At 30.3% G+C, this 57671-nt stretch carries 50 protein-coding genes and 2 pseudogenes (1 of these 52 running past the window's edge); 5 read left to right on the top strand and 47 right to left on the bottom strand.

The window, feature by feature from the left end; genetic code table 11:
• Positions 1 to 239, top strand: a pseudogene (locus CLTEP_RS14835) (hypothetical protein); the annotation flags it as partial.
• 43 nt (positions 240 to 282) lie between these two features.
• Here CLTEP_RS14835 and CLTEP_RS04350 read toward each other — a convergent pair.
• The 20 genes from CLTEP_RS04350 to hflX form a co-directional block, all read right to left on the bottom strand.
• Positions 283 to 942 carry a motility protein A gene (locus CLTEP_RS04350; protein ID WP_066823157.1) on the bottom strand — a complete coding sequence of 220 codons (660 nt, stop codon included), beginning with the start codon at positions 940 to 942 and terminating at the stop codon, positions 283 to 285.
• A 76-nt stretch (positions 943 to 1018) separates the two neighbouring features.
• Positions 1019 to 2668 (bottom strand): flagellar hook protein FlgE, encoded by a 1650-nt coding sequence (locus CLTEP_RS14340; RefSeq protein WP_084364635.1) that lies wholly within the window; start codon positions 2666 to 2668, stop codon positions 1019 to 1021.
• Between the two features lie 107 nt (positions 2669 to 2775).
• A complete protein-coding gene (locus tag CLTEP_RS04360) occupies positions 2776 to 3171 on the bottom strand; it encodes a TIGR02530 family flagellar biosynthesis protein (RefSeq protein WP_066823159.1) in 396 nt (131 codons plus the stop codon).
• A complete protein-coding gene (locus CLTEP_RS04365) occupies positions 3164 to 4087 on the bottom strand; it encodes a flagellar hook assembly protein FlgD (RefSeq protein WP_066823161.1) in 924 nt (307 codons plus the stop codon). The genes CLTEP_RS04360 and CLTEP_RS04365 overlap by 8 nt, the downstream gene beginning before the upstream one ends.
• Before the next feature lie 22 nt (positions 4088 to 4109).
• On the bottom strand, positions 4110 to 5549 hold the full coding sequence (locus tag CLTEP_RS04370) for a flagellar hook-length control protein FliK (RefSeq protein WP_066823163.1): 1440 nt from the start codon (positions 5547 to 5549) through the stop codon (positions 4110 to 4112).
• A complete protein-coding gene (fliJ, locus tag CLTEP_RS04375) occupies positions 5549 to 5998 on the bottom strand; it encodes a flagellar export protein FliJ (protein ID WP_066823164.1) in 450 nt (149 codons plus the stop codon). The genes CLTEP_RS04370 and fliJ overlap by 1 nt, the downstream gene beginning before the upstream one ends.
• 445 nt (positions 5999 to 6443) lie before the next feature.
• A complete protein-coding gene (fliI, locus tag CLTEP_RS04380; protein WP_066823165.1) occupies positions 6444 to 7778 on the bottom strand; it encodes a flagellar protein export ATPase FliI in 1335 nt (444 codons plus the stop codon).
• A gap of 14 nt (positions 7779 to 7792) precedes the next feature.
• Positions 7793 to 8560: a FliH/SctL family protein gene (locus CLTEP_RS04385; protein ID WP_066823166.1), complete on the bottom strand. Its 768-nt coding sequence runs from the start codon at positions 8558 to 8560 to the stop codon at positions 7793 to 7795.
• Positions 8544 to 9560, bottom strand: coding sequence for a flagellar motor switch protein FliG (fliG, locus tag CLTEP_RS04390; protein ID WP_066823167.1), 1017 nt, complete (start codon positions 9558 to 9560; stop codon positions 8544 to 8546). The genes CLTEP_RS04385 and fliG overlap by 17 nt, the downstream gene beginning before the upstream one ends.
• A gap of 6 nt (positions 9561 to 9566) precedes the next feature.
• Positions 9567 to 11129: a flagellar basal-body MS-ring/collar protein FliF gene (gene fliF, locus CLTEP_RS04395; protein WP_066823169.1), complete on the bottom strand. Its 1563-nt coding sequence runs from the start codon at positions 11127 to 11129 to the stop codon at positions 9567 to 9569.
• Between the two features lie 30 nt (positions 11130 to 11159).
• The gene (gene fliE / locus CLTEP_RS04400) at positions 11160 to 11456 is read right to left on the bottom strand and encodes a flagellar hook-basal body complex protein FliE (RefSeq protein WP_066823172.1); all 297 of its coding nucleotides are present in this window, start codon (positions 11454 to 11456) and stop codon (positions 11160 to 11162) included.
• A 15-nt stretch (positions 11457 to 11471) separates the two neighbouring features.
• Positions 11472 to 11906, bottom strand: a complete 435-nt coding sequence (flgC, locus tag CLTEP_RS04405; protein ID WP_066823174.1) for a flagellar basal body rod protein FlgC — start codon at positions 11904 to 11906, stop codon at positions 11472 to 11474.
• Between the two features lie 6 nt (positions 11907 to 11912).
• Positions 11913 to 12308, bottom strand: a complete 396-nt coding sequence (gene flgB, locus CLTEP_RS04410; protein WP_084364637.1) for a flagellar basal body rod protein FlgB — start codon at positions 12306 to 12308, stop codon at positions 11913 to 11915.
• Positions 12309 to 12891: 583 nt separating this feature from the next.
• A complete protein-coding gene (locus CLTEP_RS04415; protein WP_066823180.1) occupies positions 12892 to 13632 on the bottom strand; it encodes a YebC/PmpR family DNA-binding transcriptional regulator in 741 nt (246 codons plus the stop codon).
• A 74-nt stretch (positions 13633 to 13706) separates the two neighbouring features.
• A complete protein-coding gene (locus CLTEP_RS04420; protein ID WP_066823184.1) occupies positions 13707 to 14351 on the bottom strand; it encodes a YigZ family protein in 645 nt (214 codons plus the stop codon).
• Positions 14352 to 14390: 39 nt separating this feature from the next.
• Positions 14391 to 15794: a MocR-like pyridoxine biosynthesis transcription factor PdxR gene (pdxR, locus tag CLTEP_RS04425; RefSeq protein ID WP_066823186.1), complete on the bottom strand. Its 1404-nt coding sequence runs from the start codon at positions 15792 to 15794 to the stop codon at positions 14391 to 14393.
• Positions 15795 to 15806: 12 nt separating this feature from the next.
• Positions 15807 to 16700: a nucleotidyltransferase domain-containing protein gene (locus CLTEP_RS04430; RefSeq protein WP_066823189.1), complete on the bottom strand. Its 894-nt coding sequence runs from the start codon at positions 16698 to 16700 to the stop codon at positions 15807 to 15809.
• A 27-nt stretch (positions 16701 to 16727) separates the two neighbouring features.
• Entirely contained in the window at positions 16728 to 17186 is a 459-nt protein-coding gene (locus CLTEP_RS04435) for a hypothetical protein (protein ID WP_066823192.1), read from the bottom strand.
• A gap of 32 nt (positions 17187 to 17218) precedes the next feature.
• Positions 17219 to 18505 carry an amidohydrolase gene (locus CLTEP_RS04440; protein WP_066823195.1) on the bottom strand — a complete coding sequence of 429 codons (1287 nt, stop codon included), beginning with the start codon at positions 18503 to 18505 and terminating at the stop codon, positions 17219 to 17221.
• An 85-nt stretch (positions 18506 to 18590) separates the two neighbouring features.
• The gene (gene hflX / locus CLTEP_RS04445) at positions 18591 to 20387 is read right to left on the bottom strand and encodes a GTPase HflX (RefSeq protein WP_066823198.1); all 1797 of its coding nucleotides are present in this window, start codon (positions 20385 to 20387) and stop codon (positions 18591 to 18593) included.
• Between the two features lie 163 nt (positions 20388 to 20550).
• Here hflX and hpt point away from each other — a divergent pair, with 163 nt between their 5' ends.
• Entirely contained in the window at positions 20551 to 21078 is a 528-nt protein-coding gene (hpt, locus tag CLTEP_RS04450; RefSeq protein ID WP_066823201.1) for a hypoxanthine phosphoribosyltransferase, read from the top strand.
• Between the two features lie 134 nt (positions 21079 to 21212).
• Here hpt and yunB read toward each other — a convergent pair whose 3' ends face one another.
• Positions 21213 to 21884 carry a sporulation protein YunB gene (gene yunB / locus CLTEP_RS04455; protein ID WP_066823210.1) on the bottom strand — a complete coding sequence of 224 codons (672 nt, stop codon included), beginning with the start codon at positions 21882 to 21884 and terminating at the stop codon, positions 21213 to 21215.
• Between the two features lie 108 nt (positions 21885 to 21992).
• Here yunB and CLTEP_RS04460 point away from each other — a divergent pair, with 108 nt between their 5' ends.
• On the top strand, positions 21993 to 24551 hold the full coding sequence (locus CLTEP_RS04460; protein WP_066823213.1) for a transglycosylase domain-containing protein: 2559 nt from the start codon (positions 21993 to 21995) through the stop codon (positions 24549 to 24551).
• Between the two features lie 43 nt (positions 24552 to 24594).
• On the opposite strand, the gene spoVAE is transcribed toward CLTEP_RS04460, so the two are convergent.
• The 12 genes from spoVAE to hutH form a co-directional block, all read right to left on the bottom strand.
• Positions 24595 to 24951 (bottom strand): stage V sporulation protein AE, encoded by a 357-nt coding sequence (gene spoVAE / locus CLTEP_RS04465; protein ID WP_066823376.1) that lies wholly within the window; start codon positions 24949 to 24951, stop codon positions 24595 to 24597.
• A complete protein-coding gene (spoVAD, locus tag CLTEP_RS04470; protein ID WP_066823216.1) occupies positions 24951 to 25973 on the bottom strand; it encodes a stage V sporulation protein AD in 1023 nt (340 codons plus the stop codon). Before spoVAD ends, spoVAE begins: the two co-directional genes overlap by 1 nt.
• A gap of 39 nt (positions 25974 to 26012) precedes the next feature.
• Complete coding sequence (gene spoVAC, locus CLTEP_RS04475) at positions 26013 to 26462, bottom strand: stage V sporulation protein AC (RefSeq protein ID WP_066823218.1); 450 nt, start codon at positions 26460 to 26462, stop codon at positions 26013 to 26015.
• 104 nt (positions 26463 to 26566) lie between these two features.
• Positions 26567 to 27322 (bottom strand): RNA polymerase sporulation sigma factor SigF, encoded by a 756-nt coding sequence (gene sigF / locus CLTEP_RS04480; protein WP_066823220.1) that lies wholly within the window; start codon positions 27320 to 27322, stop codon positions 26567 to 26569.
• Between the two features lie 15 nt (positions 27323 to 27337).
• Positions 27338 to 27760 carry an anti-sigma F factor gene (gene spoIIAB, locus CLTEP_RS04485; protein ID WP_066823222.1) on the bottom strand — a complete coding sequence of 141 codons (423 nt, stop codon included), beginning with the start codon at positions 27758 to 27760 and terminating at the stop codon, positions 27338 to 27340.
• Between the two features lie 13 nt (positions 27761 to 27773).
• Positions 27774 to 28109, bottom strand: coding sequence for an anti-sigma F factor antagonist (gene spoIIAA / locus CLTEP_RS04490; protein ID WP_066823225.1), 336 nt, complete (start codon positions 28107 to 28109; stop codon positions 27774 to 27776).
• A gap of 387 nt (positions 28110 to 28496) precedes the next feature.
• Positions 28497 to 30260, bottom strand: coding sequence for an Eco57I restriction-modification methylase domain-containing protein (locus tag CLTEP_RS04495; protein ID WP_066823379.1), 1764 nt, complete (start codon positions 30258 to 30260; stop codon positions 28497 to 28499).
• A 157-nt stretch (positions 30261 to 30417) separates the two neighbouring features.
• Positions 30418 to 31578: a CD0519/CD1768 family membrane protein gene (locus CLTEP_RS04500; protein WP_066823228.1), complete on the bottom strand. Its 1161-nt coding sequence runs from the start codon at positions 31576 to 31578 to the stop codon at positions 30418 to 30420.
• 15 nt (positions 31579 to 31593) lie between these two features.
• Positions 31594 to 32229, bottom strand: coding sequence for a cyclodeaminase/cyclohydrolase family protein (locus CLTEP_RS04505; protein ID WP_066823237.1), 636 nt, complete (start codon positions 32227 to 32229; stop codon positions 31594 to 31596).
• Positions 32230 to 32340: 111 nt separating this feature from the next.
• Complete coding sequence (hutI, locus tag CLTEP_RS04510) at positions 32341 to 33591, bottom strand: imidazolonepropionase (protein ID WP_066823240.1); 1251 nt, start codon at positions 33589 to 33591, stop codon at positions 32341 to 32343.
• Between the two features lie 16 nt (positions 33592 to 33607).
• Positions 33608 to 34504, bottom strand: coding sequence for a glutamate formimidoyltransferase (gene ftcD / locus CLTEP_RS04515; RefSeq protein WP_066823243.1), 897 nt, complete (start codon positions 34502 to 34504; stop codon positions 33608 to 33610).
• 27 nt (positions 34505 to 34531) lie between these two features.
• Positions 34532 to 36061, bottom strand: a complete 1530-nt coding sequence (hutH, locus tag CLTEP_RS04520; protein ID WP_066823247.1) for a histidine ammonia-lyase — start codon at positions 36059 to 36061, stop codon at positions 34532 to 34534.
• 363 nt (positions 36062 to 36424) lie between these two features.
• Here hutH and CLTEP_RS04525 point away from each other — a divergent pair, with 363 nt between their 5' ends.
• Positions 36425 to 37750 (top strand): FAD-dependent oxidoreductase, encoded by a 1326-nt coding sequence (locus CLTEP_RS04525; protein WP_066823250.1) that lies wholly within the window; start codon positions 36425 to 36427, stop codon positions 37748 to 37750.
• A 1198-nt stretch (positions 37751 to 38948) separates the two neighbouring features.
• Here the strand turns inward: CLTEP_RS04525 and CLTEP_RS04530 are convergent.
• The 9 genes and pseudogenes from CLTEP_RS04530 to CLTEP_RS04560 form a co-directional block, all read right to left on the bottom strand.
• Positions 38949 to 39449: an ISAs1 family transposase gene (locus CLTEP_RS04530; RefSeq protein WP_066823253.1), complete on the bottom strand. Its 501-nt coding sequence runs from the start codon at positions 39447 to 39449 to the stop codon at positions 38949 to 38951.
• A gap of 115 nt (positions 39450 to 39564) precedes the next feature.
• Positions 39565 to 39795 carry a hypothetical protein gene (locus tag CLTEP_RS14620; RefSeq protein WP_153016278.1) on the bottom strand — a complete coding sequence of 77 codons (231 nt, stop codon included), beginning with the start codon at positions 39793 to 39795 and terminating at the stop codon, positions 39565 to 39567.
• 470 nt (positions 39796 to 40265) lie between these two features.
• The gene (locus CLTEP_RS04535; protein WP_084364639.1) at positions 40266 to 41066 is read right to left on the bottom strand and encodes a class I SAM-dependent methyltransferase; all 801 of its coding nucleotides are present in this window, start codon (positions 41064 to 41066) and stop codon (positions 40266 to 40268) included.
• A gap of 474 nt (positions 41067 to 41540) precedes the next feature.
• Positions 41541 to 42455 (bottom strand): hypothetical protein, encoded by a 915-nt coding sequence (locus tag CLTEP_RS04540; protein WP_066823256.1) that lies wholly within the window; start codon positions 42453 to 42455, stop codon positions 41541 to 41543.
• 126 nt (positions 42456 to 42581) lie between these two features.
• A complete protein-coding gene (locus tag CLTEP_RS15145) occupies positions 42582 to 42722 on the bottom strand; it encodes a hypothetical protein (RefSeq protein ID WP_201786586.1) in 141 nt (46 codons plus the stop codon).
• Positions 42723 to 44021: 1299 nt separating this feature from the next.
• A pseudogene (locus tag CLTEP_RS04545) lies at positions 44022 to 44543 on the bottom strand (ISAzo13-like element transposase-related protein); the annotation flags it as partial.
• A gap of 97 nt (positions 44544 to 44640) precedes the next feature.
• Positions 44641 to 45507, bottom strand: coding sequence for a sulfite exporter TauE/SafE family protein (locus tag CLTEP_RS04550; RefSeq protein ID WP_066823261.1), 867 nt, complete (start codon positions 45505 to 45507; stop codon positions 44641 to 44643).
• 204 nt (positions 45508 to 45711) lie between these two features.
• Positions 45712 to 46608, bottom strand: coding sequence for a metal ABC transporter solute-binding protein, Zn/Mn family (locus CLTEP_RS04555; RefSeq protein ID WP_066823385.1), 897 nt, complete (start codon positions 46606 to 46608; stop codon positions 45712 to 45714).
• A 92-nt stretch (positions 46609 to 46700) separates the two neighbouring features.
• The gene (locus tag CLTEP_RS04560; protein ID WP_066823264.1) at positions 46701 to 47570 is read right to left on the bottom strand and encodes a DMT family transporter; all 870 of its coding nucleotides are present in this window, start codon (positions 47568 to 47570) and stop codon (positions 46701 to 46703) included.
• A gap of 164 nt (positions 47571 to 47734) precedes the next feature.
• Between CLTEP_RS04560 and CLTEP_RS04565 the strand changes: the two genes are divergently transcribed.
• On the top strand, positions 47735 to 49264 hold the full coding sequence (locus tag CLTEP_RS04565) for an alpha-amylase family glycosyl hydrolase (RefSeq protein ID WP_066823267.1): 1530 nt from the start codon (positions 47735 to 47737) through the stop codon (positions 49262 to 49264).
• A 1257-nt stretch (positions 49265 to 50521) separates the two neighbouring features.
• Here the strand turns inward: CLTEP_RS04565 and pulA are convergent.
• The 5 genes from pulA to CLTEP_RS04590 all read right to left on the bottom strand — a co-directional run.
• Positions 50522 to 53122, bottom strand: a complete 2601-nt coding sequence (pulA, locus tag CLTEP_RS04570; protein WP_084364641.1) for a type I pullulanase — start codon at positions 53120 to 53122, stop codon at positions 50522 to 50524.
• Positions 53123 to 53179: 57 nt separating this feature from the next.
• The gene (locus tag CLTEP_RS04575; protein WP_066823270.1) at positions 53180 to 54064 is read right to left on the bottom strand and encodes a sugar ABC transporter permease; all 885 of its coding nucleotides are present in this window, start codon (positions 54062 to 54064) and stop codon (positions 53180 to 53182) included.
• Positions 54064 to 55350: a carbohydrate ABC transporter permease gene (locus CLTEP_RS04580; protein ID WP_066823273.1), complete on the bottom strand. Its 1287-nt coding sequence runs from the start codon at positions 55348 to 55350 to the stop codon at positions 54064 to 54066. The genes CLTEP_RS04575 and CLTEP_RS04580 overlap by 1 nt, the downstream gene beginning before the upstream one ends.
• Positions 55351 to 55459: 109 nt before the next feature.
• The gene (locus tag CLTEP_RS04585) at positions 55460 to 56776 is read right to left on the bottom strand and encodes a sugar ABC transporter substrate-binding protein (protein WP_066823276.1); all 1317 of its coding nucleotides are present in this window, start codon (positions 56774 to 56776) and stop codon (positions 55460 to 55462) included.
• Positions 56777 to 56856: 80 nt separating this feature from the next.
• Positions 56857 to 57671: the final stretch of an alpha-glycosidase gene (locus CLTEP_RS04590; RefSeq protein ID WP_066823279.1), read on the bottom strand. It continues 919 nt past the right edge of the window; 815 of the gene's 1734 nt are visible here — the last part of the coding sequence; the start codon falls outside the window, past its right edge; the stop codon is at positions 56857 to 56859.

The following is a 57671-nucleotide window of genomic DNA, read 5'->3' on the forward strand; positions in this document are numbered from 1 at the left end:
ATTGGCATTTGGATTTTACGTTTAAAGATGATAAGAATACAACTATGAGCAAAAATGGAGCTAAGAACTTACAAATAGTAAAGAAAATTGCATTAGCAATTTTAAGAACAGTTCAGACTTTTTATAAGGTTAGTTTAAAAATGATAAGATTTAAACTCTCATTGGATTTTGAAAATGAAATTAGTACAATTTTTAAATTGCTGAATGTTGAAGATCTAAAAAAAGCATTGAATAAGTAAAAAAATTACAATAAAAACTTCCTAGCTGTAGGATAAAGTTTTACTAGGTTATCGTGTCTTGTCCTGATTTATACTTTAAATTTGTTGCTAAAGGTATTAAAATCAAATTAGCAAGAATTGAACCATAAAACGTAGTAACTAATGCTGTTGACATACCTGATGCAAGATTAGAAGCATCGCTCAAATTAGCAAGCATCTGTATTAAACCTACCAGTGTTCCTACCATACCAAAAGCTGGTGCATAGGCCCCCCAAGTTTGAAGTAAATTTGAACTATCTTCATGCCTTCTATCCATTTCATTTATTTCAAGTTCAAGTATATTTTTAATGACATCGGGTTCTATACCATCAACAACCATTTGAAGACCTTTTTTTATAAATTCATCTTCAATATTGTTTATCTCATCTTCAAGAGAAAGCAATCCTTCTCTTCTTGCTTTTCTTGACAAATTTGTAAAATTGTTTATGATATCCGTATTAGACATCGAATTTTCCTTAAATGTTTGCCCAATAACTTTAAACATATTTTTTATCTGAGGCATAGGATAAGTAATCAATATTGCAGCAAACGAGCCACCAACCGTAATTGCAAATGACTGTGGGCTTATAAAGGCAGCATAACTTCCTCCAGTAACAATTGCCCATACTATAAGTCCAATTCCTATAACCAAACCTAATATGGTTAAAATATCATTCTTTTTCATAAGATCACCTCACGCAAGAATTTATCATGAAGAAAAGAGAATACTTCAAGTATTTCTCCTCTCTCCATTAAAGTACTTATCTCTTAAGGTTAATGATATCTTGAAGAATTTCATCCCCTGTCGAAATCATTTTAGAACTAGCTTGAAATGCTCTGCTAGTAACAATCATATCTGTAAATTGTTCTGCAAGATCTACATTTGACATCTCAAGCATACCTTGAAGCATATCTCCATACCCATGACTATTATCATACTTTCTATCACAACCAAAACCACTTATTACATTTGGGACTCCTGAATTTGCAGTATTTTGATAGAGATTTTTTCCTAATTTCTTTAATCCAGCTGGATTTTTGAATATAGATTTTGCTATTTGACCTAATGCACTTACACTACCATCCTCCATTACAGCTTTGATAATACCATTTTTTTCAATACTAAAACTCATAACTTTTTGTTCCCTATAGCCTGTATCATATGGAAGTAACGTAATCTCATTAATCTCATTAACATCCATATTTTTAGCATCGACAGTAATACCATCTACCTTAAACGTTTTCGAAACATCATATTGTTTACTTGTCCAATTTTCGCCATCAAAACTATAAACACACTTTTTATTAGAAGCATCCCCTATACATTTTACATACAATGTTTTAGGCTCAGTTCCTATATATTTACCACTAATATTACAATTTCCGTCATTACCATCTAAATCTTTCATAGCTGTACTACTAGAAAACTCCGAAGCAGATGATTGCTTACCAGATGCAACTGATATAACCCATGTATCACCATTTGTTGCTGCCACTCCTGTTGTATCTATTGTGATACCATCCACTCCATCTTCATCTATGCTTGTCCAAGACTCATCGCCTTCTTTTCTGTATTGAAAATCGCTACCATTATACCTGACAAATATAGCTTGTGCATTTACATCTCCAGTATAAATTCCCGTTACTTTTGGAGAACCTACTGTTGATTTATTAACTGCTATCTTTTTCATATTTACAGGTGCTGAAAACTTAGTCGGTTGATTATATGCTCTAAGTGAATCCGGTATTCTCAATGGAATCAACTGATTTCTTTCAACTTTTAAGTTAGGATCATCTGCATTAACAAAATTAATTATCGGATCCTTTTTACCCGCAACTTCAACATAATTCGCATAATCTATACTATCTCTATTGTTAACTGATATACTCTCTCCATCTAAACTTTTATCAGTTGTACCAGTCAATGCATACCCTAAAACCCTATATCCATCAGATGTCAATAGATTACCATCATAATCCAAAGTTAAAGAACCATCACGTGTATAATTAATCTTCATATCATGTGAATCTCCAATAGTATGTGAACTAGCATTTATTTCTACCCCATTTGATTCACCAAAAGGAAGTTTTCCTCTTCCAACCATAAGATACCCTTCACCATCAATAGCAACATCCAAATTTCTTCCGCTTGGCTGCATAAACCCTTGTTTCATAATAGAATCAATACCAGCAATCCTAACACCTAACCCAACCTGTGATGGATTAGTACCTCCTTGATTTAATCCTGGTGCTATAGCACTAGTTAAGTTTTGACTTAACATATCTTGAAATCTTACTCTAGAAGCTTTAAAAGCTGTTGTTCCAACATTTGCAACATTATTACCTATTACATCAAGTTTCGTCTGATTAACTTTCATACCAGATATTCCTGAATAAAGCGATCTTAACAATTATATCCCCTCCAAATAATTAATTACTACAACTTTTGAGGATAGTGCAGTATGCTTCGCTTCAGTCATTCCGCAAAGCAAAGACCTCCAAACTTAGTCGGTCCAGTCTATAACAACACTACACTATCTATATTCGTAAAAACATTTTCTTTACTACTGTTTTTATCTACGGCAGTAATAATAGTTCTATTCTTTATGCTTGTTATTAAAGCTAAATTTTTATATAATATCAAACACTCTTTTGCTCCTTTATTCTTTGCTTTATTTATACCCTCATTGATTTTATTCATATCTTCTTTTGTTAAATTAATATTTCTTTGCTCTAATCTCTGCTTTGCATGATTCGATATCTTAAAGTTATCTTTTTTGCTAATTTCCTGTTGCAAAACATCTATAAAACTAGATTTATTATTCTGAATAAATCTACTGTTTTTAGTGGAAAAAATATCACACTCACCAAAATTTTTGACCCTATATATTTTCCCATTTATTATGCTATTCATTTCTATCACTAACCTTAACAACATCAGAACTAATAAAGTTTTTAGAATGAGGCTCTACATGTTTAATTTCTAATGACCATTCCCTGTCTATGATTGGACTTTCTTTTGGAAGCTCAAACCCTAATCCTCTAACCTTATCACCTTTATTATATTGTTTCCAATTTTTGTCATCATCCACTCTATACTCATATATTTCTTTTGCCTTGTTATATCTAAAATGGAGATTCATATCCTTTTTATCAGTATAATCACCTGATACTTCAACTATATCGGTACTACTTCCATCTAAACATACCATCTTCTCTAATACATGTTTGCCAATAACATCAATATTCAAATAAACATTTTCATTATCTCTGTATACATAATTCACCTTACCTATACTCAATTCATTATCTTTTAATAAACTATCGCTAACTTCAACCTCTTTTCCAATAAAGGCCGACGAAAGAAGTAAATTTAAATTATTATTCAAACTACTTATTATTGGATTTGGTGTATCAATAACATCTGAAACATCTCTAAAATTAAATTCCTTTTTAATCATTTTATTATCTTCTCTAACTAGTACATTTAATAAAATATCATCCCCTTTTTTTACAACGCTTTGTACTTGTCCCCCATACTGTCTTCCTAAATCATCATAAGAATTTAAAGCAACAGTTTTACCGACAAGTGAATATGCACTCTGATAAGACATAGTAGTATTTAAATTTGTCATCTGCTCCAATGCTGCAAATTGTGCCATTTGAGATATAAACTCCGTTGAATCTGAAGGATTCATAGGGTTCTGATATTTAAGCTGAGCAGTCAATATTTTTAAGAAAGCATTTTTACCAAGTTCATTACCTTTTTTAACAATTTTGGTACCTCTATTCGTCGCACCATTATAAACGTGCACCTTACTTACTGACATTTTATCACCCCCGCAACACACATTACACAAAAGCGTTTACATTTCCATGAAAATACTTAGCTCCCATATCTGTAATTTCATCATTATCTAAATCTATCTCAGCAAAATTCATAGAACTTTTATTGTCTTGTCTACTTTCCCTACCATTACCAAACTGTTGATTAAAAAAATTCGATTCATCATTATTAAGATTTATGTCAATATTTTCAATCCTTATTTCAGATGAATTAATCTTATCTGTGATATTTTGCATATTTGCATTTAATAAATTAAATGTCTCTTTATTTGATGCAGATATTTGCGCCTTCATTACACCTGAATCCATGGTTACTTTAATCATTATTTCACCAAGCTCTTTGGGCATAATCTTAACAGATAAATTTTTAAGCCCATTTTCATTCATAAACTTGACTGATTTAACAATATCACCAACAAAATTGCTTTTATTAATTATAATAGGCTTAACATACTTCGTATTACCAAAATCTCTTAGCTCAAAAGTTTTAAACTGGTTCATAAAATTGACATTCTTTTTAAGCCGCTCTGCCTTGTTATTTTCATGAATAATACTCTTTAATAATTTATTATCGTCCGATAATAAATTGTCTGATTTTTTTAAATCATTATTGTTAACAAACAATTCATTTCTAAGATTAAAATTATTATTTGATTTAGTATTAACTTTAGTAATAAAATCTTTCTTACTATTTTTATTACCCATATCAATGAGTTTTTTCTGTTTAATACCTTCATTAATGTTCTTATATTCTTCATGCATATCAACTAATTCTTTTTTAATTGCACTAATTATATCTTTCAATACACTAGTTTCGACATTGTTCGTATGATTTTCCAAACTAAGACTTTGCATATTATTCATTAAATCTTTAAGTTTAGCATTATCCAAGTTCGTTATGTCATTATTAGAAATGATATTAAGTAACTTGCTCATAATATCTTTTGATGTCTCTTCAGCAATATTTTTACGAATTCCCTGCACTTTTAAACTGTTTATTATCATATTTTTAATTTCTACATCATTATCTTTTATTAAGTCAAGTAATTTAATTTTATACTTGTCACCAGCTTTATCATCTAAAACAACACAGTATTTCTTTAAACCCATTTCATTCAAAAGAGCTAGTATTTCATCATACACCTCTTTTCTTTTTACGTTTGTTTTAGTATTATCTTTCGTTTCTTTACAAATATTATTATTGGTGTTATTATTGGTAGTATTTTTATCTGTTTTATCACTTACATATTCCATTTTTTTATCATGTTTTGCATTTTTCTTGCATTTTTCTTCAGTCACTGAGTTATTAGAAGACTTATCTTCTTTTTTGGATTTCTTGAGTATACTTTTAAAATTACCCTTATTGGTAGTTTCTACATTTTTGATATTTTTAGTGTTTACAGTATTCCTAATATTTTTCACAGAAACATTTGAGATATTAATCATTATGTATCACCTCCTTTCAAATTTTTCCTAACATACGCGTAAAGTGCAAACTCATCATTGTTTTTCTGTTCAATCATATTTTGTTCTTGAATAAATTGCTGTCTTTGTTTATCCTTTAATGTTTCAACTATTTTTCTCTCTATTTGTTTATTTTTGAGCATTTCTCTTTTCTCTTCAAGAATCATTTTTTTGCTATCCAATTCTGAATTTTCATTATCAATACACCTACTTAATGTATCAAGATATTTCAGTTTCAATTTTCTATCAACTGTATCTTCTTTACCGTTAAAGCAAGAATACCTACTAAACTTTTCCTCTAATTGTTTTATCTTAAGTTTTGAATCTTCAATATCACTTACTGCCTTTCTAAACTCAATCTTGCTCTGTTCTTCAAGGCTAATCTTCATGTCTAATATCTTCTGAAGTCTAAATTTAAAAACTTGTTCCATGTTAACACCCCCACAAAGGATTAGGGACTAGTCTCCAGCTTATCTAATCCCAAATCTCTAGTCCCTAGTCTCCAGTCGCTAGTACAAATTTGACATCTACTTGCCAGTATCTGTACTTTAGGTACTAGAAGAAACAGGTGCTAAGGTACTAAGGTTCAAAGCTAGTTTGCTAGGTTACTAGAGGGCTAGACGACTAGTATAAATTTGTGACTTGATTACTGTTCACTTATAACTAGCAAATGGTTTTTATATTGTATAAGAAATCGTGTAACGATTTTATCATCAACTAGCAACTAGCCAACTAAAAAACTAGCAATCCCATTTCAAAAAAATTGCGAAACAGTTTCGAAATTAACTATCAGCTAATAAGTAGCTCTTTTATTATTCTAAGAAATTGCGAAGCAATTTCAACCTTTACTACTCTCTATTCCCTATCCACTATTCTCTACTCAAAGTTTTCTACTATGTCATTAAACATACTCACAAGTTGGCTCACGCTTTCTTGGAATTCTGACTTTTCATTTATGCCTTGTTTTAAGTAGTTCTCAATTATTTCATAAAACTCAATAGCTTTATCTATTTTAGGATTACTTCCCTTAGAATATGCACCTATATTGATTAAGTCTTCTGACTCCTTATATACTGCTAGAAGATCCCTAGCATATGAAGCTGCCTTCTTATGCTCTAAAAAAGATATCTCTGGCATAAGTCTGCTTACGCTACTTAAAATATCAATCGCTGGATAATGATTTTTAGCGGCAAGTGAACGAGACAACACAATATGTCCATCTAAAATTCCTCTAACAGCATCTGCTATAGGTTCGTTAAAATCATCTCCATCAACAAGTACAGTATAAAATGCTGTTATAGAGCCTTTATCTGACATACCTGCTCTTTCCATTAATCTAGGTAACATAGCAAAAACAGATGGCGTATACCCTTTTGTAGCTGGTGGTTCACCTATTGCTAATCCTACTTCCCGTTGTGCCATAGCAAATCTAGTAACTGAATCCATCATCAAAATAACTTTTTTACCTTTATCCCTAAAGTATTCTGCAATGGCAGTTGCTGTAAATGCTCCTTTCAACCTAACCAATGCTGGTTTATCAGACGTAGCACAAACAATAATAGACTTTTTTAATCCTTCTTCTCCTAAGTCTTTTTCAATAAAATCTCGTACTTCTCTTCCTCTTTCACCTATCAGTGCAATAACATTAACATCTGCTTTTGCTTCCCTTGCTATCATTCCAAGAAGAGTACTCTTTCCAACACCACTCCCCGCAAATATTCCAACTCTCTGACCCTCTCCACAAGTAAGAAAGCCATCAATTGCCCTTACCCCCGTAGGAAGAACATCCTTTATTCTTCTCCTTTTTAACGGCTCAGGGGGAGAAGTATCTAATGGATATGTTATGTACTTATCCAACTCAAAATTGCTTACATCAATTACATTACCAATACCATCTAATACTTGTCCGAACAGTTTATCTGAACATCTAACACTAAGAGGTTTTCCTGATGGAACCACCCTACACCCTGGAGCAATACCAACCAGTTCTCCTAATGGCATTAAAAGCAAATGCTTGTCCCTAAAGCCAACTGTTTCACACGGTATCGGGTCATTATTTTTGTTAAAAACAGTACACACTTCTCCAATAAAAGATTCAATACCCTCAACTTCTACTGTAAGCCCTATAACTTGATTTACTACTCCTTCTCTATAAATCATATCTATACCACTAATTTTTTCTATTGCACCATCAAAATCAAAGGATAGCATCAAATCTCTCCAATCTATAATTCCATTAGAATTTCTTTTATTTTTTCTAATCCATATTCTAAATCCACCTTTAAAATCCCATTTTCCTTTTGAATTACAGCTTCAGTATGTGATAACAAACTATCCTCAAGTACAAAAATTTCGCCCTTAAAATTAATTGAATTTTTCCATTCATATAACTTGCTTTTAATCTCATTATAATGCAATCCATTACACCTAATCACTAAATTTCCAGAATCCTTAATTGTTTTAATAGTTTCTAAAATCAATGAATTTAAACCATCTTTATGTTGTAATTCCCTTTTTAATATTTCCTTTGAAATTCCAATTATAACCTTTTTAATGTCATTCTCTCTATCTTTAAAGTATTCTTCATACTCATGCTTAGCTTGAATCAGCATATTACTTGCATTTTCAATTATTGATTCTGCTTCACATTTAGCTTTTTCAATTGCTTCTCTGTATCCCTCTTTATAACCTAAATTTTTGCCATCATCATAGCCAATGCTCTTTCCTTTATTATACCCTTCTTCATATCCCTTTTGATAAGCCTCTTTCTTTATCTTTGAAACCTCAGATACAGCATTTAGTTTAATTGTATTAGCTTCCTTAATCGCATCATCCATAATTTTTTTTAACTCATTTTCATTGTCATTTGTAGTCATAATATTATTCTTTTGTTTGAAACCATTATAAAGACTCATTTCATAAAGTGTATCAATTACTGCTGCACCATCTTCAATAACTCTATTGCTTTTGATTACATTATACGATGATTGCATCCTCTCCACCTCTTGACATTATTATTTCTCCTGCATCATCTAATCTTCTTATTATGTTAACAATTTTTTGTTGAGCCTTCTCAACATCCATAAGACGTACTGGTCCTAAGAATTCCATATCTTCCTTCAATGAAGCAGCAGCTCTCTTTGACTGATTTCTAAATATAGCATCTTGAACTTCTTCAGAACATCCTTTAAGAGCTAATGACAATTCTTTCACATCTACTTCTCTCAAAATTCTCTGTATTGAAACATCATCAAGAGTGATAATATCTTCAAATACAAACATAGATTCACTAACTTTTTCTGCAAGTTCAGCATCTTCTCTTTCAAGGCTTTCAGTAATATTCTTTTCAGTTGTTCTATCAACTTGGTTAAGAATATCAACAAGAGACTGAATGCCACCAATTATTGTAGATTCTGTTCTAATAACAGAAGACAACTTAGTATCTAGCACTTTCTCAACCTCTTTTATAATCATAGGTGAAGTAGTATTCATAGTTGCTATTCTAAATGCAACTTCACCTTGCAATTCCTCAGGCAAAGCTGACAAAATTTGAGCACTTTTATCAGGTTGCAAATAGCACAGTATTAATGCAATTGTCTGTGGATGCTCATTAGAAATAACATTTAACAATTGATTTGCATCAGCCTTCCTAGCAATAGAAAATGGCCTAAACTGTTGTGTAGCCTCTGTTACCTTTTCTAAAATTTCCTCTGCCCTTTGATTTCCCAATGCCTTGCCCAATAGCTCACGAGCATAATCAATTCCACCTTCTATTATGTAATCCTTTGCTCTATTCATTTCTATAAATTCATTCAATATTTCTTGTCTTTGCTCAGCTTTTACCGAACTCATATTCGCTATTTCAAATGTTATTTTTTGAATTTCCCTTTCTGGAAGCTTTTTGATGATTGGAGCAGATGTCTCCGGTCCTAAAGTTATAAATAAAATTGCAGCCTTCTGAACACCACTTAATTCTCTTTTTTTCGTAGCCATCATACATCACCCCTCATCCTCTGTAAGCCATGATTTTACAATATCAATCACCTGTTCTGGTTTATCTTTCGCATACTTTTTAACTTCCTTAGCTATGTATGCCTGCTCATCGTCTAATTCTAAATTCACTGGTTCAAATCGCGGTTCCAATTTGGGTTCTATATTATCCCCAATAACGACATCCAATCCATCAAATTCATCGGAATTGACCCTATCAAGTTTTTTAATGAATAAAAATATTAAAAATAATACTAATGCTGCACCAAATCCATATGCAATCTTCTTTTCCATCTTTTGCTTATCTGCATTTTTTTGCATATCTTTTAAATTATTTACGGTATTTGTTATTAACTCACTGCTCTGTCCAGTAAAATTAAATCCTTCAATGCTTATGCTATCGCCTCTATCCATATTAAACCCTATAATAGAAGCAACCGTATTTCTTATCTTATTCTTTGTTTTATCATCAAGAATGCCCTTACTTTCATCTACCGTAAGAGAAACACTTATTTTTTCTATTCTACCCGGTGCCTGAATATTAGTTTGTCTTATCTTAGGCACATCATAGTTATATGTAATTTCGGAATGTTTACTAGTTACATTGTTACTGCCTTCATCAATGCTTGGTGTAAAATTATTATCAACAGGACTGCTTGAAGCACTCGTATCGCCACTATTTGATGTATTTAATATCTGCTTCTCGCTAACTTTAACACCTTCCTTGTAATCAATACTTTCAGCTTCTCTCTTATCAAAATTCATATCTACAGTAACTGCTACCCTAAAACCATTTTTATAGGTGGGCTCTAAAATAGATAATATTTTATTCTTTATATCTTCTTCATACTGCTTTCTAATCTGCAATTGCTTATCGGTGGATATTATTCCATCTTTTTCATCACCAAACAACCCTTTTGTCGCCAATACCATATCATTAACAGCAATTTGAACATTTTCCTTAGGTAAATTTTTAACTCCCCCAGTAAGCAATGCTACTATAGCTTTCACTTGACTTTTACTGAGTTCTTTAACACCTGGTTTAAGTTTAATCGCTACTGCAGCCTGCGCAGGTGCTGTTTCTCTAACGAATGCTGTTTCTTCTGGGAGAACTAAATTTACAATACAATCCTTCACTTCATCAAACGACTTAATCATCCTTTCCATTTGACCTTGAAGGGCTCTTTGATATTTTACCTTATTCTCAAAATCAGTCGCCACCATACCGCTTGAATTAAATAATTCCCACCCTGGACTTCCATCAGTAAACTGCACATTAGAATACATCTTCATTCTAAGCGAGTCCACCTGCTCATATGGTACTAAAATACTTTTTCCTTCTATTTTGTAATCTATTTTATCATCATCAAGCTTTTTTATAACTGCTCCAGAATCAGTAGCAGATAAATCAGAAAATAACACTTCATATTTGGTTGTATTAACAGTAATAGTTAAATATATAATAGCTATAATAAAACTTACAAAAAGCACCCCAAAAGCTATTTTTCTTCCTTTACTCAAGCTTTTAAATTTTTCAGATACTTTCTTAATTGTCGAAGAAAGCTTATTCATTTTTAGCACTCCTAACCTATAAACAAATTACTATATTTGCATTCTGCTTATTTCTTTGTATGCATCAACCAATTTATTTCTAATTTCTACAGCTAATTCCAATGAAAGCTTTGCTTCTTGTGTTGAAATCATAACTTGATGAATATCTACATTCCCACCTTCTATAAATTCTTGAGTAGTTTTTTCTGCATGTATCTGTTTTTCATTTACATCATCTAATTTTTCTTTAAATACCGACAAAAAGTTCTCGTTTTTATCAAAATTTTCATTTTTTTTGATTTTACTAATCCCATTAGCAAAACTACCATCTGTACTATTTATTCTCATAGTTTACTCTCCTTTTTATCTACCAATTTCTAAACTCTTTGCAAACATATTTTTTTCTTCATTCATTACAGTTACATTAGCCTCATAAGCTCTTGACGCAACCATTAAATCCGCCATTTCATTTAAAATATTAACATTAGGCATTAAAACATACCCATCCTTATCAGCATCTGGATGTGTTGGATCATACACTTTCCTCAGTGGTGATTTATCTTCAGTAATACTCACAGCTTTAATACCTAACATTTCTTTTTTGGTATCTCCTGTTAATTTATCAATTTCATTTTGCAAATTTTCTTTAAATACCGCAACCTTTCTTCTATATGGTTGTCCATTTTCACCTCTAGTTGTTTCTGCATTTGCAATATTTGAAGAAATAGTATCCATCCTAAGTCTTTCAGCTGCTAATCCACTAGCAGTAATTCTCATAGTTCTAAATGCTTCAATCATAATATACTATCTTCCCCCTTTTATTACGAAATCTCTCATGGAAAATCTGTTTCTTATCTCTGATACTAATGCGTTATACATCAAAGTATTAGACGCAAGTTTCACCATTTCGTTATCAATATCGACATTATTCCCATCTTTTCTCATACTCGAACTTTCATCTCTAACAACTCTAACATCATCATCAAATCCACTAGATGAAAAATGTTTTTTATCAGTAACCTTCATAGAAATATCCTTGTTGTCATTCAACATTTCATCAAAAACAACATCAAATTTCTTATACCCTTTTGTGTTAATATTAGCTATATTATGTGCTATAACTTTTTGTTGTAACACAGAAGCATTCATTCTTTTTCTGATAAGATTATATGTATTTAGACTTATTGAACTATTTTTCACAAAAATCTCCCCCTTTACAAGATTATTTGACAAAAAAAGAATAATTCCTGCTTTAAATTAAACTTTACTAAATAAAAAATTAAAACTGATATTGATATTAATAAATTTCAAAATTTACTATTGTACTAGAATTATTATACAATAAATCCAGTGAAATTTAAATGCTATTTTAAATTTAAATATATTTTTTATTAAAATCGCCATAAATATTTATAAACAACTTATTATATACATATAATACTATCTTATTCCATAATTCGCAATGCTAAGTTGAATTTTTAATAAATTCATATATATATATAATAATACATAATAATACTACAACACTAATACGATTATGACCTAAACAGTATGCAAACTATAAACTCATTTTGCTAAAGCAAAGCTTCAGAACTTCAGTTAGAGATTCTATTCCAGACGAAACAAAAATCACTCCTTACTGAACATAATTCAAATCATATTCAGTAAGGAGTGATTAATACCATAATCAACACAATAGTACATTTGATATATTCCTTAATAAATAAACTTTTCCTCACAAACATCGCAACTGTGAAGTTCTGGTAAAAACTACTGAAATAACTTATCCCTCAAACTCTTCAGGAAAATCAGCATTGTGATACACATTTTGCACATCATCGTCATCCTCAAGAGAATCAATAAGTTTCTGCATCTTAGTTGCCTTATCCATATCTAATTCCACATAATTATCAGGTACCATAGTTATCTCTGCTGATAGGAATTCATATCCTGCTTTTTCAAGTTCTTCTCTGACAGTTGAGAATTCAGCTGGCTCAGTATATATTTCATATACTTCATCTTCTGCACTAAAATCTTCTGCACCCGCATCTAAAGCTGCCATCATAATCTCATCTTCATCTATGTCTTCTTTTTTCTCAATAACAATTTGTCCTTTTTTATTAAACATCCATCCTACGCATCCACTAGCACCAAGATTGCCTCCAAATTTATCGAATAAATGTCTAACATTACCAGCACTTCTATTCTTATTATCCGTAAGTACTTCAACAATAACAGCTACTCCAGCTGGACCATATCCTTCATAAACTATCTCTTCATAATTAACACCAGCCAAATCCCCTGAAGCCTTTTTAATTGCTCTTTCTATAGAATCCTTAGGCATATTGTTAGCCTTTGCTTTTGCAATAACATCTCTTAATCTAGGATTAGCATCTAAATTTGCTCCACCATTCTTAACAGCGATAGCTATTTCTTTCCCTATTTTTGTAAATATTTTTCCCCTTTTTGCATCAACTTTGCTTTTCTTGGCCTGTATATTATGCCATTTAGAGTGTCCTGACATACTAAAACTCTCCTTCCAATATATCTTCGTAAATTTCTAACTTATTATAACATGGTCAATACTAACTCTCAAGTCTAACACAAGTATAGCCTATTTTCTGATTTAAAATAATACTCTTCATCACCTTCATAGACAACTACTCTACCATTTGTAACTTCTACGATTTCACTTTTTAGCTTCTCTAATTCTGACAATTCACAATACAGCAAAATAGAAACCTTATCAGAATAATTAATATTTTCTATATTCCAATTGTTTTTATTACAATAGTATTGAACCTTTCCTAACAATTCATACTCTATCTCAATATTAATAGGGCAACCTAGTACCTTTTCAACTATTTCAGCCTTTTTAACTGCTAATGATGCTGCTTTAGAATAAGCTCTAGTTAGTCCCCCTGCCCCTAACAATACTCCTCCAAAATATCTTGTAACTACAATAACAACATCTGTTAAATTATTCTTCTTAATAACATCTAAAACAGGCATTCCGCCTGTACCCTTAGGCTCTCCATCATCACTATACCTCTGTACTCCCATATTATTACCTATAACGTATGCATACACATTATGTCTAGCTTCCCTATGTTGACCTTTAATAGTATTTATAAAATCTTTTGCTTCTTCTTCACTGTCAACTCTCTTAACAGTTCCAATAAAAACTGATTTTTTTTCTTCAAATTTTGAACTAGCATCATACCTAACAGTAAAATATCCCATATCACTTCTCCATTCTCTTAAACCAATATTTGTGGAAAATTAACATTTTAAAATATCCGCTATAATTTTAATACCTTCTTCTATTTTATTATCATCAAGCTGCGAAAAACCCAACCTAAAGAACTTATTACCATCTGAGCTATTTTTATAAAACAACACCCCAGGGGTAATTAATACTTTTCTTCTTCTACATTCATAAAACAATTTAACAGAATCAAAATCATCATTCAATATTTTAAAGTAAATATTGAACCCCCCTCCAGGTTCATAAAATTCAACATAATCTTTAATATTATGATTTATCATTTTAATCATATAGGTATATTTATCATAATATATTTTATTTAAAAAATTTACATGTTCATCCCATAATCCTTTATTGATATATAAATCCAATGCTCTTTGCATTAAACTCGAAGTTGATATATCTGTGTTTATTTTGGATTTCTGCATATTTTCTTTAAACTTTTTTGGTGATACCAAATATCCAAGCCTTATTCCTGGAAGAAATATCTTAGAAAAACTCTTTATATATATAACTCTATCATTAGTATCTAAGCTCTTAAAACTACAATACTCTATTTTATCATCATAAATCAATTCAGATAAATAATCATCCTCTATTATGTAAAAATCGTATTTTTGTGCTAATTCCAATATTTTAATTTTTTTCTCTAAACTATAGCTGAACCCTGTAGGATTTTGGAAATAACTCATTGTATAAAAACATTTTATCCTGTTTTTCTTTAGTATCTCTTCTAATGCATTGATATCAATTCCATCATTCTTAATTTCAACTTCAAAAATATTAGCTCTTCTCCATCTAAAAACAGATAAAGCCCCTATATAAGTAGGCCTTTCTACAATAATATTGTCATTAACATTTATTAGAGCTTTAGAGGCAATATCTATTCCCTGCTGAGCACCTGAAACAATCAAAATATCATCTTTATCTAATTTTTCATCCCAAAAACAATAGCTTATACTCTTTCTTAAGCCTTCAAAACCTAATCCCTCTTTGTAAACGAATGCCTCTGCACCATACTTGTCTAAAACCTCATTTAATACTTTCTTGAATATCTTTACTGGAAAATATGTACTACAAGCCGTTTCACCAGTAAAATCTATATAATCTTTAAGCAAATCAGGTGACAGATTTTTGAACATTTTGCTGTATTCATTTTTAAATTTTAAATTAATATCTCTCTTTTTTGCATATGTGCCACTACCTATTTTTTGTACAGCAAACCCCTCTGTTTGAAGTTTATTATATGCCTTTATTATAGTATCCTTATTAACATCTAAAAAACTCGATAATTTCCTTATAGAAGGTAATTTTTCACCTTCCTTTATATCATTTTTTTCTATAAGACACTTAATGTGTTTCGATATTTGTATATATAATGGTCTTTCAAAATCAAAATCAATATAATACTTATCCATACAGTTCACCAGCTATATTGTATATACATTTTCTTTAAACAACTCATTACTACTATCTAAATAAAAACTCCTTTTCACCTTTTTTATTATTTGCTTTTTAAAGAGTCTATCTAATATCAATTCAGCTTTGATATCAAAACCATAAAATTGACTATCTCTCCTTATTTCATCTGAACTCAATAGTTCATCTTTTTCTTTCATATAATCTAAAAGCATATAGCAAATATTTCTCAAATTATTATCTATCTCATTTTCTATATACTTTAATGTATTTTCTATTGCTTCCTTAACATCTTTGCTCTCAAAGAATAATTCATTTACGATGTTATAGAATTCACTATTTGTATTTATACACATTGTAAGCACATCTCTTGTTACAGTATATCCATTAAAGTTAACATATAGTTTTGAAAAGTCATTTACGCATTTTATTGCAAGATTATATGCTGTTGGTAAAACATCATTTGATATATATTTTTTACATTCAGATATGTACGCAAGAACCCTTCCAAGATAAACCAAATTTTTAATTCCTCTGTATTTATCAGTATAAAATCTACCTTGATCATACTTAGTTGTAATATCCATATCCTTTGAAAAAACCAATTTAGATGATGCTATTAATCTATTACTATAGCCCTTATCCATACTCTTAATATGTAATTTCATAAAATCACTCTTATTTATGAATCTAAAATGTATAGGTATATCATTTATATTGGTATAAACATTTTTAATATAATCTAATTCACCTTCTATTACAACAAACATATCAATATCCGATTCTTCCCAAAAATCCCCAGACACCATTGAACCAAATACCAAAACAGCAAGTACATTTTTATCCTCTTTCATTCTATCAACTATTGTATTAAACGCTTTTTGATATTGCATTACTGTATTCATAAACTAGACACCTCCTGTGCTAATAATTCATTTATATTTTTTACCTATATTTATCATTATCCTTAACTTACATTTAAGAGCTTTAAGCACTTCATCAGACAAGTCATTTACATCATACACCAAATCCAATGCATCTTTAATCTTTGAACTTTTCCCAAAATTTGTTTGAGCAATATTTCTTGCTGATGAGGCATAATTTTCAGATGCAAATCCTAAAATATGCAAAGAATTGAGTAGTGGAAAAACTTCTGTATCATAATATAATCTTTCAGTTAAATTTAGGTCGAGCTTAGCCAATTCTTGTCTTAATATGTTGATTTCAGCAATACTAGCTGAAACCTTTTTTAACTCCTCAGGAATATATAATTCACTATTCGTTTCTCCACTACAATCATTTAATATTTTATAAACATTATTTTTAACATTTTCTTTTGAATTCATTTTAGAAAGTTGTTCTAATAACTTTTCTATATCTTTATCATTCATGAAATACCTACAAATTCATTAATATATAGTATTTATATAAGATTTTCGCAAAATTTATTACTTTCATAAAGAACCTTTTCTTCATCAATATTTAAAAACTCGCCATTGTATAATACTATCTCTCCATTTATTATAACAGTATGAACTTCATTTCCAGAAGCTGCAAATACAATATTCGAGTCAATATCATATCTTGGAATCATATTCGGTCTATTCATATCAATCATAACCAAATCAGCTTTATATCCCTCTTCTATTCTTCCTAACTTTTGAAATCCTAATGCTTTTGCACCATTTATAGTTCCTATATTTAACATATCAGAACCATTTAATTTTGTGGTATCTTTATACCATAATTTCTGAAGAAGAGCTCCTGTTTCCATTTCTTCAAACATATTTAAATTATTATTGCTTGAAGTACCATCTGTTCCTAAACAAACATTAACTCCATTATCTAACATTTCTGCAATTCTTGCAACACCACTAGCAAGTTTCATATTGCTTTGAGGATTATATGCAACACTAACTTCTTTATCTCTTAAAATGTCAATATCATTATCAGTCATATGAACACAATGAGCTCCAACCACCTTATTATCAAGTATTCCAGTGCTTAAAAGGAATTCTGTTGGTGTCAAATCATATTTGCTTTTAATCATATCCACTTCATCTTGTGTTTCTGATATATGTATATGCACACCTATATATTGCTGTTTTGCTATTTCAGCAACCCTTATTAATGCTTCTTTACTCAAAGTATACGGTGCATGAGGTGCAATCATAGTCTTTATCATATCTTCGTTTTTTGAATATTCCTTTACAAAATCATTTAATTGAACTGCACTTTTTAACTGTTCTTCCCATGCATCACCAATTATAGGCGTACCTAACACAGCTCTAATATTAAATTCCTGAGCAACTTCTAACACTTCTTTCTGAAAAAAATACATATCATTGAATGTTGTAGTACCTGTTCTAATCATTTCAATAATTGCTAACTTTGCTCCAACTCTTATATGCTCTTCTCTAAATTTTGCTTCCATAGGCCATATCTTTTCATTTAACCATTTCATAAGAGGGAGCCCTTCTCCATACCCTCTTAATAAAGTCATAGCTGCATGAGTATGACAATTAACCAATCCTGGCATAACACATGAATTCTTTCCATTAATAATTTTATAATCTTTACAATCACCATTGTACTCTCCATACCCTACTTCTTTTATTTTTTCCTGATTTATTACAATGTATCCATTTTTTATTATATCATTATTTTCATTCATTGTAACAATAGAAACATCCTTAATTATAATATTCATTTAGCATATACCTCTCTTTCGACAATTCCGTAAACTTCTTTTTGTGTATTATACACTATTAGTTGAATTTTTTCTATACACATAATCACATTTTAAATTTTTTACACTTGTTGTATGTTTCCTCGTCTACCAAAGCTTCTATATAAGTACCTGTATTTTTGTATTCTTCAGCCAAAACCTTACCATTTCTATAAATGTATGCTACATATTCCTGATGTGAGTACGGAATTATAAATTCTTTTTTACACAATTTTTCAGGAATAGACTTTGAAATCTTATATAATAGCAAATCCAAATTCACATTCTTAGCTGCAGATATTTCAATACATTCATTTTCTGTTATGTTTTGTAACTCATGTCTTATTTCTGATAATTTGTCTTCTTCAATTTTATCTATCTTGTTTAAAACTAAAATAATTTTCTTATCATCAGCACCTAACTGTTCTAAAACTTTGTTAACAACATTTAATTCTTCAAAAAAGCTATCAGATGATACATCTATAACATGAAGAAGAACATCAGAATTAATAACTTCTTCAAGCGTTGATTTGAAAGCTTCCACTAAATCATGAGGTAATTTTCTAATAAATCCAACAGTATCTGAAATGGTTATAATCCTATTATCTGGAAGCACAATCGCTCTAGTTGTCGTATCTAAAGTAGCAAAAAGCATATCAGCCTCAAATACCTTTTCCTTTATTGATGCTTCTTTGTATGTTGCAATATCACATAATTTATTCCTTAATGTAGATTTTCCTGCATTCGTATAGCCAACCAATGAAACCTGAGGAATATTTCTTTTAATTCTCTTTTCTCTTTGAATGTTTCTATTCTTTTTATGCTTGTGTAATTCTTTTTTTATATCATTTATTCTTTCTCTAATATGTCTTTTATCAACTTCTAATTTTTTTTCTCCTGGTCCTCTCGTACCTATCCCAGCACCAGTCCTTGACAATACTGCTCCTAGTCCAATAAGCCTTGGCAACCTATATCTAAGTTGAGCTAATTCCACTTGCAGTTTTGCCTCTGAACTCTTAGCTCTTCTTGCGAATATTTCTAATATCAATGTTGTTCTATCAATAACCTTAACTCCTATATTCTCTTCTAAATTTCTCACTTGAGACGCAGATAATTCATCATCAAAAATAACTACATTAGCATTTAATGTTTGAACCAACATCTGAATTTCAATCATTTTACCTTTTCCAACAAAATACGCAGAATCAATATGGCTTCTTACTTGAAGAACTTTCTTTAAAGTTTGCACATTACACGCCTTTGCAAGTTCTTCTAATTCATCTATGCTTTCTTCACTTTCTATTCCTACAAGTATAGCCCTTTCAGAATATTTCTCTTCAATGCAAACATTTTTTAAGCAATCTTCAACAACATTTATTTTACCTAAAAAATCAAATTCCAATGTTTCTTCTATAGATAATGGTCCTATTTCTACGCTCTTTATAGTGTTATCTTCTATATTGCAAAATCCTAAATCTATAATATGACCACCATCATTATAATCAACTGCTATAGATGCAATGCAATCTAATTTCAATTTTATTAATGCAGAAATATCCATATTTGATAATTTAGGATTTCCATTCAAATGAGTATGAATAATTCTAACACCAGAAAGCTTATTTTCACTATAGAAAATTCCCGATATTTCAACTGTGTTTGAATCACCAATGGATACACTTACAATATTTCCTTTTCTATCTACTGCAATACTTATTTCTCTATTGATACTCTCTGAAATATCAACAATTATACTTGCTAACTCGTCTGTTAATATAGATTCTCTAGGAATTTTGTATTCATATATATTTTCTAATTCATTTAATATTGTTTTCCTTATACCATCTGTGTTTCCATATATCATAAAATCATCTCCATTATATATTATTAAGAATTATTGTCATGTCATACTTTATTTTATTAAGTTTATGACGTTTTTAAAAAAGAAGCTTGAATTTACAATGCTTATAAGTTATTATAACAGTATAAATACAATAATGTAAATATAGCAGAAGGCGGGATTTAGATTGGAAGAGAAAAAAAGAAACATATTAATAAGTGAAGAAAAAATCAGAGAAAGAATTGCTGAGTTAGGAAAAGAAATATCTAAAGATTATGAAGGCAAAAAACTCTATGTATTGTCTTTACTCAGAGGAAGTTTTATTTTTACTGCTGACTTAGTTCGATTTATTAATGTTCCAACTAAAATTGGATTTATGACAACATCAAGCTATGGTCATTCTGAAACTTCATCTGGTAATGTTAAAGTTGTTAACGATATTCCTGATGATATTGAAGGATATGACGTTCTAGTAGTTGATGATATAGTTGATAGTGGTATTACTATGGATTTTGTCATAAAACACGTCAAATCTTTAAAGGCTGCTTCAGTAAAATCATGCGTTCTTCTTGATAAACCTGAAAGAAGAAAAATTGATATTAAACCTGATTACTGTTGCTTTGAAATTCCAGATGTATTTGTTGTTGGATACGGTTTAAATTATGGTGATTATTATAGAAATGTTCCATATGTTTTCAATTGGGAAACTGAATAGTAAAATAGGCTGTTGTATTAACGGATACTAAACTCCGCTAGCAACAGCCTATTTTATAAATTTATAATATGCTAAAAATCTAAATTACGAATTGAAGTTTTAATAAATTTTGATTTAGCAAAAATATTATATACTTAATCCGAGAAATTTTTTAACCTAAATCCAGCATCATTAAGATCCATCTGAATTGCCGTTTTAGGAATCTTTCCAACTATAATTGTTTCAGCAATAGGAATTTCATTACTCACTTCGACATCACTACTTTTAAGAGGTATAATTATTCTTATCTTTGTTTTCATATTTATATAAATCTTATGTCTAGTTTGATTTATACCCGCACTTTCAAATTCAGAAGAATATCTTGTCTCTATAAATCCTATAGGCTGCATTTTTATCTTTATGCTTGGTCCAAAATACGATAATACATTGTTTCTCGTAATATACCCAATAGGAAGTTGAATCCCTACATTTCCCAAATCACTTAATGCTTTTTGAGCTTTAATCGCAACATCACATGCTATTTTATTCAATCTCAATGTATCAGCTTTTAATAGAACAATATTTCCATTTTTATCCTTGTCAATTTTAATAACATCATTATAGTTGAACTGCTTCATAAATTCATCAATTATAGTTTTATTCATTATTTCAATTGCTTTTGCCCTCATTTCCGCTTCAGAAACAGCTATTACAGTCGGCATTACAGTTTTATCGAATTCATATATAAAAATGGCAAATATGGATATAATTATAATAAAACTGAATATAATCTTATATTTTATTCTTATTGTATATCCCTTCTTCATATTTAGTACTATAGAATATTATATGTATACATATATTTTGTTATTAATAAATTATTGTGATATAATATGTTAGGTTAAGATTTGAAGTTTGTCTTAAGGAGGATTCTTATGCACGATAAAAACAATAAAAAGAATATAAAGAAAAAAAGCACTACACGTAAAATCATAAAAGCTATTTTCATTACATTATTAGTTGTTATTCTGATTTCTGGAGCAGTATTAGGAGCAATAACATATGGTATGATTAAAACAGCTCCTAAATTGGATGTAAATCAAATATTATCATTGAACTCACCTACAACACTATATGATGATAAAGGAAATCTAATAGACGAGTATAAAACAATTGAACGTAGAATTCCCGTATCTATAAAAGATGTGCCTAAAAATCTTCAAAATGCTTTTATTGCTATTGAAGATGAAAGATTTAGAAAACATCCTGGCGTAGATTTTAAAAGACTTGTTGGATCAACGTTTTATAATATCAAAAACATCATAACAAAATCTGGTAGTCTACAGGGGGCTTCTACAATTACTCAACAACTTATAAAACAAAAAATGTTTCTACAAGATTCTTTAAAGCACAGATTAAGTATTCAAAGAAAAGTTCAGGAAATGTATTTAGCAATCAAATTAGAAAAAGTTCTTTCAAAGGATCAAATATTAGAATCATATATGAATACAATTCTGCTTGGTGGTAACGCCTACGGTATTGAGGCAGCTGCTCACCAATACTTTGATAAAGATGTTAATAAATTAAATTTGAAAGAATGTGCTTTTTTAGCTAGTACTGCTCAAAATCCGTCGGTATCTTACGCAGTAGCAAGAAAAGCCTTTACAAATAAAAAGCCTTTAGACTCTCCTAGAACAAAAGCTGTTCTTTCAAATATGTTGAAAAATAATTTTATATCTAAAGAAGAATATGATAAAGCAATAAATACACCTTTAGTATTTTCATTTAATACTAAAAATCAAAACAAAATGGCTTATGAATGGTTTTCTAGACCTGTAATAGCACAAGTAAAAAAAGATTTAAAAGCTAAATATAAAAATAAATATACTGAAAGGGATATAAATAACCTATTGGCATTTGGAGGATTAAAGATATATACTACAATGAATACTGAGCTTCAAAATGCAGTTCAAAAAATACTTGATGATAGAACTGAACCAACTAAAGAAAAAGCATCTGATTATTTATTCCCAAGATACAATAATTTAAAACCAGTTCAACCAAAATTGCAAGCTTCAACTGTAATTATGGACTACCATACTGGAGAAGTAAAGGTTATAATTGGAGGACGTGGAGAGCAAGGTCCTATGTCATATAATAGAGCAGCTTCTGATAAATTTCTGCGTTCACCAGGTTCATGTATTAAACCATTAACTGTATATTCTCCTGCAATAGACACTAAAATTTTTACAGCTGCAACAGTAATTGAAGATTCACCCATTCCTCCAGAAATAGGTAAAAAATATGTTGCTCCTGGTCAAAAACCTTATGATCCTAGAAATTGCCCTATGCCATGCCGAGGATATGTAACTTTAAGAGAAGGTTTACGTCGTTCTATTAATAAGGTTGCTGTAAAAATAGAAGATAAAATAGGACTTACTACAGGTGTATCATATGGCAGAAAATACGGACTCCAAATTGATGAAACAGACGAACATAGTATGGCTGCAATAGCTTTGGGTCAATTAGATGGTGGAAGTATCCGTGGAACAAACCCTTTAACTTTAGCAACAGCTTATGGTACTTTCGGTAATAACGGTATGATGGCTAAGCCAAGGCTTTACACAAAAGTACTGGATAGAAATGGAAATGTTATTTTAGAAACTAAATACGAAGTAAAACAAGTAATTTCTCCTCAGGCTGCATACATAATGTATGACTTACTAAAAGGTCCTGTAAGCAGTGAGCCAGGTGCAACTGGTCGAAATGCTAGATTCAAAGGTATGAGCGTTAGAGGTAAAACAGGTACCGCAAGTGACATGAAAAATTTATGGTTTACAGGTTTAACTCCTTACTATTCAGCTTCAGTATGGGTTGGTAATGATGACTATTCAAAAATAAAAGGTGCATTTTCAAGTAATAGTGTAGCTAGAATCTGGAGAGAAATAATGAAAGTAGCTCACAAAGGATTAAAAGATAAAGAAATCGAAGAACCAGCTGGAATTGTTAGAATTAAAGTTTGCAAGGATTCTGGTACACTTCCAAGACAAATATCATATGAAGATCCTAGAGGAAATAGAGTATATACTGAACTATTTATTGAAGGTACTGAACCTCATACATTTGATGATGTTCATGTAAAAGCAAAAGTTGTAAAAAAAGTTGACAAAAACGGACATGTAAAATACGTATTAGCAACCGAATATAGTGATCCTACTAAAATTGAAGAAAGAGTATTTATCAAAAGAGACTATACTCCTAAAGCTTACTTGGTTGATCAAAAGTATGTTCTACCAACTGAATATGATGATGCTACCCCAATAGACGATATTAAGGACAAAGATAATAAACTCGTAAATGATTTTTTCGATTATCTGTTCAATTCAGATTTAGATAAGAACAAAAAAAATAATACTAAAGATCATATAAAAGATTCTAAAACAGAAAACAAAAATACAAAAAAAGAAAAATTTGATACTACAAATAATGATTGATGTATATAAAATGCTGTGGAAAATACCCACAGCATTTTATATACTATTCCTTTGTTTTTGGATTAAAAATCAAGGCCATGCTATAGCCAAATACTATTGCAGCAGTAATACCTCCAGCCGCTCCTTTTATACCTCCAGTAAATGCTCCTATCAGTCCTAGCTCATCAACTTCCTTCTTTACACTAACAGCTAGTGTGTTCCCAAATCCAGGCAATGGTATTGTTGCACCTGCCTTACCAATATCTATTAATTTGTCATATAAACCAAATGCGCCTAATATAACACCAATTGTAACAAAACTGACGAGTATTCTCGCAGGTGTTAGCGTTGTCTTATCCATTAATATTTGAGCAATAACACAAATCATACCCCCTATTATAAATGCCGATAAATAATCCATCATCTACTCTGACCTCCAAACTCTATAGAAACTGCATGTGCTATTCCTGGAATAGTTTCACCCTGTTGATACGATGTAGTGCTCATGAGAGCACCAGTTGAAACCAAAAGTACTCTTTTGAATTTACCCTTAAGCATATTCTTATAAATATATCCACTCGTTACTACAGCCGAGCATCCACATCCACTTCCACCACAATTCACATTTTGTTTTTTTAAGTCATATATTTCTACACCACAATCAATATATCTGTTCTTAATATCATAATTATATTCTAATAATAGCTTTTCAGTAATTTCTTTACCATGTTTGCCTAAATCGCCAGTAGCAATTATATCATAATCACTTGGCTTACGCCCCGTATCTTGAAGGTGCTGCTTAATAGTATCAACTGCTGCTGGTGCCATCGCTGCTCCCATATTATTTGGATCTGATTCACCATAATCTTTAACTTTTCCTGTTGTAACATAAGATATGTATGGGAAATTTCCATTTCTCCCTAGAAGCATTGCACCAGCTCCTGTTACAGTCCACTGCGATGTGGGAGATCTTTGACTTCCCATTTCAAGTGGTGTTCTAAACTGTCTCTCGGCTGTTGAAAAATGTGAAGAAGTAGCCGCCAAAGCATAATTGGCAAAATCTCCAGCTATAATCATAGCAGCTAACCCTAATGATAATGCCATTGTAGAACAAGCACCATAAACTCCAATATATGGTATACTCAATGATCTAACTGCAAAATTTGAAGCAGTCAGCTGATTTAATAAATCTCCTGCTATAAGATAATTTATATCATCTTCCTTTAAATTGGCTTTCTTTATGCATTCATTTATAGCTCTATTAGCTATACTGCTCTCAGCTTTCTCATAACTTTTTTGTCCATCTGTATCATCTTGTAAAATTATATCAAAATAATCTTTTAATGGTCCTTCACCTTCCTTAGGTCCAACTACACTCATTGTTGAAATTATTTTAGGCTTATTTTCTGTGCAAATAGTTTGCTTTCCAACTCTTTTAATCATAAACTCACACATCCTTGCTAATTTACTTTACAACTAACCTTAAGAAATAAAATAGTAAACTATCCCAACAATAACGGAAGAAGTTACTCCATAAACTAATACAGGTCCAGCAATTATAAACATTTTCGCTGCAACTCCAAAAACAAAACCTTCTTTTTTGAATTCCATAGCCGGTGAAACAATAGAATTTGCAAAACCAGTTATTGGTACAACAGTTCCTGCACCTGCATATTCTGCTATCTTGTCATATATACCTATTCCTGTTAGAAACGCGCCAATGAAAACCATAGTAATTGATACGTAAGCTCCTAACAAATCATTTGGTACTCCTAGTTTACAATATAGATTATTAAACATTTGACCTATATCACATATGATTCCACCAACAATAAAAGCTCTTACACAGTGTATTAATAATTGTGGTTTAGGTTTATCATTTTCTGTCAATCTCTTAAATTCTTTTTTTAACTTATTCTCATTAATATTCAATTTTTTATTTCCTCCATAGTACTTTAACTTTATTTATTCTCCTTGTAGTATTTTCTGCAAAAAAAAAATTTTTAAACACATAAAAAAAGGATACATTCAGTATCCTATCCACTTAACATATCCCTCATCTCTTTTAAAACTTTCTTTTCTATCCTAGAAACTTGTACTTGGCTTATACCTAAAAAATCTGCTACCTGAACCTGAGTCTTGTCTTTAAAATACCTTAAAATTATTATCTGCCTTGATCTTAAATCTAAATCTTTCAGTATTTCTTTTAATGCTATTTTATCAGTCATATCTTCATCTGTATCAGCATTATTGCTTATCTTATCAATTAGTAATACAGGAGAACCGTCATCTTGATGAATTGTATCATATAAATACTGTGGACCAAGTGCTGCTTCTAAAGCAAGTACTATATCCTCTTTATCTATTTTTGAGTATTTAGATAATTCTTCAATTGTAGGCTCCCTCCCAAATTTATTTCTTAAATCTTCTTTCATATAATATAACTTTTTTGCAGTATTTTTAACGCTTCTACTAACTTTTATAATACCATCATCTCTTATAAAACGCCTAATTTCACCCATAATCATTGGAACCGCATAAGTTGAAAACTTAACATTAAACTTTGGGTCAAAATTATTAACCGCTTTTACAAGTCCAATACACCCTATTTGAAAAAGATCCTCATATTCGTATCCTCTATTTAAAAATTTTTTACAAATAGACGTAACTAAAGGCAAATTTTTTTCTGTAATTTTATTAAGAGCATCTTTATCTCCATTTTTCGCCATATTAATAAGTTCTAAGTTATCCTCATATTTAATACTACATTTTTGTTCTGAATTTTTCTCCATAATTACTCACCCAACTCACTGTCCTATAGTTTTTATTAAAGTAACAGTAGTTCCACTTCCACTCTCAGACTCAACCTCAACATCATCCATAAACGTTTCCATTACAGTAAATCCCATACCTGACCTTTCTAAATCTGGTCTTGAAGTATATAATGGCTGCATTGCTAATTCAACATTTTCTATTCCTTTTCCTTTATCTGATATAACAATTTTTATCTGATTTTTATTAATCTCTGCTTCTATTTTAACGATTCCTTTATTATTGCTATATCCATGAATAATAGCATTTGTAACAGCTTCTGATACTGCTGTTTTAATATCTGAAATTTCTTCTAATGTAGGATCTAATTGTGTGGCAAAAGCCGCAACAGCTACTCTCGCAAAACTCTCATTTTCCGATACGCTTAAAAATTCTAATTTCATCATGTTCTGATACATGCCTATCCCCCCACTAAATATTGTTAACTGCTTGTTCAAAACTGTTATAAGAACTAATAATTTTATACATACCTGATAATTCAAATACCCTATTCACAGTTCCCCTTACATTTACAACACACACCTTACCTCCATCTGAAGAAAGTTTCTTGTATCTTCCTATTACAACACCTATACCCGAACTATCCATAAATGTTACTCCAGAAAAATCCATTATTAACTTCTTTATTTTTTCCCTTTCTAACCTGTCATCTATTCTGTTTCTGACCTCCTGTGCACTATGATGATCTAGTTCACCATTTAAATGTACAATAAGCTTATCATCTATCTTTTCAAAATCTAAGTACATATCGTTATGCCCCCTTATAACAATTATTTTCAGGATATAAGTGCAACAATCACATGTATATATTTTCATTACTATATAATCTATTCTATGCATTCTAAGTTTTTCCTTCTTAAATAAGCATACTTATTTGTATATTATCCAACTTTTATAATATTAAACATAATTATTGCAAAAATTTTATCAGCATTAATACATACAATTTTCAGTTTCTAAGGCATTTGAAAGAAAATAACAAGTCAAAGATGCGACGTATATTTTGTGAAATACAAAGAGTTGGGTTCCGCTGATAGTAGGTCCTATCAACGGGTTCCGACGATGAAGTAGTTCGCAAAATAGACTAGCATACTGACTAGTTATTTTTTTGAAAATGCCTAATACTCATCAAAATCACAATTTATTTTGATAATTATCAATTCTCTTCTGTATTAACTCTATTTCTCTATCGCTTAGTGAAAAATACTCATATATTTCATTCTCATTTTCATAGTTTTGAGTAAACATATCAGGTAAAAAAAGCTTCATCAAATTATTAGGGTAGTATTCAAATAAACTTTCTCCAAGCTTCTTTGCAAATGTTTTAAAATAAAACTCATATAATCTACTGTTCAATAAAAACAATAAAAAATCATATGAATAATTACTTTCTTCCTTTAAAACTAATGAATAAACATCTGCACTAAAATAATTCCTTTTATCCATCGCAAATCTATTAGTATCTGATTTATATGGGAAAATAATCTTGTTCTGTTCGAAAATATTCATATCTCTTCCCCACTGTAATTCATACCATTTTCTATATCCTCTTATGCATTCTCGCCTATTCTCTAACCTATGTCTCATACGTTCTATATATTTAATTGCTTTTGGAAACTTTTCCTCTTCATCAATCATATTAGAATAAATCAAATATTTTGATGAAGCAGTTATGTTATACTTTTTTATGTTACTGCTTTTTATCCACGGTTTAATTAATTCCTTCTCAATGTTATTTTCTGATATTATTTCATAATCAACTATGAATATTTTATCACAACCCGTAATTATTCCTTGATAACTCATACATATATCATTTAACGTAAATGAACATTTATTTTCTATCTTTTTTATGATATTTCTCTCATTTTCATCAATAAGAAGCCATGCTTTACTGTTTAATTCATCACTTTTAATATAAAATCGTTTGCAACTATCATCACCCTCAATATTTATGTGTTTAAAAAACTCTTTCTTCTTTGCTTTATTATGTGATGGTTTAATTATTTCAATAATCTCATTTTTTATTTTCTCTTTTTCTAAAAATACTATAACAATGTCTATTCCAAAACCTTTAAATGGTCTTACACCATAAAAATCAACAATTTTGCTTATACTACTATTTTCTTTTATATATTTTCTAAGTTCTATTCCACTCTGTGCTTCTATAAAATACCGTGATGTTATAAAGCTTAGTTTTCCCCCATATCTCAATATTTTTAGACCTTTTTGAAAGAAACAATATGAAATATCTCCTTTATCTTTGAAAACATTATTATATTTCTTTTTTAATGTTAAAGAATATTCTTTATCAATTAGCTTATGACCAATATAAGGAGGATTTCCTAGAATAATATCAAAAGATTCGTTTTTAACATATAGTAAGAAATCTATATTTTTGAAATTATCTGAAACAACTCCGCTCTCAACAAATAAATCTATCATTAAAATATGTAACGCTATTCCATCAACATCAAATCCATATATATTATTCTTTACTATATGGAAATTAATATTGTCTTTATTCAATTTTAAATTGTGTTTTTTATTTATAATCTCTAGATTATCAGTATATATATTTTTTAAGTATCTATAACATGGAATTATTATATTTCCAACACCACACGCAGGATCACATATTTTTAAAAATGGATTTTCAATAATATTCTCTTTCGAAATTGTATTCATAATTAAATAGTCTGTTAATTCAATAGGAGTATACACCGTTCCCTTCCTGTTTTCATTTTTTATTAATTCAAAATAATATTCTCCAAAGCTTTTTTCACTAATACCTAGTTCTTTTTTGTTATTTTCTATTGCGTATAATATAAATCTATAATCAATATTAAAAGCAAATAAATCTCGTATTTCTTCAATTTTCTTCAAAAATAATTTCATCATATTATCAATCCATTCATTTTATCAATTTGTTTAGCAAAGCTAATTCGCTATCAAGCACATTATATCAACATTGTGCAAACGTTAAAAGTAAAAACATCTATAATAAAAATTTTACTATAGATGTTCCTATTAATATATATTTAATTAAACTAATCTAAAATATTATAACATATAATAAATGTGCAAAAATACCTGCGGACAGTCCGCCTATTGTGTGACTTAATATAGCTTTTCCTGTTAATTTTCTGCAACCTAATGTATCCATCATTGCAACATGGGTGCTTAAATATCCACTCCAACACATACCCATTGCTGTGAAAACTGCTATTTCATTTCCGCCAATCAAACCTTGCTGTAAAAATTGTGGTACCAAGCTAATAGCAGCACCAACAGCACCTAAAGCAGTTATAGGAAACGCTATTGCCTCAGCATGTTTAAATCCAAATAGAGGTTTTAAAATAAATGAAAGCTTATTACCTAACCATGGAAGTGCTTTTACGCCTTCATATGCCGCCCCAGTATACGTTCCATCCACCGAAGGTCCCTTTGTAAGCATCAATACAAATGTACAAATTATCAAAACTCCTGGAATAATAGCTAGTCCCATTTCAACTCCTGTCTTTCCACCTTCAAGCAGCGATTCAAGCAATCTTGCTCCTATATTTCCTTCTCTAATTTCCCTGTACTTTATTATATCAAAATCATTATCACTCTCTTCACAAGCTTTTGCTTCTGTACCATATTCCTTCTTAGTATATCTTAACATTAATCTTACACTAACAATACTACCAACAATAGCTCCTAAATTTCCTATAAGAGCTGGAACAACAAAACTTTCACCAATAGGTGATTTTTGAGCAATCATAAATGTAGTCACTATAAGTCCCATTCCAAATGCCGTTCCTAAATTAGTTAATGCTGGAAGCTGATATTTTTTAAAATACTTTCTAAACCCTTTATCTTGAGCCAATGTTATTATTGTAGGATTATCAGATAAATATGTCGTAACTATTCCTAAAACAGCAGAGCCTGGCAAATCATACAATGGTTTCATTAAATATGACAATACTTTGTTTATTATTGAAATAACACCAAATTCAGATAAAAGCGCTGCAATAGCTCCTGCTATAACAGCTATAGCCATTATAAAAAAGACTGTATTCAAAAGCAAATCATGAGCTGTATTCATTAGAGTGTTAAACATATTAACCGTTCCCATTTTACTACCAAGTACTACAAAAAATCCAACAAATAGTATTAAACAAATAAATCCTTCTATGCTAATCGCTTTTTTTATGTTCTTTCTATTACTCATGACAAATCCTCCGGCTTAGATTAACTCATTTACAAGAGTAAGAATTTCATCTCTCATTCTTCGTCCCTCAGTAATATAATTTTTACATTTATTCTTAATACTCATTTTATATTCTTCATCCTTAATGCTTGTTAAATTAATATTTACGTTTAATACAGCCCCCTCTATTGCAGCTTGTAACATTAATGCAGCTACACCTGCATCCGAAATAGCATTTTTGTTTCCTAATTTAACTGCAGTATAAATATGCTTATACATACCAAATGCCTTCTCAGCTACTTCAAAAGGTACTTCCAATGCTGCTTTATATGATTCCTGTATTTTTAAGCTTCTAATCTTCTTTTCCTCATCTGTTGATTTTGGAAGTTTAAATGCTTCCATTACCTTCAAGAATACTTCTGTATCCCTATTCATTAATTCTAAAAAATCATCTTTTGCAATTTCACTGCTTTTCTGAGAGGCAATAACATTGTTTTTATCCTCTTCACTATATGTATCATATTTCTTTTTTCCAATAGTCAAATTAAACACCATTGAACTTAATGCACTCGCAATAGATGCAGATAAAGCTGCTACACTTCCACCTCCTGGTGCTGGAGCCTTTGAAGCAAGCTCATCAGTAAATTCTCTAACCGTTTTTTTATCCAACATATACAAACCCCCTACTTAAATTTTTACTTAGATTATATTAAAATTAGATGGGAACTATATAGTTCCCATCTAATTATTTACTATCAAAGTATAAATGTCAACAGAATATTTCTAATTTTCTTTATTAACTACAACATTTCCATTCTTAATAACATAGCGTATAGCATTTATACCAAAATGATATATTAAATAGTCTAAATTCTTACTATCAAAAACACATATATCTGCCTTTTTACCAGCTTCAATACTTCCAATTACATTTTCTCTTTTGATAGCACATGCTGCATTAATAGTCATTGCATTTATTATTTCCTCTGGAAACATCTTCATCCCAAAACAAGCAAATGTCATTACAGTTTGTAGTGATTCTGTTGGTGAAGTACCTGGATTACAATCAGTCGCTAATGCAATTCCCACTCCTTCATCTATCATTTTTCTTGCCCTTGCAAAGTTATTAAGCATAAGATAAAACGATGTACTCGGAAGTAACACTGCCACCACATTATTATCTGCTAAAGCCTTAATCCCCTCATCAGAAGCTGCTACCAAATGTTCAGCCGATACGGCATTAATTTCTCCTGCTAATTCAGCACCTTTAATCGATTCAACTTCATCAGCATGTATTTTTATATCTAATCCCATTTTGTTACCAGCAACTAGAATTTTTTTTGCTTCATCAACTGAATAAACGCCTTCCTCGCAAAAACAATCTATGAATTCTGCCAAGTTTTCATCTTTAACAGCAGGTATCATTTCATTTATTATTGTATCAATATATTTCTTTCTATCGTTCTTATATTCCTCAGGTATAGCATGAGCTCCTAAAAAAGTAGATACAATATCTATTTTATGAATCTTATTCAAATACTTATTTACTTTAAGCATCTTTAATTCAGTTTCAATATTTAATCCATATCCTGACTTGCTCTCAACAGTAGTAGTACCGTGTTCTAGCATTATATCCAATCTGTTTTTGGCAGAACTCACCAAAGATTCAAATGAAGCTTTTCTTGTTTCTCTAACAGTACTAAGTATTCCCCCTCCATTATTCAATATATCTATATAACTTACATTCTTAAGTTTCATGGATAACTCTTTTTCCCTTGAACCACCATAAACAACATGCGTATGACAATCAATAAGCCCCGGTGTTACCGTTTTACCTTTTCCATCGATTACTTCAATATTGTCATCAACATATTTTTTATAGCCATCTCCATTACCCACCTCAAAAATTGTATCATCTTTAATTACTATATATCCATTCTCAATAATTCCGGCATTCTGCATTTCTTTTCCTTTTTTGAGGTGGCTTCCTTTACAAGTTACCAAGCAATCTATGTTTTTTATAATTAATGACATAACCCCACCACTTTTCTTATTCCATTATTCTTTTTTCAAGAATTTGATCCATTGAAAAATTCTCTATTTGGAGATAGTATTCAGCACATTGTATTAATGATGCCATTGGCACAAGCCCTATAACTTCACTTCCAATTACAGGTACACCATATCTTTTTGCTTCCATTTTTATCATTTCAAATGCTCTATAAACAGCTGTCTTTTCATAATTCACCAAATTCATTGAAACTTGAACAATATTTCTATCCTCTAATTTTACCCCCATTGCCTTTACAAATCTCAATCCACCACCAATATGTCTTACAATTTTAGCTATTTTATCTGCAATTTCAATATTATCCGTACCTAGATTTACATTAAATGCAACTAATGGCACTCTAGCACCAACTGCAACACATCCACCTTTTACATTAACTTCTTCCGGACCATAATCTGGTTTCCAATCGGGATCTTTTATCTTTTCAAAGAAACCTTCATATTGTCCCTTTCTAACTTTTGCCAAGTTTTCTCTAGTTTTCTTTTTTGCAGCCTTTTCGTACAAATAAACAGGAATATTAAATCTATCACCTATAGCTTTACCAACTTTATTTGCTATTTCAATACATTCTTCCATTGTAACATCACTAATTGGTACAAAAGGAACAACATCCAATGCACCCATCCTTGGATGACCGCCTTCATGCTTAGTCATATCGATATTTTTATATACTTTTTCAGCCATATCAATAATTGCTTCCTGTAATTTTTCCGGTTCACCTATAACTGTTACAACTGATCTATTGTGATCAGCATCTGAAGAATAGTCAAGCAACTTAACGCCTTCCCTTCCTCTTAATGTATCAACTATTTTCTCTACAACTTCCAAATTCCTTCCTTCGCTAAAATTTGGAATACATTCAACTAATTTAGCCATAATAAAATCTCCCTTCTTAAATATTTATCAAAATAATAATCTAACTTTTTGCTCCACATTATTTAATAGTTTACCACTTTTAATTAGCTCGGTACATTTATCTAATTCTTTATACATAATTTTATCATTTTCTATGAATTCAACTTCTTCTCTTATTACATTATAAGCTTCTTGTGTACCACATCCAAGATTAAATCCCTCACGAAAATCTATTGCTTGACATGCTGCCATCAATTCTGTTGCCAAAACTCTTGTTGCATTTTCAACAATATCTCTAGCCTTTCTAGCTGCAATCGTTCCCATACTAACATGATCTTCCTGATTAGCAGAAGATGGTATAGAATCAACAGAAGCAGGATGCGCAAGAACTTTATTTTCAGATACTAAAGCTGCAGCAGCATACTGAGTAATCATAAAACCAGAATTAAGCCCTCCATGCTTTACTAAAAAAGGAGGTAAATCATTTAATTGAAAATTAATCAATCTCTCTAATCTTCTTTCCGAAATATTAGCTATTTCAGCAGCAGCAATTCCAAGAAAATCAAATGAAATTGCCATAGGCTGACCATGAAAATTACCACCTGATATTACATCACCTTCTTCAGTAATTATTGGATTATCAGTTACTGAATTTATTTCAATTTCTACTTTTTCTTTAACATAATTAATTGCATCCTTACTTGCTCCATGTACTTGAGGTACACATCTTAAAGTATATGCATCTTGAACCCTTAATTCTCCCTGCCTTGTTATAAAACTACTTCCTTCGATTAAATTCAATATGTTCTTAGCTGTATCAATCTGTCCTTTATGTGGTCTTACTACATGTGTTCTTAAATCATATGCATCCTTAATTCCCCTAAGTGCTTCTAATGTTAAAGAAGCTGCAATATCAGAAATTTTAATTAGATTAATACTATCATATAAAGCTAATGCTCCTACAGCTGTCATTACTTGTGTACCATTTATAAGTGCTAATCCTTCTTTTGAAGTCAGTTCAACAATACCGATTCCAGCTCTTTTCATTGCTTCTAATCCACTAACTCTTTCCCCTTCATATTCTGCCTCACCCTCACCTATCATAGGTAAAACCATGTGTGCTAGAGGTGCTAAATCTCCCGATGCTCCCAATGAGCCTTTCTCTGGAATTATAGGATGTACTCCTCTATTAAGCATTTCTATTAACGTATTCAATGTACTTAGTCTTATTCCTGAATATCCTTTTGCAAGGTTATTTATTCTGAGCAACATAATAGTCCTTGTAATATCAATTGGAAATACCTCTCCTGTACCACAGGCATGAGACACAATAAGATTCCTCTGAAGCGTTTTACAATCATCTTGAGAAATTGTAACATCTGCAAATTTTCCAAAACCAGTTGTTATACCATAAACAACCCTATCATTTTCAACTATATCGTCAACAATTTTTCTAGATCTTTTAACCCTTTCTTCTGCTTCTTCATCAAGTACCACTTTATAACCGTTTCTCACTACATTAATCAAATCATCCAAAGTTAAACTATTACCATTAATTTCAATATACTTATCTTCCAATTCTTTCCCTCCTCATACATATCTAATAACCCCAATATTCTATATATTCTTTATTTTTTCATAATAACCTTCTTTTAAAACAATCTGAATATTTAGAATTTATTTAATGTTTTAGCACTTTACTTAAATAAACATTTGTGCAATTATACCATGATTTTTGAGCATATGTCAAAAAAGATGTTGACAAATACCTCTTATGGGTATATTCTAGTGTTGTATTTACAATTGCAGTTTATGATTCAAATTTTCTAGTTGTAGTATTATCTATTTATTGTTTTATATTCTCTGTTCTTCAAATATTAAATTCTATTTATGTAAAAACTAATATTAGTAATAAATATTTTTACAAAGGAGATATGCCATATGGAAACTTACGAAATTTTGATAATAGGTGGCGGTCCTGCCGCAATAACAATAGTTAAAAATCTTAAGGGCAAAAAGAAAACTGCTATAATAAGACCAGAAGATCATTCTATGATTTATTGTGCAATGCCTTATGCAATAGAAGGTATTCTATCTTTAGAAAAAACATTGAAAAAAGATAAACTCGTTACAGATGCTGGTGCAACACTAATAAGAGATAGTGTTACTAAAGTTGATTTTGAATCAAAAACTGTAACAACTGAAAAAGGTAACTCTTATGGATATGAAAAACTTATTATTTCAACTGGTGCTAATCCTATTTTGCCTCCTATTGAAGGAACAAATCTAAAAAATGTAATGACATTCAAAACTGAAAGCGATTTAAGATATATTAAAAGCATTGTTGATAATGGATTAAAAGAAGCTGTTGTAATCGGCGCTGGAGCTATAGGAATTGAATTAGCACAAGCACTTAACAAAGTCAATGTGAAAACTTACTTAATAGATATGGCTTCTACAATTTTACCAAATATGATGGATGAAGATATGATTGTTTCAGCTCAAAAGCAATTAGCCGAATCTGGAGTATTGTTGTACTTAGATAATAAAGTATCTTCTTTAAAGGGTTCAAACTACGTTGAAGAAATTATACTCGAAAAAGGTAATATTAAATTTGAATCTGAACCTTTGGTTGTTTTCGCTGTTGGAATGAAACCAAATATTGATATATTCAAAAATACTAAATTAGAATTATCTAAAAGTGGTATTGTAATAAATAACAAAATGGAAACAAATATTCCTGATGTGTATGCTGTTGGTGATTGTACAGAATACAAAAGTGCTATCACAGGTGATGTCATATTAGGTAAACTTGCTACAAATGCTGTTCCTATGGGAAGATTATTAGCTAAGAACTTATTAGGAGAAAACAGAACATACTCTGGTTTTTACAATGGAGCTGCAACAAAAGTTGTTGATTATTTTGTTGGTAGCACAGGATTATCAGAAAAAGCTGCTAAAGATAAAGGATATGATATTGTAGTTGGAAAAGCAAAATTCACAACTACATTCCCAATAATGCCTTTTGCAAAAGACGTTGAAATTAAACTTATAGTTGATAAAAATACAAAGAAAATATTGGGTGGTCAAGTTGTAAGCGGTGAACCTGTTACAGATAAAGTTGACCAAATTACTATGGCTGTTCAATTTGGAATAACAATTGATAAGTTGACTCAATTTAGTTATTCTTCTCAACCTTATCAATCATTCTTCCCTGCTAATAATTTGCTTGTCCATGCTGCAGAACAAATAGTAAGCCAACTGTAAGTAGAAGGGACTAGGAGAAAATGTACTAGGGTTGCTCTGACTAGGTCACAATATGTTTTGGCGACTAGTGATTGGTGATTAGTGACTTTGTTTAGTCTCCAGTCTCCAATCTCCAGTCTCTAGTACAAATTTGTAACTTGAAAACCAGTATCTTATTAGGTACTAGGTACTAGGAGGAAAAAGAAGGTACTAGGGTTGCTCTGACTAGGTCACAATATGTTTTGGCGACTAGTGATTGGTGATTAGTGACTTTGTTTAGTCTCCAGTCTCCAATCTCCAGTCTCTAGTACAAATTTGTAACTTGAAAACCAGTATCTTATTAGGTACTAAGTGCTAGGGAAAAAGAAGGTACTAGGGTTGCTCTGACTAGGTCACAATATGTTTTGGCGACTAGTGATTGGCGATTAGTGACTTTGTTTTAGTCTCCAATCTCCAATCTCCAGTCTCCAGTACAAATTTGTAACTTGATAGCCAGTATCTTATTAGGTGCTAGGAAAAACAAGATTGCTAGGTTGCCAGAGGGCTAGACTGCTAGTACAGATTTGACATTTGTATGCCAGTATCTATTTGAGGTACTAGGTACTAGGTGCTAAAAAAAGGTACTAGGAATTCAAAGCCATATACAATCTATTTTTTACTTAAAGCAGGACTAAAATTTGATGAAGAAGTTTTAAAAAATTTAAAGAATAGTGACCTAAGTGGGCTGGGTTTTAAAAAGGGCAATCGCATCAATATAATACCTATTTATAAATTAATTGTATAATTTTCTAATTTGAACACATTTAATTCATAAATAGGTTTATTTATGTTTGCATTGTGTTACTCTTCAAAATATTTAAACAATTAGATGTAAAAGACCAGAAAAATCATATCAATTTTTTGAAAATGAAGTTCTTATTTCATTCCTAGTACCTTCTCTAAATACTTAGTATCTAAAGCACAATTAATCATTTTACCTTTAATACCTAACTTTAATGTTTTTTCACCAATTGTTCTTTCGGATTTAATCATAGCTATACTGCTTAAGTTTTTCCACTTATCCTTTTCCTTTAACCATTCAATATTGTTTTCTATATAACATTCACGTTTTTCTATTCTTCCATGTCCTTTATCATAAGTAACATGATACTTATTTTCATTTTTTAACTTATTTTTATCTTCTTTTAAAACAGTTTCTTGAAAATAAAGCTCTACATCATTATGTACAATTTTTCAACTCAAGTAATTTAAGTAGCTCTGGAATTGCTATTATCTCATTTGATTTTTCATCAACTTTAATTTGTCCTAGTGCTAAAGAATTTAGGTTTGACCAGGCACTAACTACATGAATTGGTTTCTTTTCATTTATTTTATCGTGTGATCTTCTTAATGTTTTTCCATCTAATGCTACAATATCTTTGTCTATAAACTCACGTATACCATTGACCCAATCTATAAATGTCTTGTGGAACTCCTTAGGGTTTATATTTGAAAATACTCTTCCAAATGTATCATGTGATGGTATTCCGTTAGGCAATTCTAAAAATGTTTTAAGCCATTCTTTTTTAGCATTTCCGAATTGTTCTATATACTTCCAGCCCTCGCAACCACATAATGTTTCTAGTACTGCAATTACCAATATATCTATTAATTTATGATCTATTGCATTACCTTTTCTATAATCTTTTACTTCTTCTAAATTTTCTACTAAACTTTTCATGATAATATTTCTCCTTTTGTCAGATATGCTTTCAATATTATCATAATATTTATTTGTTTGTCACCAAGATATGATTATTTTTGACGTGTTTTTATTTCATTGATATGAATTACTCTTACATAATATCTCTAAAGCCCTTGACTGTAAAGGGTTTTAGATTAACATTTCGTATGCGATTGCCCTTGTATTTTGGCCTAATTCTATTGCCTATAAAGTTCTCATCGTCTCTATATTCCAATCCAAAACACGCAGCAGACATTAATGAGCTCATAATGCCATACTTTTCACATATTAAAGACAACGATGAATGAATGCAATCAAAGTTTGATTTTTTATGCTTTATCACAAAACTCTCCACTATAAACGCACCTTTCACTTTTATACTCATAAACATTTCTGTTTAATCTATAATTTAAATTAACATTGATATCCATTAATTTTTCATATACTGTGTTCTCTTATAATCTGGTAATAAAGAAAATATCTTTATTAATTTTAATAATCATTCATATTTAAATTAAAACGTGTGGGATATTAAGGTAAAACGCCTTAAATAATAGTTACTTTTGCCTAAATACTCTAATAGTATTTACTTATACTATTAACTTAATTATTAATAAATGTGCGTACTATTGCATGAATCCTTTTTATTAGGTCATTTATCGCAATCTGATTTTATAAAAGGGAATTATACTTGCATTGTTTCTTAACTTTCTATATCATATGTCGATTGTAATGAATTCGTGGATATAGTATTGCCAGCATAATCCTTAAACCAAAAATTCCACAAAAATTTTCTAATATACTAATATCAGTTTATAATTTCTTTGCAATAAAAATACCATATTCCTTTTTGATTTTTATGATACTCTCAGCATTCCTATGTTTATCATAAAAAGCTATCATATTTGGTCGATGACTAATATCCAAATTTGCCATAGATGCCATAGAATATATATAATCAACCAGATCCTCCGTATTACTTACTTCAAAAGAATCTTCATAATCTATCCGCTTTACTGTCGGAAAAAATGTAGATAAAGTTTTTTTACCATTTTGTAAGGTAAATGAGATGTTACCTATGTCATTCGTGGTTAATTCCATCTCCCTAAGCGTTGAATTTATATATTTGGAAAATCCATTTTCACCAAATGTCGCTGCATAAAAAACTCCATTTTTCTTTAAAACACGCCATATTTCTGATATAGCTTTCTTCAAATCTGGAACATGATACAGCATAGAATTAGCAATAACTATGTCAAATGTCTCCTCTAAAAACGGAATATTTTGAGCATCAATTTTCATTATCTCTACTCTTTTTTGATTAAAATATCTATCTTGCATATATGTGATCATTCCATCTGAGAAATCAGACAAAACTAGCGAAGAATTTTTTCCAATGTATTCTATTCTTCCATCCCATAAATCACCCTTTCCACTACCTAGTTCCAGAATTCTACATCCATTAAAAAACATATACTTTTCAAACATCCATTCAGTAAAGCCTTGTTTATTTGTACTATACTTTTCATGAAATGTTTTGTGTATATCTAGCTTAGAAGTATCTTTATACTGTCTCTTAAGAATTTCATTATCTCTCATTTTACTATAATCCATTATCTTTATCCCACCTCTTTAAAATTTCTATGTACATTGCAACTTAATTGCAAATAATTTCTTATAATCAATCACTCTCATATAATTTTCATTTCACTTATATTGTAAATTTTTTTCGTTTAATATTAGTAAACTAAGTTTCAAACAGTTAACTCACGCCTCACTATTTCAGCTAACATTATTGTTATAAGACAGCCTAAATAGCAACATGTAAGACAAGAAAGTTTGCAGCAAATATAGTACTTTGGTCATAAAAATTTGCAGTTATTAAAAGCATCATAGATTGGCAATAAAATTACCAATCTATGTAAGGCACCTTATGTAAGGCACCTGACCCCTTTCAAAAATTGGAAATGAAATAAACAATTTTTGTTGCTTTTTTTACTTATAATCATTCATAAAGTTATCCTACCTTTCTTGAATAAACTAAAAACAGAATCATCGTATTGGTTCCTATCACCGCTTAAAAAATTACTATTTATTTTTCGAATAAACCCAAAACAGAATACTATCTGTTAGTCTTAAACAAAACAACGCATCTTCAACTGTTGGCAATTCAATAGTATTCTCATTCCTATGGGTCCCATAATCAGACATCATCGAGTAAATCATATAAATTGTCTTTGTCTTAGTCAGCTTTCCATCTTTATTTTCATTGAAAAAATCTGCTAAATCTTCTTTTTTCAGATCTGACTTAAGTGCCCTATCCAAGTCAGCGACTGATGCAGTTGCATTGTCTCCGCTAGTATTAAAGACACCCCTCATCCACTTTGCGAAATTTTCACTCCCCTTATATTTTGAAAATATACTTACAATACATGTCCTACATGATTCAATACAAGCCCCTGAATGGCCTTGTGTATAAGCATCAATTGCAGATTTGTAAGCATCATATACTTCTATATGGTTACTTTTTATCCATGACTCAACAGAAAACATCTCACTTACTCTGGCAAAATCACTTTCCATGCAAGCAGAAACTTTAACTTTATTACATTCAATGGCTATACTTAACCCTAAAATCTTGTATAGTTTAGCTAACTCTTCAAAGTCTTGATCGCTATATTCAGAAATATATCTTACATTAAAAGATTTAGTTATTTCTTTTAGAAGATTAATAATATCCTCACGCCTTTTTTCCTTATATAAATCCGAAAAAATACTATCTAAACCTAGAAATACATCGTATTCCTCGTTATCATTCTCAAATTTCTGCGCATAGCCTTGATTGTAGAAACACGGCACTAGGTAGTCTATATATTTTTTGTAAAGATCATTAAGTCCTACACATTTTAATCTTGACTTAAATTCTGAATTTTTCCTTATAAAAAAGCCTGGTCTGCTAACAATTTCTGCAATTTTTGAAAGAATTATTTCTTTATCATCCATTTTTTCACCCCATCTAATATTCAAATATTTATTGCTTTTTCAAAGTTGGTAAAAGCGACACTAACTACTCTTACCAATAATCATTATCACCTTCCATATCATGAAGCCAATAATCCATAAACAGTATCATCCCAACAACTCACGTATCTTTTCCGTAAGTATGAATTTTCTTGTCTCATAGAATTTTTCAAAGTTTTCTATTTCAAGTGATTCGCCTTGCGGAATCATAGCCTGTTTACAAAATTCAACCTTTTGCTCGTCATTCATATAATTATAATAATCCACGAGGCCATATCATTTTTATTACCATTACTTCTACCTTCAAGTAAATGTAAACTAGGTAGACAATTACGCATTCCACGCCATCTTTTCCACTCTTCCATGCTAACAGTTATCGGTTTGCTGACATTAAATCTGTTGTCTGGATGTAAATGATCTTGCTTCTTTTTGATGAACTCTGTATAATAAGCAATCTGTACATCATAACTACTAGCTATTCATCGCTATCAGTAGAAACACGCCAATAGCTACAAAGATTGTTCGTTTCACTTCCAATCTTTGTAAGAGGTCAGGCACCTTACAAAAACTGGACTGCAGTTTTTGTTGCTAAAAGTTAAAAAATACTTCCTTATCTATTTTCAAAATATCACCCACCTCGCACTTGCATAGACTTCTATCTAATTATATTTAAGTTTATAACAATTATATAAATATCCATATTTATAGTTTTTCAATAATTCTTTTAAACAACTCTTCTTCATTATGTATTAGAATATTGATTTTATTATAAATAGCATTTAAATTATCTTCTTTTTTAGAATAAGCGCTTTAACAATTAAAAAGCTTAATTTATACCATTCCTTTAATAAAATTTCTGATTTTCTATAAGATATAAAAATTCATTGTTTCTATCTTCAGCACTAAGTCTCATCAAACTTTTGTTTAATAGCTTTCTACTTGTAAATACTTCAAAAACTTTAAGTCTATAATTTAAATCAATCATTTTTTCTTTATAGTATTCTTTATAAATATCTATTAAATTAGGAATATAATTATTAACATTCTTAATACATCAATACCGATATAAGTTTCCCTTGTCCCCCCATTTTAATACCACTTTCATCTATATTATTATTAGAGTGGATATCTAAAATAAAATAATTATTATATACTTTTTTCCATCCGCTATATATTACTTCTTCATCTAACCAATTATGATATAGTTCTGATAGAAAATTTGGTATAATACCATTACTTAGGCAATTTAAAATAAATAACAAGTCAATTTTAAATTGCTATCATTTATTTTAAATTATACCATTTTACTTATAATTTATAAATTGATATTTAACATAATTACACATAAATGTAACTTTGAAATTAATTTCAACTGAATTTAAGTATAATTCCCCCTTTCCCCAAAAATAATTTCCTATGGTTTATTTTACAATAAAACCACCTTTTTACATTTGCTTGGTGTCAATGTAACAAACCACTTTCCAATTTTGCAGAAAGTTCCATCATTCTTAAAATGTTATCATGGTTTTTAATTTCATTATGAATTTATTTGAGATTATCAAAAATTGCATCTGTTTCTGGTATTTTCTTTAAAGGTTTTGTTTTTTGTACCTTTCTAAGTGTATATCTCAATGCATTAATTTTATTGTTTAGTGTCTGATTTGTTGGCAATTCTTCATCACAATATTTTTTCTGTACAATAAGTTGCTTCCTTATTTCTGCAACTGAAAGTCTTGTATATAGCCTTGCTGTTTTGAAACTAGGGTCTGTTTGACTTTGAAAATCTACTATCTCTTTTATATCTATCAATAGATTAGTAAGCTTTTCTTCAATTGGCTTACGCCCTCTCTCATTGAACTTATCAACTATTTTCTGTTTACTTTTTAACTCAAAAGTTCCCTTTCTTATAGTGTCCCTACTAACTCTAAATTCTTTAGCAATAAATGATTGTCCACCTTTTCCTTTCATTTTAGATAATTCTGCTAATACTATTCTTTTATCTGAACCTTTCAGTTTATTTACGCTTTTTATAAAAATATTTTTGCATTTTCCAAATAAATTATGTATCATGTTATTAATATCCCTTTTGTGTTTATTTTTGTTTTCTAGTGATTACAATTAAAACACATTTTGAAGGGATATTTTTATTTTTCTGAAAATCGACTTGTTATTTTTTTGTTATAGCCCTACTCGCAGACATCAGCATAACTATAGCAGTATAAAGGATTACACAAATCACTATCCACTTCAATACCTCTAAAGGAAGTGATTTAACAATGTATGCTGCTATGATTACACCTACACTACCTCCTATTGTAATTGCCATTGAAGCCTTCCTATCATATGCACCTTCCTTAATAAATTTGACTGATGCAACAGGCATTAAAAATGCACATGAACCCATCATTATTGGAAAAGCAGCCTTTGGAGACATTCCTAAAAAGAATATCAATGCCATGCATGGAGCATATAGTCCTATACCAGCAGTCATTAGTGAACCTAATACAAAATTTGCAATAACTGCAAATACTAGCTTACCTCCAGTTAGTCCAATTGAATTTCCGCCGCTTGGAAACCACCCCATTTCACTTGCAAACATTAAGAATGCGGTTGCAAGTAGTGCTATCCCCATTACAACTTGTATTTTCCTTTCAGGTAATCTTGCAACAATACCAGCACCTATCCAAGCACCTAATACAGCCGCTACTAACATTGCAACTAATGTTACTGCTTCGACTTTTATAACTCTCATAAATATAAATGCTTCCATTATAACTGGAATTGTACAAGATACATTTAATGTCCCTGGTATAACTCTATCATGCGTTTGTTTAAATCCTTTTAAAAGTGCCGTAGTTGGTGCGAAAGAACCAATTCCTAATGTATCAAAAAAATTTGTTATAAAGCCTATAACACCGGTTTTAATCCATGAGTTGTCCTCAAGTCTATTTTTATGTTTCATAAAGTCTCTAATAAATATACTAGCAAACCACAAAGTCAATATTCCTAAAATAAACATCAATACAGTAATCAAAGTATTCAACCCACTTTCTTCTTTTGTTTTGTATAAAGCACTTCTACAATAGTATTTGCAATGTAGTGAATATTAAAACCTATTTGTTCGATATTAATACTATTCTGAAAAAATCATTGTTTTTTATATAAAAAAAGAGTCCACTAAAAGTAGGCTCTTTTTATTCTCTTAAACAAATTTTCTTTAATTCTTGTTATAGCGTTATTATTTTTTCTCAATACCCAATACTTGCTTAAATATTTTAGCTGTTTTCTCTAAATTCTCAATATAATTTGGTGCCAAAGGCTCAATCATCTCTGATTTGCCTTTAATTTCATTTGCTATAATTTTAGTCTGACTACTATCTATTTCTGCCTGATAGAAAATAACCTTTATGTTATTCTTTTTAGCTAATTCAATAGTCTCTTCTATGACTTTGGGTGTAGCTTTCTTACCATTTCTCTCAAGTGCTATCATATTAAGACCATAGTCATCAGCAAAATATCCAAAAGAAGGATGATATACTATAAAAGTTTTGTTGGGTAAATTTTTTAATGAATCTCTTATTTCACTATCTAATTTTTTCAATTTATCAATGTATTCATTAGCGTTTTTTTCGTATGTATCTTTATGTTTAGGATCTAAATCAGATAAGTTTTTTTCAATAGTATTTATCATAACAATAACCCTTTTAGGTGACAACCATATATGAGGATCTCTTTTACCCTCACTAAACTCCCTATCCTTATAAACCTTTCTGACCTCATCCTCTAAATGTACTATCTTCATAGAATCGGATAATTCTTCTGCTTTTGGTAAAATATTAGCTTTTTCAGTTGGTACACCTATTGAAAAATACAATTTTGCCTTACTAAATTGCTCCATAAGTTTTGGAGTTGGCTGATAATTAGTTGGGCTATTTCCTGGGGGTATCATAGTAATAACTTGAACTAAATCTCCTCCTACAGCCTTAATAAAAGTACTTTCTGGTACAATAGATGATGCAATTATAATTTTGCTTGTTTTTATATTTTCTTTTTCAGATTTAATTGTTCTGTTAGAACATGCTGATAAAGTCCCAATTAAGAAAATCATTATTAAAATAGCATAAATTTTCTTCATATACACATAATTCCTCCTTGAATGATATTGCATTTCATTTGCATAAACAATAAATATTTTAGCACATATAACTTATGTATTCAACTCTAATATTATCGTTTTCCTCTAATCAACACTATTACGGCTGATAAAATAAGAACACTTCCTATAATAATCTTAAATGTGATAACTTCCTTCAATATAATAGCTCCTAAAACTAAAGATACTACTGGTTCTAATGTACTCAATATAGTTGCATTTGATGGCCCAATTAGTTTAACACCCTCTAAGAAAGTCATTAAAGCTATTATTGTAGAAATGAATGCTAATACCAAAATACAAATTAAACTAACTAATGACATTCTGATATTTAAATCATTTGAAATTAATCCCAAAACAAACATTGCACTAGCCGATAATATAGAAAAATAAAACGTCATAACATAACTATTTAATTTCTCAAATTCTTTATTAGAAATGCCGATAACATATATCGAATAGCATATTGCAGAAATAAATGCAAGTAAAATCCCAAATAAATTTAAATGACAACCTTTTATATCAACTAAAATAACTAAACCCACTAATGTCATAATCAAACTGACTATTTTCCTTAGGGTTATATTTTCATTGCAAAATAATGCTGTAAAAATAACAACAATTGCTGGATGAATATATAATATCATTGTTGCAAGTCCTACCGAAATGTAATTGTATGATGTGAAAATTATTATAGAACATCCTGTATATCCTATTAATCCCAAAATTAAAATCAATATAATTTGCTTTTTATTCAATTTTAATGAGAAATTTTTATATTTTATATATGCTAATAGCATAATTGAAGCAAATGCAAATCTAAAAAATAAAACACTAACACTATTTGAACCATAAATATATGCTATTTTAGCTAAAATAGGCATAATACCAAATGCTACGGCTGACAATATTATATAAAATATACCCTTAATACTTCTATCCATATATATCCCCTCTATAATCTATATTTAAACACAAAACCATTATTACACAAAAATAGTAAAAATACTAGTTAAATATTGTTTCCAAATATTTTTATTAAAATCTATGCAAACGATTGCGTTGAGTGTAAAAATACTATAAAATAGTACCTGAGGAGGTATTCATAATGAAGCAAAAAATACTTATATTAATTACGATAGCACTAATGTTATCATCAGGATGTACTTTAAATAAGAGTACTCCTACTCAAAGTATTTCTAATCATACTAATAAGAGTTGTCAAACATCTGCTAATGGTTTTCAAACAAAAAAAATTAAAAAAAGTTATATTCCTAAGTACAATGTTTCAAACACAGGTGGCAATTTTAGTAACCACGATTTAATTTATTTTATAATGACAGATCGTTTTTATGATGGTGATACTTCAAATGATAATTTCCCTGATGTAAATAAGAAAGATGCTAAAGCATACCATGGTGGTGATTTAAAAGGAATTATCAAAAAACTAGATTACATAAAATCTCTTGGTACAACAGCTATATGGATTACACCAGTAGTTAAAAATGAGCCTAAAGGATATCACGGTTATTGGGCATACGACTTTTACAAGGTAGATCCTCATATTGGAACTATGGATGATTTTAAGAATTTGGTTGATGAAGCTCATAAGAGAAATATAAAAGTCATAATGGATTATGTTGTTAATCACACCGGATATAATTCACCTTGGTTAAAAGATGATACAAAAAAGGACTGGTTTCATACAAAATTAAACATTACCAATTGGAGTGATCAAAAACAAGTAGAAAATGGTTGGTTATCAGGTCTTCCTGATTTAAATCAAGAAAATCCTGAAGTTAGAAAATATTTTATTGAAAACGCATTATGGTGGATTAGCAAAACAAATATAGATGGTATGAGACTAGACACAGTACGTCATGTTCCAAAAGAATTTTGGAATGAATTTGCACATGCAATCAAAGAAAAGTACCCAAACTTTTATCTGCTTGGAGAAGTATGGAATGAAAGCACACATTACCTTGAACAATATCATAAATTAGGTATAGATGGTTTAACAAATTATTCTATGTATAATGGCATTAAAAATGCATTTACTAGATTTGGACAAACAGATTCATTAATTAATGCTATAAAACAAGAAACTAATTTTTCAAATCCAGAAATAAATGGAATATTTATAGATAATCATGACAATATGAGATTAATCTCTATGGCTGGAAAACACGGAAAAGAATATTTAAAACAAGCTTTAACTTTTGAATTAACCTATCCTTCTATACCAATTATATACTATGGTACTGAAATTGGCATGCAAGGTAAATCTGATCCAGATAACAGAAGGGATATGGAATGGAATAAAACCAAGAAATCTGACATATTAGACTTTTACAGAAAGATAGTTGATTTTAGAAATACAAATCCAGCATTACAAACAGGTGATTTTAAATTATTAGATTACGATTCATATTTTCTATCATATATGAGAAAGCATAATAATAGTTCTGTGATAGTAGTTATGAATCTGCAAAACAAAAATAAGAATGTAACAATCAATGTTCCTCAAAACAATACAAAGTTTAAAGATTTGCTTACAAATAAAACTTACACTCTAGAACACAATAAGCTACAATTAATGTTAAAACCTCTAGATTTAATTATTCTAGAGTCAAATTAAATTGATATTTATCAATTTAATAATACTTCACTTCTATAGGTGAAAGATTAAAATTTTTTATTTCAGGCAGACAAATTTTCTACCTGAAACACTGATGTTTTGCTTTAAGCAAAACGATTTCATTAATATTTCCCCTTAAAAGGAGCTGTTGCTAACAGATCTAAAGTCCATTAGCAACAGCTCCTTTATACTCCCTAATTTCTAGCACCTTGGAAACATTAATTAATGAATAGTGAATAAAGAATAGTATAGGTTGAAATTGTTTCACAATTTCTTTAAATTAATAAGATTGCTAGTTGACCAGTTGGCTAGCGACCAGTTAGTGTTGAAATTACTTCGTAATTTCTTAAAAACAAGACTACCAGTTTTTCAGTCGGCTATAAGTATTTAACAATCAAGTTGTGAATCTGTGCTAGCAGTCTAGCCCTCTGGCAACCTAGCAAACTTGTTTTCCCTAGCACCTAGCATCTAATAATATACTGGTTTTCAAGTTACAAATCTGTACTAGAGATTAGAGATTGGAGACCAAAACAAAGTCACTAATCACCAATCACTAGTCGCCAAAACATATTGTGACCTAGTCAGAGCAACCCTAGCACCTTCTTTTTCCCTAGCACCTAGTACCTAATAAGATACTGGTTTTCAAGTCACAAATTTGTACTGGAGACTGGAGATTAGAGATTGGAGACTAAACAAAGTCACTAATCACCAATCACTAGTCGCCAAAACGTATTGTGACCTAGTCAGAGCAACCCTAGCACCTTCTTTTTCCCTAGCACCTAGTACCTAATAAGATACTGGTTTTCAAGTTGCAAATTTGTACTGGAGACTGGGGATTAGAGATTGGAGACTAAACAAAGTCACTAATCACCAATCACTAGTCGCCAAAACATATTGTGACCTAGTCAGAGCAACCCTAGCACCTTCTTTTTCCCTAGCACCTAGTACCTAATAAGATACTGGTTTTCAAGTTGCAAATTTGTACTGGAGACTGGGGATTAGAGATTGGAGACTAAACAAAGTCACTAGTCACCAATCACTAGTCGCCAAAACATATTGTGACCTAGTCAGAGCAACCCCAGTACCTTCTTTTTCCTCCTAGTACCTAGCACCTAATAAGATACTGGTTTTCAAGTTGCAAATTTGTACTGGAGACTGGAGATTAGAGATTGGAAACTAAAACAAAGTCACCAGTCTCCAAACCAAATTGTTACTTAACTAGAAATTAAACCCTAGCATTTTTCTAGCCCCTGCTCCTTATTTAAATAGTATATATGTCGACAGCGGTGCTACTTTAACCTCGCCACTAAATTCCTTTACTCCTTTTGTTACGCCATCTTTGTTTGCCTGATATTCATTAGCAATAACTTTCCATTCTCCATCTGATGGAAGTTTTACACTAACTTCACTTTTGTTAGCGTTATGAATTATGAATATATTTTTGAAATCTCCTTTATGTGATGATTTAAGTAAATACGCAACTGTATTTTTAGGCGAATCAATAAATTTAAGTGACTTTCTAATTTCTTCAGCACTATCTAAAGTCATAACTTTTTGACTCTTCCTTAATTCTATAAGTCCTTTTATATACTCATATGTTTTGTAATATTTTTCCTTTCTGTTCCATTCAATTTCGTTTATATTGTCTCCAGAATTATAGCTATTATGAACACCCTGTTTTGTCCTTAATATCTCCGTTCCACCTTGAATGAATGGTATTCCCTCCGATGTAAGAACAATTGATAATGCTAATCTATTCATTTTTTCTCTTTCCTCTGGAGTACTCTTTGGATTGCTCTTTTCAAATTTATCAAATAAGCAAAGGTTATCATGCGAGCTTACATAATTAATAGTTTCTCCTGGCTCCTGAGTAAAACCTTGTAAGCTATTGCTATACTTTATACTACCAGCAATACCCTTTTTAATAGCTTTTTCAAAACCAAATCCACCATTCACAAAACCTAAGCCTGCACCATCATTATCACCCTTAATTGCATTTCTAAAATCATCATTAAACACAGCAATATCTAATCCTTTTTGACTTCCTTTTCTAAATTGCTTAGTTGGTGATAATGATGATGTTCCACCTGTCCAAGGTTCACCATAAATCAAAATATTAGGATTTATCTTCATAAGCTCTCTTTTTACTTCCTTCATAGTATCAATATCATGTAATGCCATCAAATCAAATCTAAATCCATCAATCTTATATTCAGTTGCCCAAAATTTTACTGAATCCACAATAAATTTTCTCATCATAGGTTTCTCAGATGCAGTTTCATTTCCGCATCCTGAGCCATTTGTATATTCTCCATTTGAATTTGTCCTATAATAATATTTTGGTACAAGTATGTCAAATGGAGAATCTCCCGTTGAAAATGTATGGTTAAAAACAACATCCATTACTACTCTTATATCATTCTCATGAAGCGATTGAACCATTTGCTTAAATTCTTTAATTCTTACCCTGCCATCATATGGATTAGTTGAATAAGATCCTTCAGGTACATTATATAGATATGGATCATATCCCCAATTATATCCTTCTTTAGTTTCATCTACACTAGCGAAATCATATACTGGCATCAAATGCAAATGAGTTATTCCTAATTCTTTAATATGATCAAGTCCTGTAACCACTCTATCCGAAATTTTTGTCCCCTTTTCAGTGAAAGCTAAATACTTTCCTTTATTTTTCATTCCAGAATCTTTAGAAATTGAAAAATCTCTAACATGCATTTCATAAGCAACTGCTTCTGTTGTCTTAATTGGTTCAGGAATTCTTTGGCTATCCCATCCATCAGGATTAAGAGATGAAAAATCAACAATCATGCCCTTCTGTCCATTTACAGTCGCACCTTTTGCATATGGATCTGGAGTTTCCTTTTCCACCCCATTAATAGTTACCCTGTAATTATAGTATTTATTCTTGTTGTCACCAGCAAGTTTATATTCCCAAACTCCTTTTTCTCCTTTTTTCATGTCATAAACTTTTCCTACTTTATCATTATAATCATTATAAATAACAAGCTTCATATTCTGCGCAACTGGCGACCATACCTTGAATAGAGTATATTGCTTAGTATAATTTGCTCCTAAATCATCACCCGTATAAGTAAATTCTGAAGTCTCTAAAATCTTGCCCATATCAACTCTCCTCTTATTAAAGTTTTTATTATATACCTCTATCTTTCTTGTAAAATCAACATCTTCTTTTAATATAATATAAAATGAATTTGATGATACTTTATTACCATTTTTAGCATATACCTTTTCTATCGGTATATCCTTTTCATCAACCTTTACAATAAAATCTTCATTGTTTTTACCCGTAACTTTCAATTCATTAGACAAAATAACATGAATTTTTTTTCTGCTTTCCAGCAAAGCTGCTTTTATTTTAGGTTTATTATCTGCTTCATCTCTACTGTAAGCAATTTTTTCTGTATCTTGAACCATCCATACCTCTGTAACACCATCTTTTAGATCGATAAATCTATCTTTATCAATATCCTTATCTTCCCATTCTCCTAACCTTGAAATTATACCAACCCTTTTTATTTTTTTATCAAATTGGATCTCCGCAATTTTTCCAAAGTTATCTTGTCCTGTAAAATCATATTCTTTTCCATCTTTACCTTCTTGCCAAATCCAAAAATTCCAATCTTTATAATCACCGTCATATCTAAAGTAGTGTATTACTAATTTTGAGCCAGTACTCTTGTTATCGTTACTACCAATAATTTTTTGATTTGTATTTTTTGATTTATCATCTACACCTATTTTATTGGTATTTGTACATCCTGTGAAAATCTGCATTACAAAAATAATTATTAATGCCAAGGTAATCTTCTTCATATATAAACCCCCTATACCAAAAAAACAACTCTACACGAGTAGAGTTATGTTTTTTATCTATCCTTTTGTTGCACCAGCTGCCAATCCTTCTACTATATATTTTTGTAAGAAAACAAATAGCAAAGTTATAGGTATTGCAACCAAAATAGCTCCCGCTGCAAATCTAGTAAATTCAGTATTTTGTTGTTTTTGAATCCACTCAAACAATCCCATAGCTAATGTCTTTTTATCAGCACTTCTTAAAATAATTTGTGGGAATATAAAATCAAACCATGGTCCCATAAAATTAGTCAATGCAACTAAAGTAATTATGGGCTTTGCTAATGGAAAAATTATTTTTGCAAATATAGTTAAATTTGATGCACCATCAATTCTAGCTGCCTCATCTAAACTTCTAGGTATACCATCATAATATCCTTTACACAACCATGTATTATATGGGATTTGTCCTCCTGCATAAACAAGTATTAATCCCCAATGTGTATTCAATAAATGCATTTTCATCAATAATATGTATATTGCTGTCATAGCTAAAAAACCTGGAAACATCTGTAATATCATCAACGCCATAAGCCCAAATTTTCTACCTATAAATCTAAATCTTGAAAATGCATATGCTGAAAGAGTAGTTAAAATGACTGAAATAATCATGTTTATAGTGGCAATTTTAAGCGTATTTTTATACCATATAGGAAAATCAGTCTGTGTGAACAATTCTTTATAGTGTATCAATGTTGGATGCTTTGGAATTAACGTGGAACTGAATAAACTCGTACCACTATTAAATGAAGAAAGTATTATCCAAATTACAGGAGTTATTATAATTATACTTATACTTATTAACAAAACATATAATACAATCTTCTGTATCAAACCCATAAAATTAAATTTTTTATTGACTTTTGGTTCTAAACTGTTATCTATTACTGTATTTGCTTTCATCACATCATGTCCTCCTCTTTGAAGGATTTAGTCTTAATAAAACTGAATGTAGAAACTCCAGCAACAATTAAGAACAATAAAATTGTAACAACAGCTGCCATGTGGAATTGATTTTGATCTTTTGTCATTTTATATATCCATGATATCAATATGTCTGTTGAACCAGCATATTTAAATGAACCATTGACAGGGTTACCATCTGTTAATAAATATATAACACCAAAATTATTAAAGTTATAAGCAAATGTCATTATCAAAAGTGGCATTGTTTGGAAAAGAACCATAGGCAATGTTATTTTCCAAAATTGTTGCCATTTCGAAGCACCATCAATCTCAGCAGCTTCAAATAAAGAATTAGGTATATTTGTGAGTACACCTGCCATTAAAATCATAAAATAAGGTGCTCCAAGCCACATATTAATTAACAATATCATAACCTTAGCATGTGCTGCATTTGTAAAAAAAGGTACTTTACCCAAGCCAAGTGTAACCAACAAATGATTAACTGGACCAGGTCCACTGAATACCAATCTCATTATCAATAAAGATATAAATGCAGGAATAGCATAAGGAAGAATAAAAATAGTTCTCCATAGTTTTTTGAATTTAATCTTTTTAGCATTTGTAAGCAATGCTAAAACCAATCCACCAAAATAATTAAATATAGTAGTAATTGTGGCAAACACTACAGTCCATAATCCTACATGCAGTAATGTGTTATTCCATATCTTTAATTTAACTAAATTCTTAAAGTTTCTAAATCCAACCCAATCTACTAAGTGCCTTGGTGGTAAATGATTAGGGCTAGAATAATTAGTAAATGCAACTGCAAAAGTAAAAATTATTGGCAATAAAATAAAAAATATTGTAAATAAAAATGCAGGAGTTAACATTATATGTGGAAAGTACTTTTCCCAAGAAGCTTTGATTGCTTCCTTTGTCGATAAAGGTTTATTTCCTTCTTCAATAAACTTTCCATACTTATATGCATTGACAATATTAATTATGTATAAAGTCAAAATTACAATTAATATTATTAATGCTATTAGTCCTTCAATCAAAAGAAAAATTGAGTGATCTCCTTTTGATATACCATTTTCAAAATATTGAGGAGTATCTCCTAATGTAATTAATCCATGTATAGCCTTTGTAAAATAATTAAACTTAAGTATTGCTATCAATTCTATTATTGCAAATATACAACCTTTAAGTATTTCTTTATTATATAACTGTCCTGCTCCCATAAAAACTGCCGATAAAGCAGCCGATTTATGTGCTCTTTTCATATTATCCCTCCTGAAACATGTGAAGCAAACTATATATTACTCAACACAAGAGAATTTAGCTGCATTTGGTATAAACAACTAAATTCTCCACACAATATTGTTTTATTTTTTATTCTTGTGATTTTATTGCTTCTCTCACTGTTTCAGCTGCATTCTTAAGAGCATCCTCAGGAGTTGATTCACCATTCCAAAATGCTGCAAATGCAGCTCCATATGGTTCCCAAACAAGTTGCATCTGAGGAATAGATGGCATTGGAACAGCATATTGTGCTTGTTCTAAAAATGGTGCAACATACTCATCATTTTTGATAGTAGGTTCATCCATTAAAGCTTTTACTGGTGGTATTTGATGAGTAATTTCATATCTCTTCAACAACATTTCCTTTGATGTAGCAAAATTAGCAAATAATTGTGCTGCTTTTGGATATTTTGTATATGCACTAACAAATAATGTTCTTATTCCAGAAAAACCTGTTGGATGTTTTCCATCTGATAATAATGGTAGTGTTGCTACACCAAAATTAACACCTGATTTTTTAGTAGCTGCTACAGCCCAAGGTCCATTAATCATTGCACCTACGCTACCCTCTTGGAATAATCCTTCAACTATTTGGCTACTAGAATCTCCAGAATTTACAGGCAATATTCCTTTAAGCTTAAGCATTTCTTTAGCACCTGCAATTGCACTCTTTGAATCGATTCCAATATCATTCTTATCTGTTCCACCTTTACCGAATATATATCCACCTTCACCAGCTATAAAGCAATGTGAAAAATATGCATTAGCTACATCCCACATGAATGTATACTTGTTATTATCAGTATCGTTAAATTCTTTTGCTTTTGCAATTATTTCATCAAAAGTTTTTGGTGCTTCTGGAAAAATATCCTTATTATAGAATAATGCATAAGTTTCTATAGCTGTAGGATATCCATACAATTTTCCACCATAACTAACACCATCAACTGCTGCTTTCATGAATTCTTTCTTTATTCTGTCTCCATAAACACTGTTTGGTACTATTAAACCAGAAGAAACTAACCCTCCTGTATGGTCATGAGGAGCTGCAAATACGTCTGCACCTGTACCAGCAGGTCCATCTTGAGCCAATCTTCCTTCAGCATCAACAGTCCCAACTTCTTCATATTTTACAGGTACGCCATACTTCTTTTCAAATTCTTTAGCAACATATTTTATAAAATCTCCTTCTTTTCCCTTGCTTTCCCAAACAAGTAAAGAAGCACCTTCCTCTGGTTTTAATTCACTTGATGATGCTTGGTCTTTATTTTGAGTTGATGCTTGACTTGAATTGTTCTCAGTTGTTTTAGAAACATCTTCCTTAGAATCTCCATTTTTAGGGCTACCACAAGCCGCTAATGAAAACGTTAATACTAATGCTAATAAAAAACTTAAAATCTTTTTCACATTAAACCCCCCTAATGTTTTATTGCAATCGTTTGCACAATTAAATTATACAATCTACAATGGTCATTGTCAAACAATTTCTACAATACTGAAAATATTTTATATGAGTATTCAGCCATAATAATATCCATTTTGCCTTCTTTAGAAACTACTTTCTTACTATTTAACAAATCAACACATTCATTAAAATATTCAATTAAATTAACATTTTTTGTTTGATTGCTATTATTAATTAAAACAAGCACTTTTTCATTATCACTTTCACGAGTATAACCTAAAACTCCATTTAAGTCTTTAAGCCACTTAAATTTTCCTCTTCTCAATGCTTCATGCTCTCTTCTTAAACTGATAAGTTTTTTAATTGAACTATAAATATCATTGTTCCACTTGCTCCTATCCCATATCATAGTTCTTCTACAATCTGGATCCTTTCCTCCCTCTAACCCTATTTCAGTACCATAATAAATACACGGTGCTCCAATATAAGTCATCAAAAATGAAATAGCTAATAATAATTTTTTATAATTTCCATTACATTCTGTTAAAAATCTAGGCGTATCATGGCTGTCAAGTAAATTCAACATTACTTCATTTACCTGATATGTATTTTTGATAAAAGCATTATCAATTGATTCCATAAAGTCTATATCTTTGATACTATTCTGTGCAAAATATTTTAAACAAACTCGTGTTACTGGGTAATTCATTATTCCATCAAATTGATCACCCATAAGCCATGGTAATGAATCATGCCATATTTCACCCACAATATATGCATCTTTATTAGCTTTCTTAACAACCTTTCTAAAATCCCTCCAAAAATCATGTTCTACTTCATCAGCAACATCTAATCTCCAACCATCAATTCCAACTTCCTTTATCCAGTACTTAGCTA

The organism is Clostridium tepidiprofundi DSM 19306, from assembly GCF_001594005.1.
Classification (GTDB): Bacteria; Bacillota; Clostridia; order Clostridiales; family Clostridiaceae; genus Clostridium_AC; species Clostridium_AC tepidiprofundi.

Excerpts from the sequence above, each read along its gene's own strand:
- CLTEP_RS04350 (WP_066823157.1), bottom strand. The coding sequence starts at position 942 with ATGAAAAAGAATGATATTTTAACCATATTAGGTTTGGTTATAGGAATT.
- CLTEP_RS04360 (WP_066823159.1), bottom strand. The coding sequence starts at position 3,171 with ATGAATAGCATAATAAATGGGAAAATATATAGGGTCAAAAATTTTGGT.
- CLTEP_RS04365 (WP_066823161.1), bottom strand. The coding sequence starts at position 4,087 with ATGTCAGTAAGTAAGGTGCACGTTTATAATGGTGCGACGAATAGAGGT.
- CLTEP_RS04370 (WP_066823163.1), bottom strand. The coding sequence starts at position 5,549 with ATGATTAATATCTCAAATGTTTCTGTGAAAAATATTAGGAATACTGTA.
- fliJ (WP_066823164.1), bottom strand. The coding sequence starts at position 5,998 with ATGGAACAAGTTTTTAAATTTAGACTTCAGAAGATATTAGACATGAAG.
- fliI (WP_066823165.1), bottom strand. The coding sequence starts at position 7,778 with ATGCTATCCTTTGATTTTGATGGTGCAATAGAAAAAATTAGTGGTATA.
- CLTEP_RS04385 (WP_066823166.1), bottom strand. The coding sequence starts at position 8,560 with ATGCAATCATCGTATAATGTAATCAAAAGCAATAGAGTTATTGAAGAT.
- fliG (WP_066823167.1), bottom strand. The coding sequence starts at position 9,560 with ATGGCTACGAAAAAAAGAGAATTAAGTGGTGTTCAGAAGGCTGCAATT.
- fliF (WP_066823169.1), bottom strand. The coding sequence starts at position 11,129 with ATGAATAAGCTTTCTTCGACAATTAAGAAAGTATCTGAAAAATTTAAA.
- fliE (WP_066823172.1), bottom strand. The coding sequence starts at position 11,456 with ATGAGAATAAATAGTACAGATGGTAGTTTTGCTAATGGGATTAGTAAA.
- flgC (WP_066823174.1), bottom strand. The coding sequence starts at position 11,906 with ATGATTGAAGCATTTAGAACTATGAGAATTACTGCTAGTGGATTAGCA.
- CLTEP_RS04415 (WP_066823180.1), bottom strand. The coding sequence starts at position 13,632 with ATGTCAGGACACTCTAAATGGCATAATATACAGGCCAAGAAAAGCAAA.
- CLTEP_RS04420 (WP_066823184.1), bottom strand. The coding sequence starts at position 14,351 with ATGGGATATTTTACTGTTAGGTATGATGCTAGTTCAAAATTTGAAGAA.
- pdxR (WP_066823186.1), bottom strand. The coding sequence starts at position 15,794 with ATGGATAAGTATTATATTGATTTTGATTTTGAAAGACCATTATATATA.
- CLTEP_RS04430 (WP_066823189.1), bottom strand. The coding sequence starts at position 16,700 with ATGAATACAGTAATGCAATATCAAAAAGCGTTTAATACAATAGTTGAT.
- CLTEP_RS04435 (WP_066823192.1), bottom strand. The coding sequence starts at position 17,186 with ATGAATGATAAAGATATAGAAAAGTTATTAGAACAACTTTCTAAAATG.
- CLTEP_RS04440 (WP_066823195.1), bottom strand. The coding sequence starts at position 18,505 with ATGAATATTATAATTAAGGATGTTTCTATTGTTACAATGAATGAAAAT.
- hflX (WP_066823198.1), bottom strand. The coding sequence starts at position 20,387 with ATGATATATGGAAACACAGATGGTATAAGGAAAACAATATTAAATGAA.
- yunB (WP_066823210.1), bottom strand. The coding sequence starts at position 21,884 with ATGAAGAAGGGATATACAATAAGAATAAAATATAAGATTATATTCAGT.
- CLTEP_RS04460 (WP_066823213.1), top strand. The coding sequence starts at position 21,993 with ATGCACGATAAAAACAATAAAAAGAATATAAAGAAAAAAAGCACTACA.
- spoVAE (WP_066823376.1), bottom strand. The coding sequence starts at position 24,951 with ATGGATTATTTATCGGCATTTATAATAGGGGGTATGATTTGTGTTATT.
- spoVAD (WP_066823216.1), bottom strand. The coding sequence starts at position 25,973 with ATGATTAAAAGAGTTGGAAAGCAAACTATTTGCACAGAAAATAAGCCT.
- sigF (WP_066823220.1), bottom strand. The coding sequence starts at position 27,322 with ATGGAGAAAAATTCAGAACAAAAATGTAGTATTAAATATGAGGATAAC.
- spoIIAB (WP_066823222.1), bottom strand. The coding sequence starts at position 27,760 with ATGTATCAGAACATGATGAAATTAGAATTTTTAAGCGTATCGGAAAAT.
- spoIIAA (WP_066823225.1), bottom strand. The coding sequence starts at position 28,109 with ATGTACTTAGATTTTGAAAAGATAGATGATAAGCTTATTGTACATTTA.
- CLTEP_RS04495 (WP_066823379.1), bottom strand. The coding sequence starts at position 30,260 with ATGAAATTATTTTTGAAGAAAATTGAAGAAATACGAGATTTATTTGCT.
- CLTEP_RS04500 (WP_066823228.1), bottom strand. The coding sequence starts at position 31,578 with ATGAGTAATAGAAAGAACATAAAAAAAGCGATTAGCATAGAAGGATTT.
- CLTEP_RS04505 (WP_066823237.1), bottom strand. The coding sequence starts at position 32,229 with ATGTTGGATAAAAAAACGGTTAGAGAATTTACTGATGAGCTTGCTTCA.
- hutI (WP_066823240.1), bottom strand. The coding sequence starts at position 33,591 with ATGTCATTAATTATAAAAAACATAGATTGCTTGGTAACTTGTAAAGGA.
- ftcD (WP_066823243.1), bottom strand. The coding sequence starts at position 34,504 with ATGGCTAAATTAGTTGAATGTATTCCAAATTTTAGCGAAGGAAGGAAT.
- CLTEP_RS04525 (WP_066823250.1), top strand. The coding sequence starts at position 36,425 with ATGGAAACTTACGAAATTTTGATAATAGGTGGCGGTCCTGCCGCAATA.
- CLTEP_RS04530 (WP_066823253.1), bottom strand. The coding sequence starts at position 39,449 with ATGAAAAGTTTAGTAGAAAATTTAGAAGAAGTAAAAGATTATAGAAAA.
- CLTEP_RS04535 (WP_084364639.1), bottom strand. The coding sequence starts at position 41,066 with ATGGATTATAGTAAAATGAGAGATAATGAAATTCTTAAGAGACAGTAT.
- CLTEP_RS04540 (WP_066823256.1), bottom strand. The coding sequence starts at position 42,455 with ATGGATGATAAAGAAATAATTCTTTCAAAAATTGCAGAAATTGTTAGC.
- CLTEP_RS15145 (WP_201786586.1), bottom strand. The coding sequence starts at position 42,722 with ATGAATGACGAGCAAAAGGTTGAATTTTGTAAACAGGCTATGATTCCG.
- CLTEP_RS04555 (WP_066823385.1), bottom strand. The coding sequence starts at position 46,608 with ATGAAGAAAATTTATGCTATTTTAATAATGATTTTCTTAATTGGGACT.
- CLTEP_RS04560 (WP_066823264.1), bottom strand. The coding sequence starts at position 47,570 with ATGGATAGAAGTATTAAGGGTATATTTTATATAATATTGTCAGCCGTA.
- CLTEP_RS04565 (WP_066823267.1), top strand. The coding sequence starts at position 47,735 with ATGAAGCAAAAAATACTTATATTAATTACGATAGCACTAATGTTATCA.
- pulA (WP_084364641.1), bottom strand. The coding sequence starts at position 53,122 with ATGAAGAAGATTACCTTGGCATTAATAATTATTTTTGTAATGCAGATT.
- CLTEP_RS04575 (WP_066823270.1), bottom strand. The coding sequence starts at position 54,064 with ATGAAAGCAAATACAGTAATAGATAACAGTTTAGAACCAAAAGTCAAT.
- CLTEP_RS04580 (WP_066823273.1), bottom strand. The coding sequence starts at position 55,350 with ATGAAAAGAGCACATAAATCGGCTGCTTTATCGGCAGTTTTTATGGGA.